This window comes from Streptomyces sp. NPDC001270, assembly GCF_042896695.1.
GTDB lineage: Bacteria > Actinomycetota > Actinomycetes > Streptomycetales > Streptomycetaceae > Streptomyces.
Window position 1 is genome coordinate 286,740 of record NZ_JBIAXM010000009.1, and the last position, 46,043, is coordinate 332,782.

Genomic DNA, 46,043 nt, shown 5'->3' on the forward strand with positions numbered 1-46,043 from the left:
GCGTCCGGGGTGCCCCCCGTGACGCCGGTCGCGATCATCGCGAGGCCCGTGAAGAACCGCGGGAAGGCGAACGAACCGCCCGTCCCCTGCCACGTGGACAGCCGCCGGGCGACCTCGACCAGCGCCTCGGTGGCGGCCGAACGGGCGCCCGGCTCCGGCTCCGCGTGGTCCGCGTACACCGGCGAGGCGCAGTCCAGGTGGATCACCGGCACCTTGGTGGCGAAGGAGTCCCGGACCGCGCGCAGCAGCCGTCCCTTGCCCATGCCCGGCCCGCCGGTGAGGAGCACCACGGGAAGGTCGGGGCCGTAGAGGGGCTCCCGGCCGCCGCCCGACGGCGACCTTCCGAGCAGACGCGCGAAGAAACCTTCCTCACTCAGGAGTCTTTCCAACCCCAGGTCTTCACACACGGATCCCTCGTGGATGCTCTCCCGCCCGGGAGCGGGGTGACCGATGTGGTGGAAGGAGATTAGTGGACCATAAAGCCTTCTGTTCGGAAAACGACACTTTCAGGAAGGGAAGTTGGCGATAGTGGCCGAGCTGTTGCGCCCGGACCAGGAGTACGGCCTGGTCGCCAGTGGCCCGCCGGCCGGCGGACCCGAAAGGCGACCAGGCCGCTCGGTGTCACTCGGAGTCGGTGCGGGAGTGCGGTGCGGGAGTGCGGTGCGGGTGTGGACGGGGTCTTCAGCGGGGATGGGCCGTGAACACGTCGTGCAGGACGTCCATGTAGGCGCCGTGGCCGCTCGCGCTGGGCCAGTCCGTGGCCGACTCGGCGGCCGTGCCCTCGCCCCATTCGCTGTAGGTGACGAGGAGCTGGAAGGGCCGGGCCGGACGCCAGGGTCGACTGGCCGGCGCCCCCCGCACCGGCGCCGCCACCGGCCCGGAGCGCGGCCGCCGTCAGGGCGATCAGGGCGGGCGGGACCGGGACCAGGGCCAGGTCCGCGAGCAGCCGCTCGGCCGGCACCACTTCCTCGAACACCCCGCAGCACACCGGGCATTCACGCACGTGCCGGGCCGCCCGCTTGCGCCACAGTCCCGTCGGCCGGCCGTCCCAGCCGTGCAGCACCCGGTCGAGTGCCGGGCAGCGGGGCACCGCGGCGAGCGCGCGGACCACGCGCGCGCGACCTCCAGACGCGCCTTCATCCGCTGCACGCGGACCCCCGCCTGGGCGGGCGGGATCTCCAGTGCGGCGGCCAGTTCGGCCCGGCTCAGCTGCCCGGCGACCTCCATCCACCACACGGCGAGCAGTTCACGGTCGTCCGCGTCCAGCCAGCGCGTCGCCCCGGCGGTCTCGCGACGCTGGTCCGACAGGTGCAGTACGGCTGTGGAGAGGTCGGCGAAATCCGCCCCGGGGTCGGCCGGCTGGGCCGTCTCCACCTCCCCTTCGCCGCCGCCGGACGGCGGCGCCGCCCGCCTGATCCGCCAGTACCGGCGCACCTGCCGCATCGCGATGGCCACCAGCCAGGAGCGGAACGCGGCCGGATCGCGCAGCCGGCCCACGTCGCGGACCATCTGGAGCATGACGTCCTGGACGACGTCGTCGGTGTCGGAGGAGGCGTTCAGGGAGCGCCCCACGACGTTGTAGACGAGGGGCAGGTGGTCCGCCACGAGCGTGTCGAGCGCCCGCTGGTCGCCGGCCTGCGCGGCCCGCACGACAGCGGCTTCGGCGTCGGGTCCGCTGGGTGAGAAGTCGCTCATGCAAGGGGAGGGTCGGTCAGCGCCGTCGGCATAACAGAAAACGGCCGGGGAAATGGCGGTCGGGACCGCCGGCCCATCCTCGCATCCGGCGGGTGCCGGTGGGCGGGGCGGGGTGGCCGGACCGGGGTGGCCGAACGGGGTCGCCCCGAGGCGCGGAGGTGACCCGGGGCGCGGAGGTGACCCGGGACGCGGCCCCGCCCGGTCGGATGCCGAGGCGGGCGGGGCCGGGTCGCCCGGCTACGGCGCGGGCCGGTAGGTGACCGTGGCGCCCGGACAGGCTTCCGCCTGCTGGGCGAGCGCGTCGGCCTCGACGGAGTCGACGGTCAGGCCCCAGCGGAGCTTGGTCGCGACCCACTCCGAGGTGTAGCGGCACAGGGCGTCGGCGGACGGCGGCAGCCACTCGGCCGGGTCCTGGTCGGCCTTGCTGCGGTTCGAGGCCGCCGAGACGGCGACGAGGGAGGCCGGCGCGCCGAGGTCGTTGGCGTACGCCTCGCGCCGCTGCGCCGTCCACTGCGAGGCCCCGGAGTCCCATGCCTCGGCGAGCGGCACCATGTGGTCGATGTCGAGGGCGGAGGCCGAGGTGATCCACTTGGCGTCGTAGTACGACCACCAGCGCCCGCCCGAGAGCTTGCAGCCGGGGAGGATCTCGGGCGGCTCGACCGCCTCGGCGATGAGCACCTCCGCCCGGGTGTTGCAGCCGTCGGAGGGGTTCGCGCCCGCGTTCCAGTGCTTGAAGCTGGTGCGCTGGTAGCCGTCGCGCGCCTCCGCGGCCAGCGGGAGGATCTGCACCGCGGCCGTCATCGGGAGGGTCTGCGGCTCGGTGGATCGTTCATGCGCCTGGGCCGTGGCGGGTACCGCGAGGGACAGGAGAAGGGGAGCGGCCGTGAGGGCGGCCCGCCTGAGAAGAGTGATCACGCATCGCAGAATTGACCGCATTTAACTCGTTCGAGCGTATCGACTCGAACGAGTGCGCCAGATGGATGTCTGAGTTCACCATACGGGTGTGCCGGTTGCCGCCCTTTGGGACCGTGGTGGCCGTCCGCGGCCGGGATCCGGCCGACGGCGGGTCAGCGGAGCGCGACGACGACGCAGCTGTCGCCGTACTGCCAGACGGCGCCCGCCCGCCGGAAGCCCGCGCGGCGCAGCAGGCGGACATGGTCGGACAGGGAGAGGCGGGCCGCGCTGTCGGTGCCGCCGGCCGGCTGCCGGCCGTGGCGTTCGGCGAGCAGGTCGGCGAGTTCGGGCTCCTCGGCGGCGGCCGTCCACCAGGCGCCCCAGTCCTCGTGGGCGAAGGCCCGCTGCCGCTCGGCCCGGCGCCGCCCCACGGAGGCCGCCAGTTCGGCGAGCAGGGAGTCGTCCTGCGGGAGGTGGTCGCCGTTGACGAGGACGCCGCCGGGCCGCAGCAGTGCGGCGAGGTCCCGGTAGACGCGGTGCAGGGCGGCCGGGCGCAGATAGTGCAGGGCGGTCGTGGAGACGGCCGCGTCCAGCGGGCCGCCGAGGGCCAGCGCCCGCGTCCAGCCGTCCTCGCCGATCACCGTGTCGACGTAGCGGGCCGCGTCGGGGTGGTGGGTGCGGGCCAGTTCGAGCAGCAGGGGATCGCGGTCCACGGCCACGATCTCCGCGTACGGCAGCCGGTCCGCCAGCCGGGCCGCCAGCGAGCCGGGGCCGCAGCCGAGGTCGACGACCACGGGCCGGTCCGTGCGGCCCGCGGTGACGTGCTCGACGACGTCGGCGATCACCGTGAAGCGGTCCTCGCGGTCGACGGCGTACCGCCGCTGCTGGAGTTCCCAGCGTGCCACCCATTTCCCGGCCGTCGCCAGGCTCAGTCCCATCGGGTCGTGCCACCTTGCCGTCTCGCGCCCGCAGCCCTGTTCTTCTCCAGCACCCTACAGGTGGAAACGGTTTCCATTACATTCGGTCGCCCGCGTCGCTGACGCCCTGTCACCCGAGCGTGGCAAGGACCGACAGCAGCCGGTCGATCTCCTCGACGGTGTTGTGGACGTGCAGACTCACCCGCACCGACTCGCTCCGCTCCCCCGCGCTGCCCTGGCAGTGCTGGTCGCAGCGGACCATGAAGCCGTGGCTGAAGAGGATGAACCCCAGGTCGCCGGAGCTGATCCCGCGGTGCCGGAAGGTGACGATGCCCCGGCGCCGCTGGACGGGTGAGTCGGCGGTCAGGCTGGTCCGGCAGCCGACGACCTCGTACGCGTCCAGACGGCTCAGCCCGTCCGTGAGCCGGGCCCCCAGGGCGACCGTCCACCGTTCGATCCGGTCCGTGCCCGCGGCCCGCAGCCAGTCCAGCGCGGCGGCCAGCGAGACGATGCCGACGGTGTTGGGCGTCCCGGACCAGCCGCCCGGGGTGAACGCCGGGCCGCGCGCCTGCCGGGCCCAGACCGCTCCCGTACCGGGCAGGGCCAGCGCCTTGTGCCCGGAGAAGGCGACGAAGTCGACGTCCAGGTCCGCCACGGACACCGGCACGTGCCCGACGCTCTGGGCGGCGTCCAGGCAGATCACCGCGTCCGGGCCGACCGCCTCCCGGATGCGGTGCACGTTCATGTCGCCGCCGTAGACGTGATGGACGTGGGTGACGGCGACGAACCGGGTCCGCGGCCCGGCGAGACGGGCGAGGGCGGTGTGGTCGTAGTCGCCGGACGCCTGCTGGTAGGGCATCTCGACCACCCGGACGTGCACGCCCTGCCGGGCCAGCAGCCGCTGGGTCTCCGTCCAGGGGTCGATGTTGGCCCGGTGGTCGGCGACCGGTACGACGATCTCGTCGCCGTCCGCCAGGAAGTCCGGCAGCCAGTCGCGGGCAATGGTCCGCAGCCCCTCGGTGGTGCCGCTGGTGAAGTGCACGGCCGACTGTCCGGGCGCCGGATCGGCCAGGAACTCCCGGATGCGGTCACGGGTCTGCTCGACCAGGGCCGTGGTGCGGTTGGCCCACGGATAGGTGCCGCGGCCCGCGTTGGCGTTGGTGGTGGTGAGGTAGGTCTGCACGGCGTCGAGGACCGGCTGGGGCTTCTGGGCGGTGGCCGCGCTGTCCAGGTAGGCCAGGTCCGGGTGGGCGGTGACGATCGGGAACTGGGCGCGCAGCGCGCGCTGCCACTCCGTCAACTCCACGACGGCCGATGTGAGTTCGTGGTTGGTGGTCATCATTCGGTCAGTCCCGTACCAGGGGCGCGCCCGCGTCCCGCCAGGCGATGATGCCGCCGGCCAGGCTGCGCACGTCCGGGTGGCCCATCCGGGTCAGCAGCGCGGCGTAGCGGGCCGACTGCTCGCCGACCGGGCAGGCCAGCAGCACCGGACGGCTGCGGCTGAAGGGCAGGCCGCCGCGCACGAGTTCCGCGAAGACCTCGTCGACGATGTTGACCGAGCCGTCGATGTGCAGGGCGGCGAAGGCGTAGGGGCTGCGCAGGTCGACCACGAGGGGGGCGCCGCCGGCGATCCACGCCTGGGCGTCGGGGACGCCGACGGCGGGCGCCGCCTGGATCTCGGCCGCGGTGAGATCGGCCGCGGAGTTGGCCCGGCGGGGCCGCCCGAACAGGTCGGGGCGCCGTTGCCGTACGTAGCTCAGATAGCTCTCGACGCGGTCGCAGACGATGAAGACGGCGGTCCGCCGCTCGGCCGACTCGGTGTCGACGGCCCTCAGCCGGCGGACCGCACCGAAGTAGGCGGCGCCGGAGGTGGGTCCGGCCAGGATGCCGCAGCGGCGGTTCAGGGTGAGCATCCCCTCGATCGCCTCGTCCGAGTTCACCGGCTCGATCGAGTCGTAGGTGCCGGGGTCGAACAGGCCGACCTGGTGGGCCTCGTCGATGGTGCGGATGCCGGGGATGAAGTCGGACTTGGCCGCGACGAGGCCGACCACCCGCACGGCGGGATCGTGTTCGCGCAGGGCGCGGGCGACGCCGGTGGAGGAACCGGCGGTGCCGACGCAGGCGATGAACCAGTCCGGGGCGCGGCCGTCCAGGTCCTTGACGATCTCCGGTCCGGTGCCGGTGAGGTGGGCCTCGACGTTGCGCGGGTTGAAGTACTGGTCGGTGTGCAGATAGGTGCTGCCGGGCTCGGTCAGGGTCCGGTGGAAGAGGGTCAGCGGGTCGTCGGTGGCGGTGGGGTCCAGGCACTCGCTCTGGCCGGGCAGTTCCTCGATCTCGGCGCCGAGCAGCAGGAGCAGGTCCTTGATCTCCGGGACCCGCATCCGGTTGGTGACGCTCTTGAAGGTCAGGCCGTGCATCCCGGCGAGGACGGCCAGCGCCTTGGCGGTGTTGCCGCTGGACAGTTCGACGACCTGGCTGCCGTGTGCCGCCGCGTCGGCCAGCCGCGGGCCCGCCATGTTCCAGGCGGCCCGGTCCTTGACCGACCCGAACGGGTTGAACAGCTCCAGTTTGGCGTACAGGTCGATGTGGTGCAGGCCGTGCACGGCCGGGTCGATGCGCACCAGCGGTGTGTTGCCGATGGCCTCGGTGATGCTGTCGTACCTCACTGCGCTCCCCCCATGTCGTACCCGATCGCGGCCGGGGACGTCGTCGGCCAGTACTGGTCGTCCAGGCACCAGCGCCATCCGCCGTCCTCCTGCCAGGCGGCGGCCTTGCGCGCGACCGGCTGCCGCTGGGCGTGCGTGGCGTGGAAGTCCATGCAGTACCCGGCGGTGTTGGCGAAGGCCAGCAGGTCGCCCGGCGCGGGCCGGACCGGCAGGAAGACCGTCCGGCGGGTGATCAGGTCGGTTTCCAGGCACAGCGTGCCGAAGAGATGGACGGCTACGGGTTCCGCGGCCGGGCCCCCAGGGGCGGTGACCGGGCCCATGACCACCCCTGCCCGGCCCCTGCCCCGGTCCCGGGGGACGACGACGGGGTCCATCAGCACCCCGTGCTCCTCAAGGCCCACGTCGTCGGCCTTCGCCGCGAGGCGTACGAGGAGTTCGCCGCCGGCGCTCTCCGGCTCGCGCACCTCCAGCACCCGGGCCAGGGTCACCCCGCACTGGTCCAGCAGGGCGCGGCCCGGCTCGATGTGCAGGTCGTACAGGTGGTCGAGGAGCAGTGCGGCCAGGGTCCGGCCGCCGAAGGACGCGGCCGGGTGTGTGAGCAGTTCGTCGAGGTAGCGCGGCCCGGCGACCGGACGGTGGGCGGGGTAGAGGCCGAGCGACCCGCGGATCGTGCCGGCCTCGTTGCGCAGCCCGTAGCCGTGCCCGCCCCAGGTCAGCGGCGGGCGGGTGCCCAGGACGGCGGCGGTGAGCGCGGTCGTGTACCGCGCCCACTGCTCGCCGTCGGCCAAGTAGTCGACGCCGAAGCCGCCGCCGATGTCCACGACCGACGGCCGCATGCCCCTGTCGCGGCACTCCTCCAGCACCTGCAGACAGCCTTCGAGGGCCGTCGCCTTCTCGGCGAGGCTCGTGGTGTCCAGGTGGTAGGCCACGCCCGTCAGCTCCACGGCGTCGGCGTGCCGTTCGACGGCCGCCAGCAGCGCCTGCCGCTCCCGCACGGGCGTTCCGAACCGGCTGCGCCGGCTCAGCGTCCGCACGCCGGACGACTCGAACCCCGACAGCCGCAGCAGGATCCGCGTCCGTGGCAGCGCGTGCTCGCGCACCAGCGCGGCCAGGTGCTCCAGTTCGCCGTGGCCGTCGAGCGCGACGGTGACCGAGGTGCGCGCGGCCAGCCACAGGAACTCGGGGTTCTTCGGGCCGGTGGCCGTGATCCGGTCCGGGGTGAAACCGGCGCCGAGCGCGTGCTGCAACTCCCCGAGCGAGGCGACGTCCACACCGGCGTCGGTGGCCGCGAGCCGCCGCAGCAGGGCGCTGGACCGATTGGCCTTGTGCGCGAACAGCACCTGACCGGACAGATGATGCCGACCGTACACCGACCGGAACTGTTCCAGATTGGCGGAGAGTTGATCGGGCACGACCACGTTCAGCGGGGAGCCGAGGGCGTCGACAAGGGTGTGCAGGAGTCCGGGTGAGTCCAGCAGCGAGGACAGCCGTTCGCCCAACCGCGGTACGAGATACAAGGGCTGCCCGCCCATACCCGGCCCCTCCCCCAGCATGTCGGGCCCGGCATCCCGGGCACGGCCGCTCACTCCCCGCGGTTCGCCGTGTAGCCCCCTTCCCGCCGCCCGGTCGAATTACTCCGGGAAACCCCGAAAGCGGGCGGAAAGCGAATGGTTCTTGTCAGATCTGGGCGGGGTGTGGCGGGGACCGGGTGCGCGTCCGAACGGGGTGTGAGCGAGCTACGGGGCATCGAGAAGGCCCCGCCGGTCCGGAGGAGAGGAACGGCGGGGCCCGGGGTGCGCGGTTCTAGAGTTCGGCAGACCGGGCGAGAGCGACCAGTCCGGCGAATGCACGGGTGGAGACCACATTGACACTGCGCTGGCTGCGGAGTGCAGCGCTGTGGATCGCGGACCGGCTCGACCCCGGCCCCGAGCGGTCGGCGTGGGTGCGGCCGGCCATGCGGCAGGTACCCGTGCCCGTACCCCACTGCCCAACCGAACTCCGCGTCTGGGCCACGGATCCCGACGAGCAGCGCGCGGCACGCGACCAGATCAAGAGCGGGCACCCGCTGTTCGTCCAGGTCCCGGACGTGGATGGCACGTTCACTCTGTCCGTTCGGCCCGCGCGGTGGTAGCCGTCGGCCCGCCCCCCAGTTCGCTGAGTGCGCGGAGTTCGTCGGGCGACAGGTCGGGGCGGGCTTGCAGCGCCGTGATGACGAGTGCGGCCTTCTCCGTCGTCCCGTGGTCGTCCAGCCAGGCGAAGGCGAGGGTGACGGCCCGCCGGGCGTCCGCGGCAGGCAGGTCGGGCCGGGCCAGCAGCGGGCCGAGGACGAACCGGGCGCGTGCGGCGGCGGCGTGGTGGGCGAGCCAGGTGAAGGCGGCCAGGACCGTGCGCCGGGCGTCCTCGGGGGTGAGGACGTCGTCGGACAGCAGCGGTCTGAGGACGATCGGCGCGCCGGCCGCGGTGGTGTGGCCGTCCAGCCAGGCCAGGGCCAGTGGGCGGGCCGACCGGGTGTGCTCGGCGGCGAGGTCCGGGCGGGCGAGCAGCGGGCCGAGGACGAACCGGGCGCGTGGGGCGGCCGCGTGGTGGGCGAGCCAGCGGAGCGCGAGGACGGCGGACCGCTGGGCCTGGGGGTGGGTGAGGTCGGTGCGTTCCAGCAGCGGTCGCAGCACGTGCGCGACGCTCGCGGCGGCGGCGTAGCGGTCGAGCCAGGCCAGGGTGGTGGTGACGGTCCGCCGGGCGTCGTCGGCCGACAGGTCGCGGCGGGACAGCAGCGGGTCGAGGACGTGTCCGGCGCCGAAGGAGGCGCCGTGCCCCGCCAGCCAGGCGAGGGCCACGCCGACGGACCGGCCGCCCGGCCCGCCGCCGGACTCACCGCCCGACACACCGCGGGATTCGCCGCCCGACACAGCGCGGGATTCGCCGCCCGACCCGCCGCCGGACTCGCCGCCGGGTTCAGCGGCCGACTCACCGCCGGATTGGGCGGCCGGCACACCGCCGGATTCGCCGCCCGGCTCGGGACGGGTGAGCAGCGAGGCGAGTACGAACCGGGCCTCCGCCAGGGACGGGTGCGCGTCAAGCCAGGCGAAGGCGTGGGCCAGCGCGTGCCCGGCGTGCTCGTCGGTGAGGTCGGTACGGGCGAGCAGCCGCCCGAGCACGTAGGCGGCGTCGATGGTGAGGGCGTGCTGGTCGAGCCAGGTGAACGCGGCTGCGGCGGCGCGCCGGGCGTGCTCGCCGGTCAGGTCGGACCGGGCCAGCAGCGGTTTGAGGACGTAGCCGGCGCCGAGGCCGCAGGCCCGTTCGTCGAGCCAGGCGAGGGCGACGCGGGCCGACCGCTGGGCGTCCGCGGACCGCAGGTCGTTCCGGCTGAGCAGCGCCTTGAGGACGAACTGGCCCTTCGGTGCGGTGGCGTGGTGGTCGAGCCAGGTGAGGGCCGCGGTGACCGCCCGCGCCGCCGCCACGGCCGACAGGTCCCCGCGGGCCAGCAGCGGATCGAGGACGAAACCGGCACCGGGCGTGACGAGATGGTCGGCCAGCCAGGAAAGCGCCGCCTCGGCCGTCTGCCGGGCGGTCTCCGGGCCGAGGTCGGCGCGGGCGAGCAGCGGGTCCAGGACGAAACGGGCCTCCGCGGTGGCCGCGTGCCCGTCGAGCCAGACGACGGTGTGGGCGAGGGCCCGCCCGACGTCGGCGGCGCCGAGGTCGGTGCGGGCGAGCAGCGCGTTCAGCACGAACTGGGCGCTCGGGGTGGCGGCGTGCAGGTCGAGCCAGCCGAGGCCCGCCGCGACCGACCGCGCCGCCGCCACGGCCGACAGGTCCCCGCGCGCCAGCAGCGGATCGAGGACGAAACCGGCACCGGGCGTGACGAGATGGTGGTCGAGCCAGGTCAGCGCCGCGGTGGTGGCCCGCTGTGCCTGGTCGGCGGTGAGGTCGCTCCGGGTGAGCAGGGTGTTGAGGACGTACTGGGCCTTCGCGGTGGTGGCGTGGGATTCGAGCCAGGTGAGGAAGGTCGAGGCGAGCCGCCGGATGTCGTCGGTGCCGAGATCGGTGCGGGAGTCCAGGGCGTCGAGGACGAGCCGGGCCTCGGGTCCGGTGGCGTGCTCGCCGAGCCAGGCGAGCGCGGCGGGCAGCAGCCGCTGGGCGTCGGCCGGCGGGCAGTCGGGGTGGGCGAGCAGCCGGCCGAAGACGTATCCGGCGTCGGACGTGGCGGCGTGCCGGTCCAGCCAGGTGCGGGCCGCCGCGAGCCCCCGCCGGGCCTGGCCGGGGTTCAGGTCGTCGCGGCCGAGCAGGCCGTTGAGGACGTAGCCGGCGCCGGACGTGGTCTCGTACCGGTCGAGCCAGGCCACCGCGGCGCGGATCGCCTGCTGGGCGTCGGCGGCCGTCAGGTCGGGGCGGGACAGCAGCGGTTTGAGGACGTAGCCGGCGTCGCTGTCGTCGTGGTGGCCGAGCCACACCAGGGCGGCCGAGACCGCCCGCCGTGCCTCGTCCGGGGTGAGGTCGGTGCGGGCGAGCAGGGGTCTGAGGACGTATCCGGCGTCTTCGGCGGCGTGCTGGGCGAGCCAGCCGAGGGCGGCGGCGGCCAGCCGTCGCACGTCGGCCTCGGTCAGGTCGGACAGCGCGAGCAGCCGGCCGAGGGCGAACTTGGCCCGTTCGGCGCCGGTGTGCCGGTCGAGCCAGGCGAGGGTGGCACGGCTGACCCGGCGGACGTCGGCGGGGGCCAGATCGGTCCGCAGGACCAGCCGGGACAGGACGAACTCGGCGTCTACGTCGGTGGCGTGCAGGTCGAGCCAGCCGAGGGCCGCCGCGAGCACCCGCCGGGTGTCGTCGGGGTCCAGGCCGGGGTGCTGGAGCAGCCGGGAGAGGACCGACTCGGCCTCGATGCCACCGGTGTGCAGGTCGAGCCAGCCGAGGGCCGCCGTGAGCACCTGCTGGGCGTCGTCGGCGCCGAGGTCGGCGCGGGCGAGCAGCGGGCCGAGGACGAAGCGGGCCTCCGCGGTGCCGGCGTGGTGGTCGAGCCAGCCGAGGGCCGCCGCGAGCACCCGCCGGGTGTCGTCGGGGTCCAGGCCAGTGCGTACGAGCAGCGGGCCGAGGACGAACGGGGCCTTGTCGGTGATGCCGTGCAGGTCGAGGAAGGCGAGCGCGCCGCGGACCGCGCGGCCGGCCTCGGCCGGGCCCAGGTCGCCCCGGGACAGCAGGGGCCGCAGGACGTAGCCGGCGTCGGGGGCCGTCGCATGGTGGTCGAGCCAGCCGACGGCGACGGTCACCACCCGTGCGGCGTCCGCGGCGGTCAGGCCGGAGCGCGGCAGCAGGGTGCTGAGGACGTAGCCGGCGCTGTGCGTGGCGGCGTAGCGGTCGAGCCAGACGAACGCGGCGGCCAGCACCCGCCGGGTGTCGTCGACGGGCAGGTCGGTGCGGGCGAGCAGGGGCCTGATGACGTAGCCGGCGCCGGGGTGCGTGGTGTGCTGGTCGAGCCAGGCCAGGGTGCTGGTGACGACCTGCCGTACGGCCTCGGCGGGCACGTCCGTGCGGGACAGCAGCGGGCCGGTGACATAACCGGCCTCGCTGGTCAGCCCGTGGGTGTCGAGCCAGTCGAGCGCGGTGGGCACGAGCAGCAGGGCTCCGTCGCCGGGCAGGTGGCGCAGTCCGCGGTGGAGCACGTGCCGGGCGTCGCGGCCGGCGCCGTGGTCCCCGAGCCAGGGGCTGACGACCTGTTCCCAGTTGTGCACGGCGGAGCCGGACCAGGGCGGTCCTGAGCAGATGGCGCCGAGCGCGTAACCGCCGACGTCCGAGTCGTGCCGCATGAGCCGGCCGATGGCCGCGGCGTGCTCGGTGAACCAGCCGTCGAGCACCGCGGTGCTCTCGGCGGCCCGGTCCTCAAGGCCGAGGTCGCCCACGATCCGGCCGACGGTGGCGGCGTACCGGCCGACGGTGCGGGCGCTGGTGAGGCAGCCGGCGAGCAACGCGTGGGTGCCGGTGGCGTCCGGAGTGGCGGCGGATTCGGGGATCATGACCGACTCGACGAGCTGGTCGGCGACGATGTCGTGGGCGACCGACAGCACCCCGTCCCGGGTCTCCAGCCAGCCCAGCGACACCAGGGTCGCCACGATGTCGTCGGCCGCGGGCGCCCCGGCCGGGGCCCCGGCCGTCGCTGCGCGGGCGGCGGCCACCACCTCGGCGTGTTCCTGCGGGCAGGCCGCGGCGGCGGCGGCCGCGGCCACCAGGTCGTGGGAGGCGCGGGCGGGCGTGTAGGTGTCGGGGCGTCCGGGCACGGTGAGTCCGTCCTCGTACAGCCGTCTTTGCAGCCAGACGGGCAGTTCACCGCCGATCCGCAGGCCCGCCGTCTCGGGCATGGACGTCAGGCCCGCCTTGACCCGGCGTTCGATCTCGCGGGCGATCAGCAGGGCGACGATGGGGCGGTGGCCGCTGACCGCGAGCATCCGGTCCCGGCCCAGTTGCCGTACGGCCGTGGGTGCCAGCACCTGGAGGAGGTTGTCGGTGACCTGCCGCTGGAACGCGTCGTCCTGGCGCAGCTGCACCTCGTCGAACAGCTCGTGCACCAGGGCGCGGTCGGCCTTCAGCAGCCAGCCGGGCCGCGCGGAGGCGAGCAGGGCCAGGGTGATGCCCCGGCGGCGGGCCTCGGGGAGCAGGTGGTGGCGCAGCGCCAGCAGGTCGAGGCTGGTCGCGTTGAGGTCGATCACCACCAGGACGTCGCCGACGTCCGCGAAGACCTGGTCGGCTATCTGCTCGGTGATCGTCTCGCTCTGGTTGTGGGGCAGGACGTGCAGCACCCGCCAGCCCTGTTCCAGCGCGAGCCGGCCCACCTCCAGGCCGGTGCGGCTCTTTCCGGTGCCCGCCGCGCCCAGGAGCAGCACGCCGCGGTCCTCGGACATCACCAGTCTGGTGAGCAGTTTCCGCGGGGCGGCGGCGTCGTCGCTGCCCGGTGAGACGAACGGCAGCCGCTCGGGGGTGAGGTTCTTCTCGAAGTCGCTGAAGCCCTCGACGAGTTCGGCCTGGGATATGACGGCCCGCAGCCGCCGGCGCAGGGGCTCACGGGCGGGCGGGTCCAGCGGCACGGCACGGGCCGGTACGAAGTCCTCGGCGAGCACGGCGGCGAACTCCGGGTCGCGCAGCGCCTCCGCCAGGGGTTCGGCCTCCGCGCTGCCCGTCCCGGCGGCCGGCAGCCGGTGGGCCTGCACGCCGACCAGATAACGGTCGTGGGCGAACAGGGCCGTGCCGGAGACGCCCTGCCAGGCGTCCTGGCCGTCGGGTCCCCGCTCGCGCGGCAGGTGCGTGGTGATGGTGAGTCCGAGCAGCCCCGACTTCAGGTTGGAGCCGAGCCGGATGTTCCCCTCGAAGTCGCAGCTCTCGCGCCGGTCGAGACCCTCGAACCGGTCCGAGGCGGCGCGCTGCGCGAACGCCGGGAAGCCGACGCCGCTGAACGGCACGCTGCCCACCGCGTCCGGCAGGCTGCCGAAGTCGACGCGCGGTACGGAGCCGAGGCCCACGGGCACCTCGTCGAGGCGCAGCAGGGCCAGGTCCTGCCGCTTGCTCCGCCACGCGACGGTGACGGGCAGTGGATCCTTGTCCCGTCCCAACAGCACCGTGCAGGCCGGGTCGGCTTCCTGGCCGAGCAGATGCTTCACCGTGAGGATCAGCCGGGTGCTGATCCGGTAGCCCGAGCCGTACTTGTGCCCGCCGTCCCGTGCGACGAGTACCTGCGCGACCCTGCGTTTGTCGATCGGGGCCATTCAGCCCTCAGCCCGCGGGGAAGAGGTTCGAGACGTCGTCGTCCGTGAGGACGGGCCTGCCGTCTTCCGTCTCGGCGGCCAGGCTGAGCTTCACGGTGTGGGTCTGCGCGGTCTTGCCGCCGCCCTTGCCGCCCAGCGACACCACCCAGAACTTCACCCCGGCGTTGGCCTCGGCGGTCTTCTCCACCGCGACCTGGAGTTCCAGGTCGATGGATTTGATCTGGAACCGCACGTCCTGGCCGGCCGCGGCCAGCCGGGCGCGGTCGATCTCCGCGCGAAGTGACGTGAGCAGATCGGACAGTTCGATGTCCATGGGTCCCCCGAAACCGTACGGAATCCGTCAACCGCCTGTGGCGTGCGTGAAGTCTCTCAGATGACAGAGTGTCGGGAGCCCCAACCGGTCATGTCCACTGCCGTGCACGGGCGGGATCCGGCCGGGGCCGGGGCCGCCGTCAGGCCCGCAGTGCCTCGGTCCAGTCGGCGACCGGTCCGAAGGTGAGGAATCCGCTGGCGGCGCCCGCCAGTTGGCCGGTGGCGGGACGCAGCCGGGCGGCGAGGACGGACCGCAGTTCGGGGTCGTCGAGTTCCAGGGCGGCGGCGGCCGTCAGGCAGCACAGCGCCTCGTACATGAGGTCGGCCGGCGGTTCGGGCAGCCCGCGCACGGCCGCGTGGGCCTGCCCGGTCCGGCCCGCCCCGAGCAGGGCGAGCGGCCGCGCCCACGGCCGGTAGGGACCCCAGTCCTCGGCGAGATCGACGTCGGCGGCGCGGGCCGGGCGGTCCGGCCGCAGGGTCAGGGACAGCCGGGTCAGCGGGATCAGCCCCGCCGTCAGACCGGGCATGCCGCAGGCGTCGAGCGCCGCGTACGCCGACCGGTAGGCGTGCTCGGCCTGCGCCGCGGTGCCGGTCGCGGCGGCGCGCAGGGCCGCGTAGCCGGCGGTGAACACGCCGACGAGCGGCAACTCGTGCCGTCGGGACAGCCGGTCCGCGGCGGCGGCGTGCGCGTCGGCGGTCGCGAAGTCGGCCAGGGCGGCGCGGGCCTGGACGCGGACGAGGTGGCCGAGCACCTCGTAGGTGACCAGGCCGTGCCGGGCCGCGAGGGCGACGAGTTGCTCGCCGGTCGCGTCCCGGACGGGGGCGAGGCCGGCGCGGGTGCAGGACTGCATGAAGACGCCGTTGAGGGCGAAGGCGAGCAGCGCGGGGTCGTCGAGGCGGCGGGCGCTCTCCTCGGCCGCGCGGGCGGCGGCCGGGCCGCGCGGCGAGCGGGTGCCGCGCATCTCCACGGCGACGGTGGCGAGAAGACGGCAGCGGGCCGCCTCGTGCGGCCCGTCCGGCGGGAGCGCCGCGAGGGTGCGTTCGGCCGCGGCGACGATACGCTCCGCCGCCTGCGGGTCGTCGGCGCGCGGCCACAGCGCGGGCACGTCGAAGGCGCCGATGACCCGGGCGGTCAGTTCCGCGTCGCCGGTCTCCTCGGCCGCGGTCACCGCCGCGAGCCGGTGCCCGCGGGACTCGGCGAGACCGTCGCCGCCGGTCACCGCGAGGTTTCGGAGCAGGCCCACGGTCGACTCCAGGCGGGCCCTGGCACCGGCGGCCACCGTACGGTCGTACGCCTCGGCCGCCCGCGCCCACAGCCGGGCCGCCGCCTGGGACGGTTCCGCCGGGCCGTCCAGGCCGGGGTCCTGGGCGAGGACCTGCGCCTCCAGGCGGCGCAGCGCCACGCCGGGGTCGAGGCCGAGCCGGTCGGCCAGGTCCGCGCGGGCGCGGCGCAGCACGGCGAGCGCGTCCGCCTGCCGGCCCGTGCGGTACAGGGCCAGCGCCAGCAGCCGCCAGCCCTCCTCGCGCCAGGGGTGGGCGGTGGCGTGCGCGTCGAGGTCGGGCACCGCCTCGGCGGGCCGGCCAAGCGCGAGCAGGGCCTCGGCCCGCCGTTCCACCGCGTGCAGCCGCAGTTCGCTCAGCCGGGCCCGTTCGCCCCGGCACCACTCCTGGCCCGCGAAGTCCGCGTAGGCGGGGCCGTGCCACAGCGCGAGCGCCGCTTCGAGCCGTGCCAGGGCGCGCTCGGGCGCCGCCGCGGCGGCCTCGGCCACGGCGTCCTCGAACCGCCGGGCGTCGACGGTGCCGGGGTCGGCGCGCAGGGCGTACCCGGGGCCCTCGGTGACCAGCAGCCGGGCCGGTGTCCGCGGCGGGCGCTCCGGTTCCAGGGCGCGGCGCAGGTCGCCGACGAAGGTCCGCAGGGCGCCGACGGCGTTCGGCGGCGGCTCCTCCCACAGGTCGTCGACGAGCCGGCCGACCGGGACGACCCGGCGGCGGGCCACGATCAGCCGGGCCAGGACGGCACGGTGGCGCGGGCCCTTCAGGGCCAGGGCGGCACCGTCGCGCTCGGCCCCGACCGGCCCGAGCACCCGGAACACCACCCGTTCCATGCGACCTCCCTGCGCGTGCTCCCTGCCCATGCTCCCTGCCCGTGTCACCGGGCTGGGCGCCAGGCCGTACTCCCTGCCCGCGCCCGCGGACCGGCTTCGCGGACCGGTCTCGCGGACCGGCCTTACGGACCGGCCTTACGGACCACCCCGGCTGACCAGCCCGGCGGACCAGCCTTACGGACCAGCCTGACTGACCGGCCTTGCTGACCGGGTGCTGATCCGCGGGCGGCAGCCTCGGAGCATGCTCTCCCATGACCCCAGCGTCCGCGCCCCCTCCACCATCCCTGGTTTCGCATCGCACCGAGTGCCCGTCGCGGACGGCGTCGCCCTGCACACGGCCGTCGGCGGCAGCGGCAGCCCGGTCGTCCTGCTGCACGGCTTCCCGCAGACCCACCTGATGTGGCGGCACGTGGCCGCCGACCTCGCGGCCGACCACACCGTGATCTGCCCCGACCTGCGAGGTTACGGCGCCAGCGACAAACCCGCCGAGAACGCCGACGGAACGGCGTACGCCAAGCGGACCATGGCCGCCGACATCGTCGCGCTCGCCCGTGCGCTCGGCCATGAGCGGTTCGCCCTGGCCGGGCACGACCGCGGTGCCCTGGTCGCCTTCCGGGCGGGGTTGGACCACCCCGAGACCATCACGCACCTGGGCATCCTCGACATCGTGCCGACGCTCGACATGTGGAACGTCCTGCACGGCGTCTCGGCGGCGGTCGGCTACCACCTCTTCCTGATGGCCCAGCCGCCGGGCCTGCCGGAAGCGATGATCGCAGGCAGCGCGGACGCGTTCTTCGGCTCGTTCCTCGACGCCTGGGCCAACGACCCGGCCGCCCTGCCCACGGAGGTGCGGGCCGAGTACCTGCGGGCGAGCGCCGCGGCGGTGACGTCGATCGTCGCGGACTACCGCGCCTCGGCGGGCATCGACATCACGCACGACCAGGCGGACCTGGACGCCGGGACGCGGTTCGCCATGCCGGTGACGGTCGTCCAGCAGGACTGGGGCGCGCAGCTCGGCTACGACGCCGCCGGGGTGTGGCAGGCGTGGGCGCCGGACCTGGACCACCGGCTGACCCGAGCGGGGCACTTCATGGCCGAGGAGGACCCTGCCGCGATCGCCGCAGCACTGCGCGACCTGCTGAAGCGCTGACCGCACGGCCGGCCGGGCAACTGGCCGGGCAACCGGCCGAGCAACGGGCGGGGCAGCCGACCGGGCAACTGGCCGGGCAGCCGGCCGCGAACGCGCGCAGGTCCCGCGGAGCTGAGGGAACTCGCTCCACGGGACCTGCGTACCGCGTTCCGGTGTGCGGCGGCCCGGTCGGTCTACCGCTGCCGGGCCGCCGGTGTACCGCTACCGGGCCGCTACTTCACGTAGACGAGCCCGTCGGTGGTGATGGTCGGACGGCCGCTGGTGCCGACCACGACCAGCTTGACGGTGTGCTTGGCGCTGCTGGACCAGGACTTGGTCCAGATCGCGTTCCGGTACTGCGTGGTGGACGACTTCAGGTCGACGGTCGAGACCTTCGTCCCGTCGACGTACACGTACACCTGCCCGGAGGTGGCGGCGCGGGAGACCACCAGGGCGGCCGAGCGGCCGGTGAAGGTCCAGGTGAGGCTCGCGTTCTTGGCCGAGCTGGAGTACGACTTGCCGCCGAGGTAGCTGGAGCTGGAGCGGGTGCTCCACGTGCCCGTCTTGGTGGCGGAGGTCTCCTGGAGGATCACCGGGGTGTAGGCGGGCGAGACCGTGCGGTAGTTGCCCGCCCAGTCGTACGCCCGCATCGACCAGGTGGTGGCGGCGCCGGGCTTGACGGTGCGGCTGGAGCTGGTGGTGGTCGGGCCGAAGGTGACGGCCGTCGGGGCCAGCAGGTTCACCTGGCGCAGGGCCGTCGTGTCGGCGGCCTTCCAGCCCAGCGTGACCGGGACGGAGGTGGTGCTGACGGTGCCGGTGCGCAGGGCGATGTTCGGGTTGGTGCTGAAGGTGGGGGCGGTGGTGTCCCCGACGATCTTCACCGAGGCGCTGGTGGCCGTCTTGCCGGACTGGTGCACGGCCCGCACGGCCACCGTGTGGCTGCCCACGGCCAGGGTGGTCGCGGCGGAGGTCGCCGAACCGGCCAGCGTGGAGACGGTCTTGCCGTCGACCACCAGCTCGTACTTGGAGATGAGCGACGACGGCGTGGTGGCCGACCACTTCACGGTGACGGCGCCCTTGGTGTAGTACGTCGAGCCGTTCAGGGTGGCGCCGGTGACCGAGGCGACCTTCAGACCCTGCACCGGACCGGCCGCGAGGGTGCGGATGGTCGGCAGCTGGTTGTAGAGCCCGTCGCCGGGGCACTCGGTGTTGAAGCCGTCACGGTGAGCGGAGATCCGCGAGAAGGTGTACTTGCTGCCCGCGGTGAAGTTCTTGCGGAAGTAGTTCGCCTGCGTGGCGCCCGCGGTCAGGTCGACGGTGCCGGCCGGGTCGGCGCCGTACTGCCCGAGCTTCCAGGCCGCGATCCGGGCGACCGAGGTCAGCGCGGCGCTGGAGGCGCCGGCGCTGGTGTAGGTGCCGAGCACCGCGATACCGGTGGACTCCCGGTTGAAGCCGTACGTGTGCGCGCCGAGCACCGGCTGGTCGACACCGCCCTTGCGGCCCTCGAAGATGGTGCCGCACTTGTCGACGAGGAAGTTGTAGCCGATGTCGTTCCAGGCCGGCTCATTCGGCTTGTCGGTCGTGTGGTACACGTAAATGCCCCGCACGATCGCCGCCGACTGGTCACACGTGTAGTCGACCCCGTCCGTGTGGTGGACGAACACCGCCTTCACATCGGCGTTGTAGTCCGACGGGTCGGGGCTCCGCGACTCGTCCGCACCCCACTGGGCGCGCGTGACGATCGGCGGTTCGGGCACCGTGGACGGCCGCGCCGGTGGCGTGGTCGGCGCACTGGGCGTACTGGGTGTACTGGGCGCATTGGACGCACTGGACGACGAACTCGGCGACGAACTCGCCGGAACGGGTGCGGAAGCGGAGTCGCTCGCAGACGGCGCTGTGCTGCCCGTCGGTGCGTCGCTCGTGCTGTCGGTGGGAGAGACGGAGTCGGTGGGCGATGCGCTCGTCTCGCCGACGGTCCCTGCCACGTAGGCGGCGGGCTGGGCCTTCGCCTCGGCGTCCGTCACCACCCCGGGGTCGACGAGGTCGACCGTGAGTCCCTTGGGCAGGACGGAGCTGGTGGTGCCGTTCTTACGGGTGACCTGTACCTGGACGCCGTCGGAGGGGCCGACCCACAGCGGCTCGGACGCGCCTCGCGCGGTGGCGCTTCCCGCCGTGTCCTCCGCCGGGTCGGTGTTCACATCGAGGCTCCGCCAGGCGCTCCACTCGCCGGTCTGGAGGCTGCGGGTGCGCACCTGGGCCGCACCGTCGAACCGCTTGGAGCCACCGGTCCAGGTGACACCGAGCAGCGAGAACTGCTTGGTGCCCGTCTGCGGCAGCTCCGCCTTGCCGGCTCCGGCGCTTTTCAGCGCCAGGCCGTGGACGCTCGCCGGGCGCTTGGCCTGGCCTTCGGCGTGACCGTCCGACGGGCTGGCGACGGCATAGGACACCACGCCGCCACCGCCCAGGACGACCGCCCCGAGCGTCAGCCACACCCGCCGTTTCATGGTCAACGGTCTGTACGCATGCGACGTACGAGGACTCACTATGTATCCCACCCCAAAGAAGGCCGCTGAGGTCCGCGAAGGACAGCGGCAGAAAGTTCAGGAGTCACACCTGACACACAGGTGCGCTGCTATCACCAGCGCACAGGATGCGCCAAGCATCACCCCGGTGGCGCCCGCAGTGACCGAGACCACATGGATCCCCTCGCTCACACGGACATCGGGGATGGGTCCCGCGGACCCCAGGGACGGTCGGCCGGTCTCGGCCGTGGGCGCACCGGGAGTTCACGCCGATTCCACCCGGTGACCGGGCACGCCTGCGAGCGTTCTCCCGGCAAACCGGGCGCGGGGCAGCGCCCGTTCAAGCGGAAGGGACCCCATGCGGGCAAAGAGTGCCGGAAACCGGTCGGACACCGGCCCGAGACCGGGACGCCGTACGGCGGCGGCCCTGACCGCCGTCGCGCTGGCGGCCGGGGCGGTCGTCACCGGGGCGGGCGCGGCACAGGCGCAGGGCTGCGGTGCCGGACGGGCGGCTCACGTGTGCGCCCAGCCGGGCGAGTTGCTGGACGTCACCCTGGGCGAGCTGCATCCGACCCAGTCGGTGCTCGGCTACGACGAGGTCTCCTACAAACTCGGCCGTTACGGTTCGGACAAGGACGAGGCGGCGGGCGACTTCAACAAGCGGTTCGACGACTGGTGCGAGACCAACGGGCAGGGCGAGGCCGCGTCCGTGCGGCCCGGTGCCCGCCTCGACGACCCGGCCGGCTTCTCCTGCACCGTGCCGCTCGGGCAGGAGACGGCCGACAGCGTCGCCGAGCTTGAGCCTGGTCAAGCAGGCGTCCCAGGCCATGGCCGCGCTCGGCGGTGACGATCCGGTGGCGGGCGGCCGGACGGCCGCCGAGCTGGGCAGGATGGCCCAGTGGAACGACGGCAAGAAGGAGACCGGCGGTGAGTTCGCCAAGGTGAGCAAGCCGATCACGGACGCCAAGCCCGGCAAGCTCGCCTACGCCCTCGACTTCAAGGCCGGCCTCACCCCGGCCCCGTCCTGCACCACCACGCTCACCGGCACCCACCGCGGCCCGGTGACCGTCGCCACCGGCGTCACCTGCCTCGACCGGGCGCGGTTGACCGGCCCCGTGACCGTCCGCGCGGGGGCCTCCCTGGTCTCCCGCGGCAGCACGGTGACAGGTCCCGTGACCGCGGACCGGGCCCGTACGGTGCAGTGGTGCGGCACCACCGTCACCGGGCCGGTGTCGGTCACCGGCACGAGCGGGCCCGTCGTCCTCGGCGGCACGGGCTGCACCGTCGCCGCCGTCACCGGTCCGGTCGTGCTCACCGGCAACAGCGGTGGCGTCACCGTCTCCGGCGCCACCGTCATGGGACCCCTGACCTGCTCCACCAACCAGCCGGTCCCGGAGAACGCGGGCAGGCCGGTCACGGTCCTCGGCCCCAAGTCGGGCCAGTGCGCGGCCCTGTGACGGGCTGAACGCAGGAAGCCGACCGACGGGCAGGGTCCCGTCCGGTACCCGGAACGGGACTGGACGGGACCGCTGTGACGGACAGGACGGACAGGACGACGACGGCTGCCGCGGCAGCCGTCGTCGTCCGTCACGGCGCCGTCGTCCCGGCCGTGCCGTATCAGCCGTGCACCGTCAGCCGTGCCGCCCCAGCCGCTGCCGCCCCAGCCGCTGCCGTCTCAGACATTCACCCCGAAGTCGGCGGCGATGCCGCGCAGGCCGGACGCGTAGCCCTGGCCGACCGCGCGGAACTTCCACTCGGCGCCGTGCCGGTACAGCTCGCCGAAGACCATCGCCGTCTCGGTCGACGCGTCCTCGGACAGGTCGTAGCGGGCGATCTCCTGGCCGTTCGCCTGGTTCACGACCCGGATGAACGCGTTGCTGACCTGGCCGAAGTTCTGCCCGCGCAGCTCCGCCTCGTGGATGGAGACCGGGAAGACGACCTTGTCGATGTCCACGGGCACGGCCGCGAGGTTCACGTTGATGCTCTCGTCGTCGCCCTCGCCCTCACCGGTCAGGTTGTCACCGGTGTGCTCCACCGAGCCGTCCGGGCTCCTGAGGTTGTTGTAGAAGACGAAGTGCGCGTCGGAGGCGACCTTGCCGGACGTGTTCAGCAGCAGCGCGGAGGCATCCAGGTCGTAGTCCGCGCCGGTGGTGGTGCGCACGTCCCAGCCGAGGCCGACCACGACGGCGCTCAGACCCGGCGCCTCCTTGCTCAGCGATACGTTGCCGCCCTTGGCGAGCGAGATTCCCACGGCTCGTCCTCCCGTTGTTCGTCCGTCGGTTCCGTCACTGGTTCCAACGCGGAACCCGCGCCCATGGTTCCGATGTTTGCGCAATAACTAAACCGTTACGGCGGGCAGCGACAGCGAGCGGCGGGGCGGGAGGGGCGCAGCAGGCGAGGCCGTGGCGGCGGCACGCGGAACGCCCCGTCCGGTGCGGGCACAGGCCGACGACGGGGCGTTCTCGTACTCGATGACGGTCGCCGCAGTCCACCGTCACCGGCTATTACCGTCTGGCCTTTTTAGCCGGATGCGCACCCGTCTGCTGCCCCTGAAAAGCGTAGACCTGTTGCTGCTGACTGCTGCTGGAGGAGGCTTGTGAACTGCCGGCAGTGCTAATTGCCATCTCCCGGACCGGGTCATACCGGCGGCGCTGCTCGCTCACGCCGTTCAGCCTTTGCTCCAGCGCGTCTTGGCCTGCCCCTTTGGCGTTGACATATGCCTGTCCTTCAGCATCCGCTGATAGTCCGCAGGAGTTTGCGTGGCCGCGTAGGTATCGCGTGAGGCAGTGTAGTTCGCCAAGAGCATTTCGGAAGCATGGTGGTAAATCTTTTCCAGTTCACTCAACTCCCCCACGCCCAGGCTTTGGGCCCGACGGGCAAGGTCGTTCTCGCGCGTGCTGGCCCATGCGAGCCCTTCGGTCACTTGATCACCGGTGACCGGAACATCTGCGAGATTTCGGTAGAGATCCGTGACCACATGCGCCCCTTGCGCGCGCCGCTCTCTCGAAGCCGCTTGCTCGGCTCACAACGTCGCGAGATCTCCCGACTCTGGCATCGCTTCCACATTCCTTCCGCGCAGCCATGTGTACTTCGTTGAGAATCACAACGGACAGACGGCGTCGGTGGTTCAGTCGGGGTCCTGGCCCGCACCCCTGACCCCGCCCCCCTCCGGCGGCTGACGCGCCACGCTCCGCCCAGAACCGGCGAAGGCGTGCGACGGGGCGTTCCTGTGCTTGACGGGGCGTTCCTGTGCTTGATGACGGCCGCCCGCAATCCGCTGCCGGCGGACTCTGTCTACCTTGTAGGACCTTTGGGTTTGTCGGCCGGCCGGTAAGGCAGGCCGGCGGTGCTGCTGGCGAGTTGCGGCCTTCCGCGTGTGGCCGCCGCGGAGGTGACCGGCGGTTGGGTTCCACGGGCGGCCCCACCGACGGGGTTTCGCGCTTGGCCAGAGAACCACGCGGCGACGCCCTGCATTGCCTCGACCGCCTGGTGCATGGGAGCGTACAGGGCCGCCCGGGTTTGCTCGCTCAGATCGTCCAGCCTCTTCTGCATCAGGTCCTGCTGGACTTCCTTGAGGCTCGCCCACACCAGGCCGTGATTGATCATCTGCTCACCGTCTTCTTTGGATTTCGATCGCTCGTATCGCAATAGTGAGCTGACGAACGGCTTGAAAGCTTTATCGGCCGCACGTGCGTGAATTGCTTCGTGCGACGTCATCTCCGGTGCCGCCTTCGACGTACCCAGGGAGGCGGCTTGGCGGTCAAGGTCATCCTGACGTTTCAAGGTTTTTGTGACCAAGGAATCCACTTCCTCCTTGGCGTCCTTAGCGGCCGAAAACCCCTTTGAGAGATCCGCGCGCAGCTTTTCGGACCAAGACTGCAATCCTCCCGCTTGCAGTTCCAGGTAGTACTTTTTGAGTAGCTGATCCACCTGGGCCCAACCCGCTGGCCGATCACTCAGCCGCTGATCCCTTTCCGCCCGCATCGCCCGGAGATCTCCTGTTTTCGGCTGTGGATCTGTTTCCGGCTGTGATCCTCGCGGCATCTCTTCTTCCTTCCTCGGCGCAGGTGCGTGGTCGAGAGTTGACAACGGACTGACGGCTCCGGGGGTTCAGTCGGCGCCCGGGCGGCCGTCCGAATCGGTGCGACACGGCCATGGCGACGGTCCGGTGGACGGTCCGGTGAGCGTTCACGGAAGCCCCGCCGCCGCCCGGCTCGCCCGCAGCGCACAGAACCTCGCCCACAGCGGCCCGCCGGCCTCCCGCACAGCCCCGCGAACCCCCACACAGCCCATGAACATCCCGCATACGGGACAGGACCTGCCATCACGCCCCTAATGGAGGACACTGAAAGGCGAGAGGTGGGCCTGTCGGTGCCGCAAAGGGGGTGTCGACCATGGCAGGGATACGGCTCGACCGGGCGCGGACGTGGCGCTGGCGCCGCAGTCCGCTGCGCCGCCGCAGCGACGTCGTCGAAGCCTGGATCCTGCTCGCGGCCTGGGTGATCGCCGTCGTGGGCAGCATCTTCGCGGGACTGGTGGCGGCGTCCACGGTGGACCGCAATCTGGCGCAGCAGCGGGCGGAGCGGCACACGGTGTCGGCGGTCGTCACCGAGGACGCGCCGCACGGCCCGTCCGCGCGGACCCCGGACGGCGGGCACGTCTGGGCCACCGTCCGCTGGACGGCCCCGGACGGCTCCACACACCTCGCCCGCACGGAGGTGCCGCCCGCCGCGCCGAAGGGCACCCAGGTCACGGTCTGGACGGACGGGCAGGGCCGGCTGACGTCGCGGCCGATGGCCGGCGGCGACGCGGCCTTCCAGTCGGTCTGGACCGGCGCGCTGGTGGCGGTGGCCACCGCCGGTGCGGTGGCGGGCTGTGCGCAGCTGGCCCGCGGCCGGCTGGAGCGGCGGCGCCTGAACCAGTGGGCCGAGGAGTGGGAGCGCGTCGACACCCGCTGGGGCGGCCGGACGGGCTGATCCCGTGGACGGCGGATGCGGGGAATCTGCGCAGGAGAGTCACACGGGCTGCACACAGACACGCGAAAGGATCGTTACCGTTGCTGGCCGCTCGCTCTGTTGTGCGAGCACGACCAGGCCGTGCCCGGACGGGTCCACGGCGCCAGCGACCCAGGAAGACCGCGGATGGACTACTGCACCTCGTGCCGTCGGCATCTCAACGGTGCCCTGGTGTGTCCCGGGTGCGGCGCGTACGCCCCGGACATCGCCCCCGACGTCTCCGCGTCCGGCATCACCGCCGCGACTCCGGAGCGCCCGGACACCGCACTCGCCGTCCCGGCCGGCCGGCCGCCCGCGGCGTGGCTGCGCCGGTACGACGTGCCTCCGGCCGACGAGCCGGAGTACGTGCCCGACACCGCGGCCGTGCCGCCCCCGGCGGACGACGTCGCGAGCCCGGCGCCCTCGGGCGAGGGACGCGCGGCGCGGCGCCGGCAGCGGGCCCGGTGGAAGAAGAACCAGCGCCGGGCCGTGGTGGCGACGGCGGTCGCGCTCGTCGGAGGCGGTCTGACCGTCGCGGCGATGGACCGCCACTCGGCCCGGCCACAGGCCGCGACGGCACCGGACAACCACCGCATCACCCTTACCGGGGAGATGCCGGAACAGACGGCGACCGTCCCCGCGGCGCCGACCGACGACGCCACGTCGGCCTCGCCGTCCCGGACCGGGAACCGGGACACCGGCGCCTCGCGGCAGCGGAACGAGGCCGCGCCGCGCACGGTCGCCTCGATCACCCGTCCGGACTCCGCCGTCGCGCCCCACCCGGCCACCACCTCCACCGCGCACCGGCCGAGCACCGCGGCACCGGCCACGGCGCACCCGAGCACGGGAAGCCAGCAGCCGAGCGGCACGCCCACGCCGGCCCCGTCCACCAGCACCCCCGCCCCGAGCGACCCGCAGACTGGCACCCCCGCCCCCTCGACACCACCGTCGAGCGACCCGACGCGGCTGTGCCTGCTGGTGCTCTGCCTGGGCTGAGGCATCGAGGCAGTACCTACGTCAGCCCGTGCGTACGCCATTTCGTACGCCATTTCGTACGTCATTTCTTACGTCGGTTCGTACGTCGGTTCGTGCATCGGTTCGTACATCGGCGAAAGCGGCTCCGCCCGCCCAGTGACCCCACTGGACAGGCGGAGCCGCTTTCGCGCGTTCCGGCTTGGGCGAGGGCTTCGACGGCGCACCCAACCCTGGCGCAGATAACCCCGCACAGCCCAGCAAAACCCACTAAAGAGAACATAAGTAGCTATACATACCCCTTACTGCCATAGTGCGCCCATGAAGATCACGAAGGTGTCGTCCCTCGTCGTCACCGGTGCCGCCGGGATCACCGGAGCCGCGCTCCTCCTCGGCGCGCTCCGCCACGACGGTGGCCGTCCCGTCGCCCGCCCCGGCGCGCTCGCCCCCCGCACCGTGCCCTCGCCCGGCGCCCCCGGCATCGGTGACCCGCTCGCGCCGCTCGACGGCAACGGGGGCTACACGGTGCGCCGTTACACCCTCGACCTCGACTGGCGGGCCCCGCGGACGCCGTTCCCCGCCACGGTCACCATCAGCGCCACCGCCACCCAGGCGCTGTCCCGCTTCGACCTCGACTTCGCGGGCAACACCCTGCACACGGTCACCGTGGACGGCGTCCCGGCGCGGGCCGTGCGCGACGGCGACGAACTCGTCGTCACCCCCGCCCGGCCGATCCCCGACGGCACCGCCTTCACCGTACGCGTCGCCTACACCGCCGACCCGACGCAGCAGCGCCACCGCGACGACGCGATCGGGAAGTACGGCTGGGTGCCGACCGCCGACGGCACCGTGCTGTGCCCGCAGCCCGACGGCGCCAAGCTGGTCTTCCCAGTCAACGACCACCCGAGCCTGCGCGCCCCCGTCACCTTCCGCATCACCACCCCGGCGGACCTGAGCGCGGTGGCGGGCGGCCGGCTCGTCGAGCGGGTCCGCAGGCCCGACGGACGGATCCGCTGGACGTACGACTCCGAGCAGCCGGTCGCCGCGCAGCTGGTGCAACTGGCGATCGGCAGGTTCACGTTCGTCGAGGGCCGCGGGCCGCGCGGGCTGCCCGTGCGGGACGTGGTCCCGCGGGACCTCGTCGACGGCACCGCGGCGAACCGCGCGCTCACCCCGGAGCACCTGGAGTGGCTGGAGCAGCGGCTCGGCCCGTACCCCTTTGGCCGGTACGGCGTGCTGGTGGGCGACACCGACCTGCCGGTGGCGCTGGAGACGCAGTCGCTGTCCGTCGTACCGAGCGCCACCCTGCTGGGCGACCGGGTCGGCGCCGAACGGGATCTCGTGCACGAGCTGGCGCACCAGTGGACGGGTGACAGCGTCGGTCTGCGGCGCTGGTCCGATCTGTGGCTGAGCGAGGGTCACGCCCGGTTCTACGAGCGGCTCTACACGGACACGCACGGCGGCCCCGATCTGGAGGAGGCCATGCGGTGGACGTACGAGCAGCACGACCAGTGGCGGCACGACGACGGCGCGCCCGCCGAGCCCACCTCGTCCGCGCTGTTCCGTCAGATCCGCTACGACGGCTCGGCGCTGGTCCTGTACGCCCTGCGGGAGGAGGTCGGCGAGGAGACCTTCGAGCGGATCGAACGCGAGTGGGTGACGCGCTACCAGGGCCGGACGGCGGGCACCCGGGACTTCATCGCGCTCGCCTCCCGGGTCGCGGGCCGGGACCTGACGCCGTTTCTGACGCCGTGGCTGTACGGGGAGCACACCCCGCCCATGCCCGGACACCCCGACTGGCGGGTGAATCCGGTCGAGGACGGCGAGCCCGCCGGGGACGGCGAGAACACCGGGGTCGCCGAGGGCGCCGGGGACGGCGAGAACACCGGGGGCGCGGGCGGCTGAGCGGGCCCGCCGGCGGAGGCGACGCGCTGCCGCCGACCGGGTGGCCTGTGCCGGGTGGCTGGTCCACGCCGGTGACGCTCGGCGCGCGCCTGCGCGCCGGGCACGGAAACGTACGAGAGGTGGCGTGCAGGGCAACTCCTTTGTCCTGGTTGCGCTTGTCCGTGCTGCGACGAGCCCGTAGGAGTCACCCGCAATGAGAAAACGTGTCGCCTCCCGAGTCCTCGTCGCCCTGCGCGGACACCCTCTGACGGTCTGTGTGGCCGCCTCGTCCGTCCTCATGCTGCCGCTGCTGGCCGTCCCCTCCGGTGACGGCGACGGACCGGCCGACCGGAGCCTCCAGCGCGACTTCCGGACCGCCGCGGAGGAGTACCACGTGCCGCAGAGCGTGCTCCTGGGCGTCTCCTACCTCCAGTCGCGCTGGGACGCGCACGTGGGTGCCGCGAGTGTCAGCGGCGGGTACGGGCCGATGCACCTGGTGGACGGTTCCCGGATGCCGCCGCCGGCCTCGGCCGCGCCGCCGCAGGAGGGGGACCGCGCCCTGGCCGGTCCGCAGCAGGCGCCGCGGCCCGCGAGCCGGCCGTCCCTCCAGCCGGCCGAGCTGCGCCGCGCCGCCCGGCTGACCGGCGTCCCGGTGGAGCGGCTGCGCACGGACCCCGGCGCCAACGTGCGCGGCGGCGCGGCCGTGCTGGCGGCGACCCAGCGGCAGCTCGGCAAGCCGCTCAGCGCCCGCCCGGCCGACTGGTGGGAGGCGGTGGCCCGGTTCCCGGGCACCACCGACGCCGCGACCGCGACGACCTACGCGAACGACGTCTTCGCGCTGATCCGCAAGGGCGCGGACCGCACCACCGCCGAGGGGCAGCACATCGTCCTGGCCCCCGATCCGAGCGTCCGCCCGCGTCCCCAGTCGGCCAAGGACCCGGACCGGCCGAAGCAGGTCGAGTGCCCGGCGGAGCTGACCTGCTCCTGGCTCAGCGCGCCGTACGTCCAGTTCGAGGACGAGTACGGCAACCACGACCTGGCCGACCGGCCCCGGGACGAGAAGATCGAGTACATCGTCATCCACGACACCGAGGCGACCCTGGACTCCATGCTCAAGACCATCCAGGATCCGACGGAGGCGTCCTGGCACTACTCGGTGCGCTCCAGCGACGGCCACATCACCCAGCACATCAGGACCAAGGACGAGGCCTGGCACTCGGGCAGCCAGTTCGTGAACGCCCGTTCGATCGGCATCGAGCATGAAGGTTTCCTCACCCAGCCCGACGCCTGGTATACGGAGCAGATGTACCGGTCCTCGGCGCGGCTCGTGCAGTACCTGGCGAAGAAGTACCACGTTCCGCTGGACCGGCAGCACATCTTCGGACACGACAACGTGCCCGCGCCCACCAGCGACACGATCCCCGACATGCACGACGACCCGGGCCCGTTCTGGGACTGGCGGCACTACTTCGACCTGCTCGGCGCGCCGCTGAAGGCCACGGCCGGGGAGGACAGCGCCCTGGTGACGATCCTCCCGGACTACACCACCTACATGCCGACGTTCACGGGCTGCGCCGGGGCCGGCGTGCCGTGCGCGCCGCACGGTTCCAGCGCCGTACGGCTGCACACCCAGCCGCGCGAGGACGCGCCGCTGATCCAGGACCAGGGCCGGCGCCCGGACGGCGAGGGCTCCACGACGGACGTCAACGACCTGGGCTCGCGGGTCTCCGCCGGCCAGTCGTACGCGGTCGCCGGGCGGCAGGGCGACTGGACGGCGATCTGGTACCTGGGCCGCAGGGCCTGGTTCAAGAACGCCCGGAACCACCCGACGGCAGTCGGGGCGGCGGGGCAGATGGTGACGCCGAAGCAGGGGCTGACCGAGATCCCGGTGTACGGGCGGGCCCTGCCGGAGAGCGGCGCCTACCCGGCGAACATCGACGAGGCGACCGAGGAGCCGCTGCCCTACTCCATCGGGGCGGGCCAGCGCTATGTCACCCAGGACCGGCTCACCGGCTCGTACACCGACCGCTCCACCTTCGCCTACTCGCCGAGTCCGGTGGTGAAGGGCAGTGAGCAGTACTACGAGATCCAGTTCGGCCACCGGCTCGCCTACGTCCGGGCGAGCGACGTGGACCTGGTGAACACGCCGGGGGCAGTGACCAAGTGACGCCCGCCGGGTGAGGCCCGCGCCGCGCGGGCCTCAGCCCACGCCCGCGGTGCGGGCCCGGCCCCGGTCCGCCTCCCGGTCCCGGTCCCGGTCCCGGGAAGCGTCGCGCCGGAACGCCCAGTCCATCCTCGGCTCCAGCACGAACCGGAAGACCCGCTGCACCGGCGGTGTGCACAGCAGGGTGATCCCCGCCGCGGCGACGAGCGTCACCACGACCGCGCCGGCCGGCCGGTGGATCCAGTCGGGGTGGTACCAGCCCCCGGGCTTGGCCCCTTGGAGGAAGAATCCGTGCAGGAGGTAGCCGTACAGGGTGCCCGCCCCCAGCGCGGTGCACCACAGGCGGCGGCCCGGGATCCAGGACAGGAAGCAGGCCACCAGGGTCAGCGAGATGCCGAGGACGACCAGCGTCAGCACCGGCCCGTACCAGCCGGGAGCGCCCAGTTGCTCGGCGCTGTCCCGGTGGAAGAACCAGGCGTACTTGTAGCGCGGCACCGCCCAGTACGCCACGGCCACCGCGGCGGCGAACACCGGTACGGCGGCGATCCGCACGGCGCGCCGCCGCACCAGCCGGAAGTGCTCCGGCCGCAGCGACAGGCCGAGCACGAAGTACGGCAGGAACTGGAGGACGCGTTGCAGGTCGAGGTCCTTGCCGATGGACGGGGTCAGGGTCGCGAGCATCGCGATGACGAGCGCGAGGGGCAGCGGCCACCGTACGAGCTTCCACAGGGGGGTGGTCAGCCGCCAGATGAACAGGGCCACCAGGAACCAGGTGAGATACAGCGGGTCCAGCAGGCTGATCGGCCGGTCCGGTTCGTGGTCCGACCACCGGGTGAAGAGGGTGTACGCCACCTCGAACACCACGTAGGGCACGACCAGCCCGGTGACCAGCCGCTTGAGCCGGGCCGGGGTCGCGTCGAAGTTCCGCGAGAAGTAGCCGGAGATCACGATGAAGGCCGGCATGTGGAAGGCGTAGACGACCGTGTAGAGGGCGGTGACGGCACGGCTGTCGGCGCGCAGCGGCTCCCAGGCGTGCGCCACGGAGACGAGCACGATCGCCGCGTACTTCGCGTTGTCGAAGAACGCGTCCCGTCGGCCGCCCGGGGCCGGCGGCGCGGCCGGTTCCGGACGGGGGCCGCCCGAGGGCGGCGAGTCGGTGATGATCCCTTCGATGATCCCTTCCCGACGGAACCCGGACAGAGCGGAACACCCCTTTACGTCTTTACGCCGATTGCGAGCGGGAACGGCTGAGATCCCCGACCGGCACCGTATTCACCGATTGTCGCACTCGTAAACCCGGGCGTGACAGGCATCACATCCCACGGATACTTGCGCAACCCATAATCTGTCGCCGTGGATTCGAGCGACGAGACGGGGTACGAGAGTGCGGTACTCGACGGGGGACCCGCGGACGGGCTGCGGATGACGGTCACCGGCCGGCCGCGGGTGATCCAGGTGACGTTCCCCTGTGAGGTGGACGACGTGCCGCCCCGGCCGGGGGTGCGTGCCGAGGCGGTGTTCGTCTACCGCCGTGACTTCCGGGTCAAGAACGAGCCGCTGCGCTATGGCTTCGACGTCGCCAGCCCCTGACCGGCGCAGGGAGCGCCGGGTTCAGCGTGCCGCGTGCTCCTCGGCGGCCGGGCGGGTGGCCGTCGGGTCGCCGGGGGCGGACTTGATGACCCGCGGCGCTGCGGCGGACGCGTCCTCGGGCTGCGCGGGTGCGGCCTCGGACGCGCCGCCGTCGTCCTTCATGGCCTTGGCCTCGCTCTTGAGGATGCGCATCGACTTGCCCAGCGCACGGGCGGTGTCGGGCAGCTTCTTCGCGCCGAACAGCAGGATGATCACGATCGCCACGATGAGCAGGTGCCACGGCTCAAGTCCGTTGCGGAGCATCTGGCCACTTCCTTTCCCAGCCGGACAGCGGCACGGACCGGGGCCCGGCGTACCATCTGCCATCATTGCCACATTGCGCAACTGTACAACCATAGGACGGGGCGAGGCGTCCCCTCTGTGTACGAGCCGGACCGGATGAGGGCGCGACGCATGACCAGCACCAGGGACCTTGACCACCCATCGGACCACCCATCGGACCACCCATCGGACCACCCCTCGGACCACCCCTCGCGTCACCGACGCCGGGACGCCCCGCCCCGGCGCGGCGCGCCCGACGGGCCGCGCACGTCCCACGGCCGGCGCACCGCCCGGGGCCGCAAACGCGGCCCGTGGCGGACCGCGCTCCTGGTCACCCTCGCCCTCGTGGTGCTCGGCGCGGCGGGCCTCGGCTGGATCTACTTCAAGCTGAACGGCAGCATCAGCACCTTCGACGCGGGCGGCCTGTCCAAGAACCGCCCCGACGACGCCGCGTCCAAGGGCGTGAACGTGCTCGTCATCGGCTCCGACTCGCGCACCGACGGCAACAACGCGCTCGGCGGCGGCAGCAAGGACGACATAGGCCGCTCCGACACCGCGTTCCTGCTGCACGTCTACGCCGACCACAAGAACGCGATAGCCGTCTCCATACCCCGCGACACCCTGGTCACCATCCCGCCGTGCAAACTGCCCGACGGCAGTTGGACCCAGACCCAGACCAACGTCATGTTCAACGCGGCGTTCTCGGTCGGGGAGACCGACAAGGGCAACCCGGCCTGCACCCAGAACACGGTGGAACAGCTCAGCGGGATGCGCGTCGACCACACCGTGGTCGTCGACTTCAAGGGCTTCGCCGCGCTCACCGACGTGGTCGGCGGCGTGGAGGTGTGCCTGCCCAACGACATCTACCAGAACGACCTCAGCCCGAGCCGCACCACCCGCGGCGACCTGATCTTCAAGAAGGGCGTGCAGACCGTCTCGGGGCAGAAGGCCCTGGACTACGTCCGGCTGCGGCACGGCATCGGCGACGGCTCCGACATCGGCCGGATCAAGCGCCAGCAGGCATTCGTCTCCAGCCTCCTCAAGAAGATCAAGAGCGACGGCCTGACCCCGACCAAACTGCTGCCGCTGGCGACCGCCGCCACCAAGTCCATGACCGTCGACCCGGGCCTGGGCTCGGCCGACAAGCTCATCTCGTTCGCGATGTCGCTCAAGGACATCGACCTGCACAACACCAAGTTCGTGACCATCCCCTGGCGCTACGAGGGCTCGCGCGTCGCGATCGTCGAACCGGACGCCTCCGCCCTGTGGGCCGCGCTCAAGGACGACCGCACGCTGGACGGCAAGAACGCCGGCGGCAAGAAGACGACGGCCTCCGCGTCCGCCTCGCCCAGCCCCGCCCAGAACGTCTCCGGGGCGGGCATATCCGTCACCGTCTACAACGGCACCCTCACCACCGGCCTGGCCGGCGACGCGGCGCGGGCGCTGACCCAGCACGGTTTCACCGTCACCGGCACCGGCGACGCGAACAGCCAGGACCACACCACCACGGTCATCCAGTACGGCTCCGGCCTCCAGGGCCACGCCCAGACGGTCGCCAAACTCTTCCCCGGCGCCCAGCTCCAGGCCATCGGCGGCTCGGCCCTCAACGTGGTCGTGGGCACCGACTACGCCCCCGCCGGCTCCGCCGCGTCCTCACCGACCCCGTCCGCGGTCCCCAGCTCGGTCGCCGACAGCGCCCGCTCGGCGGACGACAACCTGTGCTCCAACCTCACGTACGGCGCGGGCGGCTGACCGGGCGGACGGCTGCTTTCGGGGCGGGCCGCCCACCTGACCACCTACCTGTCGGCACTGCTCAGAGCGCACATACCTGTGACTCGGGCCCACCGTTCTATGCGACTTCGTGACTTGACGGTGGTCCGGCCTTGTGACTGCGGTAGGACGGTCCGTAACTTGCTCACTACGCGTCGGAGGGGGTCTCAGTGGACGAACTACGGATCATCGCTGGTGGACCGTGCGAGAGCGGCGAGGACGACGAGTGCGGGAATGGCGACTGTCCGACCGTGTACACGACGCAGGAACCCGGCATGCTGGCCGTCCAGGGCTACGACGTGGTCCACCCGACGCCGCATGGTGAGTCTGTCGTACTCATCCCGGAAGACATCCTGAGGGAGGCGGCGCGTGCCCGAGGATGGCTCTGACGCCGTGTATCTGGACGGCGAGGACTGGCAGGCGTACTTCCGCAACTTCAAGCGCTCGGCGTTCCGGCTCGAAGTGCACCAGACCTACACGATGCCCGCTGAGGCGGAGGCAGTCGGTGCCTTCTTGGCCGGGAGGCCCATGCCGGAAGGGTTCAACGCGTCGTGGCACCAGACCATCAGGGATCACGCAGCGGCGGGACGGACAATGACTCGTGCGAAGATCGTCCGTGGGCCGCTCACGCCGTACAGCCGCTATCTCTTCGAATGGTGCATCCCCGGAAACTCCACGGCAGGGGAGAACTACCGGATCGTTGATTTGACCGACCTCCCCGATCCTGGATTGCCTGAACAGGATTTTTGGTTGTTCGATGAGACGACCGTCGTACATCTCAACTACCGATCCGACGGAACCCAGATCAATCGGGAGCTGATCCAGGATCCGGACATCGGTAAGTATCTTGCGTTGCGGGATCTCGCGCTAGAAAGTTCCGTACCATTCAGTGTCTATCGAACCTGAAACACAAGCACGAGATCGAAAGGACCTGGCGGAGGCCCTTCGGGGTCTCCGCAGGGCCGCCGGTCTCAGCGGCGAACGACTGGCAATTCGCTGCAACATGAGTCAAACGAAGATCAGCCGCATTGAAACCGGGAGGGCACTGCCGACCGTTATTGATGTCGAGCGTATCCTCAAGGCGCTTGCAGTTCCTGATGAGGTCGCCGACGAGCTTCTCAGCTTGACCCGAAGGGCTAACGTCGACTACGCATCTTGGCGTGCCTACGCGCGCGTTGGGCTCTATCACAAGCAGGCCGAGCTGCGGGCGCTTGAATCGTCGTCGCGGCTGATGCGACACTTTCTGCCTGCTGTCCCCACTGGTCTTCTACACGTTCGTGAGTACGCAGTCGAGACGCTTTCTCCTACGGTGGCCAGCGACCCGGCCCGGGATGTTGCGCGGGCGGTCCAGGCCCGTTTGGAACGCCAGGCCATCTTGGATGACGGGTCGCGATCATTCCGGTTCCTGATGACTGAACAGGCCGTCAGGTGGCAGCGAGCCAGCACCGGGGCCATGGCAGCGCAGTGCGCACACATGGCCGAGGTCAACAGGAAACCCAATGTCGAGATCGGGATAGTCAAACAGGATGCACAGATTCCCGGCACTCCTATGAATATCTTTGTTGTCTACGATGACCGTCTTGTCACCATCGAGCTGTTCTCCGGAGAAGTGGTGTTGCGTGATCCCAGGGATGTAACGCAGCACATCAGTTTGTTCGATCTCTTTTGGTCTTATGCCCGCACTGGCGATGACGCTTCCGCCTATCTCGAAGAAGTCGCAGATGGGTTTATGCGTCAACGTAACTAGCGCTCCACAGGCATGTGGTACAGCGCGAAAATAGACGCATGGTGAGCGACAGCAGGGCACACGAGACTGAGGCGGCTGATCATCTAGTCTCGGTCATGCAAGATCGAGACTGGGGGACGGGCTGTGAAGCATCAGAACGGCGATGCGGTACGTGCTGCACAGGATTGTAGACAGTCGTGACCGGGACAGGCAGGAAAACTCCACAACAGGGAGGAAAGCACATGCACGATGTACGCGCATTACTGACCCCTGCCGCGTTCGGGGGTGTCGTCGCAACCGTCATCGACAACAACCCCGGTACGGACGAGGCCATGGCGCAGCGGATCGTGGAGGAAGCTCTCAAGTTCGTAGCCGCCGCCGTGCAGTTCCCGACCGTCAGGATCACGCCCTCCAATGTTGTGGACGAGGGATGGCACGCCCTGATCCTGCACACGAACCTGTACGAGAAGCTGTGCAGCCGCCTCGGGCGGTTCGTGCACCACTGGCCCGAACGCCCGGACGCCGGTCGTCACGACGAGCACGCACTCACCCGCACGATCGCCCTTCTCGAACAGGCCGGTCACACCGTGGACGGTGAACTGTGGACCGGTCCGGCCAAGGCGCTGGTCCCGGTGGCAGCCAACTGCTCGCACACGCCCAAACCCGGCGGCTGCGGTCCCATCAATCCGGGTAACTGCGCTTCGCACTGCTCGGGCGACGGCGACGGCGGTGGCGGTGGCGGTGGCGGTGGCGGTGGCTAGGCTGGCCGCAAGTGGACGGAAGGCGGAAACATGGACGCTGAGCAGGCACGACAAGTGGACGCCTTACTAAGGCAGTTGGGAATCCCCGGTGTAGTCGCGCCTGATGACCCGGAGAGCACGGCCGGAAAGTGGCGTGTGTACGACACCGCCGACCCGGTCACACGCCGGGACGTGACCGCCGACGTGCTGGCGTTCGTGGCCGCCCGGTTTCCCGGGACACCGGGTTCAGGTCCGAAGCGGGGATTCACCATCCCGCGCAAGGACGAGTGACCGCCTGCTGGCCCCACAGAAAAGGAACGCCCCTATCTCAGATGGATTGGGGCGTTCCTTCGGTTTGTTCCGTCATCACTTCAGGGCCCGTTCGACGGTGACAACCGGGCGGCCTACGGGTCCTGGCGCCGTACGCCCCATTCCGTCAGGCGTTCCGCGATCCAGGAGTGGCTGAGGTTGAAGGACCGGGCGAGGGACGCGACGGACTCACCGTCCCGATACCGCGCGATCACATCCGTCCGTTGGTCGACGAACTCGGCCTGCGCGGCGCGTACGTCGTCCTTCGACCGGCGGACCATACGTCCCCGGAACACCCGCTGCGCAGAGCGCCGATGCAGATGCGCCTCATGGCGCTGACGACGCGGGACGCCCCATTCGTCGAGCCGCAGGGTCAGCCAGCGGGGGGTCACGCCGTATGCGTCAGCGATCCTGCTCACCGGTTCCCGCGCCAGGTACCGCGCGGTGATCGTCTCCCTGTCCGCACGAGCGGTTTTCCTCGCGGCGGCCCTCTCGGCCGGAGTCGGGCGGCGGCACACGGTGCTACCCAGTTCGGACCACGTGGCAGCGGTGACCGTGCGGCACAGCGGCTGCGCGGTCTGGCCGTATTCCGCCCTGAGGGCATCCACGGGGTACGGGGAGGTCGCGTACCAGTGGGCTGTGTGCTTGCCATCCGGCGTCGAGGCGAAGGAGGTCCAGCCCTGCGGCAGTTGCGGGAGCCCGCCCTTGTGCTGCTGCGGCCGGGTCACCGTGCCATCTCCTTCTGGGCGCAGTCCGAATGCCAGTAAGCCACCACCCGGGAGGAGTCCCGGCGGGCGAGCATGCCCCGGCGGCAGACCTCAAGGCTCTTGATCGGCTCCAGGCACGAGGGGCACGTTTCGCCCTTGGGCGCATACGTCGTGTACTCCCACCGCCCGGCGTCGGTGTCCGCCTTGATCATCGGCCGGCCCCCGCTCGCCGGAGCAGCGGAAGCATTCTGGTTGTATGGGGCATGTCGTCAACCTCTTACCGGTTGGTGGCCATGCCCCCGGACCGGTCGCACGGTCGCGGGGGTCTTCTGACCCTGGCATCGTGCCGACATGTGAAGGCCGGAACTATCAGACATCACTGATAGCTCCGGCCAACGATTGACGCTACGTCAGACTCCCAGCCATGAACCGTAGTTGCTGAAGGTGTCCGGCATCCTGCGCTTGGCTGCCTCCAGTCCGGCGAATGTCTCGCGCACCATGGGGTGATACCGCGTCTGCTGCGGTGCCAGCTTGCGTGCCGCCAACAGGCTTTTGAACGCTGCGTCCGTGCGCCCTGTCCACATCTGTGCTCGCGCCACCTCGGCGTGATGGTGTGCGAGTCGGGACGGCGGCCATCCGTCCGGGATCGTGATCTCCTGCGCGCAGTGCACGGCTTCGGGGTAAAGGTCCAGTTCGGTCAGCACGCCGACCCGGTGTACGCCGACGTTGGTCGGACCGAAGGACAGCCAATGCACCTTCTCAGCCGGACCGGTCCGCTCTGCGATGCGTTCGGCTTCGCTGAGGTGTCCCTCCGCGACGCTCTTGTCCTTGTCCCGGGCCGCCAGCACGGCGGCGCCGAGGTGGAGCTGTCCGGTAACAGCATCGGTCACGCGCCCTGGCTCCGCCTGTTCCAGGGCGGCCATGCCCAACCGGACCAACCGTTTCCCCGTCCGGTAGTCGCTTGCCCGGAGGTAGGCGAGTGCTCGCAGGTACTGACGCATCCCGCCCAGTACGGGGTCAGAGGCACGCTGTGCTGCCCAGCCCATACGGTCGAGCGCCACCGTGCACAGGTCGGGAAACCCGAGTTTCGTTGTCACGTCGTACGCGGTCCGGTACGTGCTCGCGAGCAGCCGCCAACTACGGTCTGCCGGGTCCGTGTGCGCCGTCGTCGTGGCCTCGTGGATCAGGCCGGGAAGGTCGGCGGCAACCTGCTTGATGTTCGTCGCGCGGACCATGGCACACAGCTTCTCTGCGTGTGCCTCCAGTTCCTCGACGGGGCGCGGGGTCACGTCCGGGTCCGGGCCGAGATCGTAGACGTTCAGGGCTTCCCGGATCGGGTTGATCAGTCCGTCGAGTTGGTCTTGCCTCAACTCTTCGAGATAGGGCTGACCGGTCAGCTCGGTGACCGGTACGGACAGGGCGCGGGCGAGTGCGCCGATCACCGAGGGGCTTGCGGGCAGGGCGCCCTGCTCCACCTTGGTCAGGGTGCTGTAAGAGACGTGCGAGAGGTCGGCCAACTCGCGTTGAGTCAACCGGCGGACCTTGCGCGTGTGCGCGATGCGTGCGCCCGTGTGCTCGGCAGTGTGCGGGGGCATACTGGTCTCCGTTCTGCGTCGACACCAGAACCGTACCCCTGGCCCTGTGCCCGGGAACTGAGATCGGCCCCCGTCCCACCTGGACGGGGGCCGATGCTCTCTGGGCGCGAAGTGCTGTCATGCCGCGCTCGGGCACGCCGCCGGCCGTAAAGGTCGCTGACCGGTCCGGGGATGCCTGGCAGCGGCCGACCTCCGCCGCGCTGCCTGTTGAAGCATCGATGCAACTGATCACCGAGATAAGGAAGATCGCATGAGCCACGTTGACGACGCCTCGACCCTGCCCGTGACCTGGTGGAAGTCCACCTAGAGCGACAGCGGGGCGCAGTGCGTCGAGTACGGCATCGTCGGCGCCGGGACGGTGGCCGTACGGGACAGCAAGGACCCGCACGGACCCGCGCTGCTGTTCACCCGCGCCGCTCTGTCTTCGTTCTCGGCGGCGCTCGGGAAGTTCGACGCATAAGAACCACACGCTCGACGACGGCCCGCCCCGCGGAAGGCATTCAGGGCGGGCCATCCGTCGTGCGGGGGCGCCTCGCTCCGTGAGCCGTCGCGGACGGACCACGGGGTGGTGGGGCTACGGCATGGGATCGGTCAGCGCGCGTCGTTCGTAACGACCCCGGAAGAGGACCAGCGCCCCCGCGTACAGCGCGAGGACGACCGCGAGAAGCAGGTAGTACGCCGTCGGCAACGTGGTCAGGCCGAGCATCGGGCCCAGCGGGGACAGCGGCAGCGCGACCCCGATGGCGGCCAGCCCGGTCGCGGCCCAGCCGACCGGGCCGAGCGAACGCTCCGCGACGAGCCGCCGTCCGGTGCGCAGCAGCACCATCACCAGGCCCTGGGTGAGCAGGTTCTCGGTGAACCAGCCGGAGTGGAAGACCGCCTCGTCGTCCCCCGTGCCCGGCCCGTGCAGGGACAGCGCGAGGACGGCGAACGTGGCCAGGTCGGCGAAGGCGTTGAGGACGCCGAAACCGGTGATGAAGCGCAGCACCTGGCGTGCGCTGAGCACCGTGGGGCGGCGCAGTACCGACGGGTGGGGACGGTCGTAGGCGAAGGCCAGCTGAACGGTGTCGAAGCACAGGTTCTGCACCAGCACCTGCGCCGGGAGCATCGGCAGGAACGGCATCAGCAGCCCCGCCGCGAGCATCGCGATGACGTTGCCGAGGTTCGACGACAGGGTGATGCGCAGATAGCCGGCGACATTGCCGCCGCTGTGCCGGCCGGCGCCGATGGCGTGCCCGATCGCGGTGAGGTCCTTCTCGGCGAGGACGACGTCGGCGATCTCCCGGGTCACGTCCGCCGCGTCGCGCGGGGCGATGCCGACGTCCGCGGCGCGCAGCGCGGGCAGGTCGTTGACGCCGTCGCCGAGGAAGCCCACGGTGTGCCCGCCGGCCCGCAGCGCGGCGGCGATGCGCGCCTTGTGCTCGGGGGTGCAGCGGGCGAAGACGGTGGTGCGGCGGGCGAGTGCGGTGAGTTCGGCGTCGGTGAGGGCGTCGGTCCGGCCCGCGGTCACCACGGCGTCCGGGCCGAGCGGGATGCCGAGGTCGCGGCAGGCACGGGCCGCGGTGCCGGGATGGTCGCCGGTCAGGATCTTGACGGCGACCCCCTGTCCGGCGAACGCGGCCAGCGCGTCGGCGGCGGTGGGCGCGAGGGCGTCGCGGAAGGTGACGAGGCCCTGGAAGGTCAGCCCGCGTTCGTCGGCCGGGGTGTAGTCGCGGGTGCGGGCGGGGCGTTCCGCGGTGGCGACGGCCAGCACCCGCAGCCCCGCGCGCGCGGTCCGGGCGGCGAGGTCCGCGAGCCGGTCGCGTTCGTCCGCCGCCAGCGCGCAGCGCTCCAGTACGGCCTCCACGGCGCCCTTGACGACGAGTGTGTGGGTGCCGAGGCGGTGCGGGGTGCGGACGACGGCGGTGGACAGCCGGCGCACGGGGTCGAACGGCAGGGCGGCCACCCCCTCGTACGCCATGAGGCCGGCCTCGTCCGCCGCGTCCAGCAGCGCCTCGTCGAGGGCGTCCGGGGCCGGCAGGTCGGCGAGTTGCAGCGTCCACCAGGCGTTGACGGCCGCCCAGCGCCCGACGCCCGGGTCGGTCCGGCCGGCCGCGTCGAGACCCCGTTCGACGAGGGGCCGGTCCTGGGTGAGGGTGCCGGTCTTGTCCAGGCACAGCGTGTCGACGGCGCCCAGGTTGTGCAGCGCCGGGAGCCGTTTGACGATCACGCCGTGGCTGCGGGCGAGCAGCGCCGCGCCCCGGGTCAGACAGGTGGTGACGACGACCGGCAGCATCTCCGGGGTCAGCCCGACCGCCACGGCGACGGCGAACGGCAGGGTCTCCAGGCCGCGCCCGCGCAGGGCGGCGCCCGCCATCAGCACCAGCGGCGGGGTGAGCAGCATGAAGCGGATCAGTATCCACGAGATGCCGTTCACGGACTGTTCGAAGGCGCTCGGCTCCCGCGGCCGGGCCGTCCGTCCCTCGGCGGCGGCGAGCCGGGTGTGCGCCCCGGTGGCGACGACCACGGCGGTGGCGCTGCCGGAGACGACGCTGCTGCCCTGGTGGCACAGTTGCGGCTGGTCGAACACCGCGGCGGCCCGGGGGGACGGGTCGTCCGCGGCGGTCTTGGCGACGGGGGCCGACTCCCCGGTCAGCGCGGCCTGGTGCACGGTGAACCCGGTCGCGCGCAGCAGTCGTACGTCCGCCGGGACCAGGTCCCCCGCGCCGAGTTTCAGGATGTCCCCGGGGACCAGTTCCGCCACCGGGATCTCCCGGGCGGCGGGCGCCGTCGCGGCGTCGGCGCGGCGCAGCACGGTGGAGGTGGTGGCGACCAGTTCGCGCAGCCCGGCCATGGACCGGTCGGCCCGGTGCTCCCCACTGGCGCGCAGCACGCAGCTGACCACGACCAGCAGCAGGATGACGCAGGCGGTGCCCCAGGCGAAGACGGCGGCGGAGACCACGCCGAGGCAGAGCAGCACCGCGGTGAACGGGTCGCGGACGCCGCGTACGGCGAGCCGGAGCCAGGAGGCGTCCTGCCGGGCCGGCAGGGTGTTCTCCCCGGCGCGGGCCAGCCGGGCGGCTGCCTCGTCGTCCGTCAGGCCGCGCGGCCCGGTGTCCAGCCGCCGCAGGACCTGGAGGGTCGTGGCCGGGCCGGACGGCACGGGCACCGGTCCGGCGCCGACGGCGATGTCCGCCCCGCCGGCCGCGACCGGCGCCCCGGCCCCGCCCTGCCCGGCGGCCAGGGCGACCTCGGACAGCCCGGACCGCGGTTCGACGGCGCCCCAGAGGGGGGTGGGAAACCGCGCGACCGGCTGCGGCTGCGCCGAGGAGGGACGACGACGCAGCACGGGCATTGCGGGGAAGCGCTTAGACACCGGATCCGGACGCCCGGCGGGCCGCCGTGGTCGGGAATTCGGCGCGCGCGGCGAGCTGTCCGACCATGAGCCGGACGACCGTGACGACGTCGGGGTCGTCGACGTAGTAGACCTGCCGGCGGCCCTCACGGCGGGAGCGGACCAGACCGGCCAGTTTCAGCTTGGACAGGTGCTGGCTGACCGCGGGCAGCGCCCCGCCCACCCGGTCGGCGAGGTGGGTGACGTCGCTCTCGCCCTCGGACAGCGCCCACATGATGTGCAGCCGGGCCGTCGAGGCGAGCAGGCCGAACGCGGCAGCCGCCTCCGCGAGCACCTCGGCGGAGGGGTCCTGGAAGCCACCGACGAATCGCCCCACGGCTCTCTCTCCCGTCCACCCAGGCCACGGCCATCGTCCACGCGCCGACCAGTGTAAGTGGAGGCGCGATGTCCTGAACACGTGACGACATCCCCACGACTCTTTTCCAAGGGTGCACGACCCCTCGCGAACGCCCCCTTGATCACCCCTAGGCTTGCGCAAGCAAGCAACTCATTCCCTCGGTTGGAGGACAACGACGTGGGCATCATCGGCTGGATCATCCTCGGACTGTTCGCCGGAGGCATCGCCAAGATCCTGCTGCCCGGCCGCGACCCCGGAGGTCTGATCGGCACCACCCTGATCGGCATCGTCGGCGCCTTCCTCGGCGGCTGGCTCTCCGCGCGCTTCCTCGACCGTCCGGTGGAGAAGCAGTTCTTCGACCTCTACACCTGGGGCGCGGCCATCGCCGGTTCGCTGGTCCTGCTCGTGGGCTACCGCATCCTGTTCGGCAACTCACGCGACTGACCCCGCGGGCGTGGCGCCTCCGTGCCATCGCTCCGGCGGCCACCCGCCGCCGGAGCGGCCCGCCACCGTCCACCGGGCCGCCACCGTCCACCGGCCCCACCACCGTTCACCGGACCCGCCGCCGCTCCCCTGCTCACCCTCCTCCTCGTCCTCGGCCGAGGCTCACGCCCGGGTGCGGCCCGGCTCGGGGGGTACCTCCGCCTGGGAGCGGATGTGCAGCACGTCACCGACGAACAGGTCGTAGACCAGTACGCCGATGACCCCGCCGACCAGCGGTCCGACGATCGGGATCCACCAGTAGTCGCTGAACGAACCGGCCAGCGAGCCCGGCAACGCCAGCTCGTTCCAGCCGGCCGCCCAGGCGAGCAGGCGCGGCCCGAAGTCGCGGGCCGGGTTGACGGCGTACCCCGCGTTCGCCCCGTAGGACATGCCGATGGCCGCGACGGCGAAGCCGATCAGCAGCGGTCCGAGGTTCGCCTTGACCGCCGTGTTGCGCAGGTCGATGAGGGCGACGACGAACATGGCCAGGAACGCGGTGCCGACGATCTGGTCGAACAGGGGTCCCCAGACCGCGCCGTGGAAGTACGGGCCCGGGAACGTGCCGAAGATCGAGAACGTGGTGAGCGTGTGCCCGTTCACCTTCGGCGCCTTCAGCAGGTTGTCGAAGGTGTTGATCGCGTCGTGGTAGACCCCGTACACCAGCGCCGCCCCGGCGAAGCCGCCGATCACCTGGGACAGCCAGTACGCCGGGATCTTGGCCCAGGGGAACCTGCGGCGCACCGCGAAGGCCAGCGTCAACGCCGGATTGAGGTGCGCGCCGCTGACCCCGCCGGCCACGTAGACGCCGAAGACGACGGCCATGGCCCAGCCCCAGGTGATCAGCAGCCAGTCCCCCGCGCTGATGAAGAAGATCGTGGGGCCCTGCGTGCGGCCCGTACCCGGCAGACCCGCCACCGCCACCGCGACCGAGCCGCAGCCGAAGGCGACGAGGACGAGCGTCCCGAGGAACTCCGCCATGCACTCCCCGAGAAGGCCACCGCGCCGCCTGAGTACGGAGGGTTTGAGCAGGGGAGCGATTTCCACAGCCATGCGGCCTCCTCGCGGGGACATTTCAGTCTTTACCACTATGAGTAACGACTTGATCGCGCACAATTCACGATCCACCACATGCCACTGCGGAGAGGCATCACACCCGCACGCACGGCGACCCCACGACGCCATGCCTCCCCCGGACCTCCGGGACCTCCCGGACCTCCCGGACCTCCGGGACCTCCCCCGGAGACGCCCGTTCCCCGCGCCGCCCACAGCGGCACGGGGAACGGAGGGGGCATCGGGGTGACGGTCAGCCGTCGAGGTCGTCGGCGAAGTGCCGGAAGCCGTGCCGGTCCCGGTGCAGCTCCCACAGGGTGCCCGCGAGGACGTCCGGGTCCTTGCGCTCGTGTCCCGGGACGATCGCGCCGGGGATGACGAGCTGGGCGACGTGGATGCCCTCGGCCACGAGCGCGTCGTGCAGCAGATGCGCGTACGCGCTCTCGGCGGCGAAGGCGATCGAGGTGCCCGCCCGGTCCGGGTGCGGGACCACCGCGGTGCCCCCGTTCACGAACAGGATCGTGCCCCGGCCCAGTTCCCGCATGCCGGGCAGCACCTGCCGCACCGCGGCGACGGGCCCGTACACGGAGAACTCGACGGGGGCGATCAGGTCCTGGTACGTCGTCTCCAGCACCGGCCGCATGAAGTCCCGTCGCGGCAGCGGGCTGTACTGGAGCACCTCGACGGGACCGAGGCTCGTCGCGGCCCGGTCCAGGGCGGCCCGCAGCTGCTCCGGATCGTGCACGTCGGCGGCGAAGCCCCGCGCGTTCACTCCTTCGGTGCCGAGGGCGTCGGCCAGCGCGTCCAGCCGGGCCGCGTCCCGGGCGACGAGCGCGACGTCGAAGCCCTCGCGGCCGAACCGGCGCGCGACGGCGGACCCCAGGCCGGGGCCCGCCCCGATGATGGCGATCGTGGTCATGGTGCGACCGTACTCGGCGCGCCGGACGGTCACATTCCGCCGGTGGCCGCCGCACCGCCGGTGGCCACCGCACCGTCGGTGGTGACGGCACGGACCATGAAGACCGCCGCCACGGCCGCGCCCACCATGGCCGCGTCGGCCACCATCAGCTGCCAGACATTCGTGTAGGCGAGTTCGATCATTTCGTCGGTGGATTTCTCGGTGAGCAGGCCGACACTGCTCAGCAGGCCGATCAGCCACAGCGCCCACCACACGTTCACCACGGCCGGCAGCCGCCTGTCCGGCGCGCTCCTGCGGTGGACGTCGGCGACCAGCCCGCGCGGGAACCACAGGTTCACGACCGGCATGATCCAGCTCAGCCAGACCCAGATCCCGAGGTACTTCGCCGGCTGCCCCGACAGCGCCAGCGCGTTGTCCCGCACCCGGTCGAGCCACACGATGAAGGCGAGCGCGCAGAGCAGTACGGCGGCGCCGTTCGCGTTGGTGACGACGTGGTACGAGTCCTCCAGCGAGGTCGGCAACCGGTGGACGCCGTCGCCCTGGTCCAACGGACCCGAGGCGGGCTCGCCGGCCATCGCGAGTCTGATCTCCCAGACCGCCCGGACCAACCAGGCGGCACCGGCGAGGAGAAGCGTCGCCATCGCGCAGCGGGCCGCGAACTGGACAGGGCGCAGAGCGCGAGGCTGGATCATGTCATCGGTCACAGCGGCATCCTGGCCGACGGCCCGCGCCCGGCGCCAGGGAAAACCGCCCGGTCAGGGTGTTCTGGGACCGGGCTGATACACAGCCAGCGCCCAGATCACGAAGACGCCGATGCCGATCAGGATGATCGACCAGATCGGCGAGTACGGCAGGAACAGGAACTGGATGATCACGTTCAGCACCGCCAGGGCGATACCGACGGCCCGCGCCCACTCGGCGCCCCGCAGGACGCCCACACCGGTGACGGCGGCCAGGACGCCCAGGACGACCAGGATCCAGCCCCAGCCAGCAGCCGGTGAGGCTGATCTTTTGAAGTGCTCTCCCGGCTGAAGCCGGGAGATTCCTACCTACCTTGCGGTGGCGGGCTTGACGCGACGAGCGCGCCTGACGACTGCCCTTCCGGC

42 protein-coding genes and 1 pseudogene (1 of these 43 only partly in view) are annotated in these 46,043 nt (G+C 72.0%); 17 read left to right on the plus strand and 26 right to left on the minus strand.

From position 1 onward, the window contains the following. The 8 genes from ACFY2B_RS17865 to ACFY2B_RS17900 form a co-directional block, all read right to left on the minus strand. On the minus strand, positions 1 to 389 hold the beginning of the coding sequence (locus ACFY2B_RS17865; RefSeq protein WP_390764040.1) for a hypothetical protein. It extends 1,888 nt beyond the left edge of the window; 389 of the gene's 2,277 nt are visible here — the first part of the coding sequence; its start codon is at positions 387 to 389; the stop codon falls past the left edge of the window. A gap of 292 nt (positions 390 to 681) precedes the next feature. Next, positions 682 to 861, minus strand: coding sequence for a hypothetical protein (locus ACFY2B_RS17870; protein ID WP_390764041.1), 180 nt, complete (start codon positions 859 to 861; stop codon positions 682 to 684). Between the two features lie 42 nt (positions 862 to 903). Further along, positions 904 to 1,695 (minus strand): RNA polymerase sigma factor, encoded by a 792-nt coding sequence (locus ACFY2B_RS17875; protein ID WP_390764042.1) that lies wholly within the window; start codon positions 1,693 to 1,695, stop codon positions 904 to 906. A gap of 237 nt (positions 1,696 to 1,932) precedes the next feature. Beyond that, positions 1,933 to 2,610, minus strand: coding sequence for an HNH endonuclease family protein (locus ACFY2B_RS17880; RefSeq protein ID WP_390764043.1), 678 nt, complete (start codon positions 2,608 to 2,610; stop codon positions 1,933 to 1,935). 152 nt (positions 2,611 to 2,762) lie between these two features. Further along, on the minus strand, positions 2,763 to 3,527 hold the full coding sequence (locus ACFY2B_RS17885) for a class I SAM-dependent methyltransferase (RefSeq protein ID WP_390764044.1): 765 nt from the start codon (positions 3,525 to 3,527) through the stop codon (positions 2,763 to 2,765). A gap of 109 nt (positions 3,528 to 3,636) precedes the next feature. Then, entirely contained in the window at positions 3,637 to 4,845 is a 1,209-nt protein-coding gene (locus tag ACFY2B_RS17890) for an aminotransferase class V-fold PLP-dependent enzyme (protein ID WP_390764091.1), read from the minus strand. A 7-nt stretch (positions 4,846 to 4,852) separates the two neighbouring features. Then, positions 4,853 to 6,172 carry a pyridoxal-phosphate dependent enzyme gene (locus tag ACFY2B_RS17895; protein ID WP_390764045.1) on the minus strand — a complete coding sequence of 440 codons (1,320 nt, stop codon included), beginning with the start codon at positions 6,170 to 6,172 and terminating at the stop codon, positions 4,853 to 4,855. Then, the gene (locus ACFY2B_RS17900) at positions 6,169 to 7,704 is read right to left on the minus strand and encodes a Y4yA family PLP-dependent enzyme (RefSeq protein WP_390764046.1); all 1,536 of its coding nucleotides are present in this window, start codon (positions 7,702 to 7,704) and stop codon (positions 6,169 to 6,171) included. The genes ACFY2B_RS17895 and ACFY2B_RS17900 overlap by 4 nt, the downstream gene beginning before the upstream one ends. A gap of 320 nt (positions 7,705 to 8,024) precedes the next feature. Between ACFY2B_RS17900 and ACFY2B_RS17905 the strand changes: the two genes are divergently transcribed. Further along, on the plus strand, positions 8,025 to 8,303 hold the full coding sequence (locus ACFY2B_RS17905; protein ID WP_390764047.1) for a hypothetical protein: 279 nt from the start codon (positions 8,025 to 8,027) through the stop codon (positions 8,301 to 8,303). Here the strand turns inward: ACFY2B_RS17905 and ACFY2B_RS17910 are convergent. The 3 genes from ACFY2B_RS17910 to ACFY2B_RS17920 all read right to left on the minus strand — a co-directional run bounded on the left by ACFY2B_RS17910 (position 8,272) and on the right by ACFY2B_RS17920 (position 16,331). After that, the gene (locus ACFY2B_RS17910) at positions 8,272 to 13,914 is read right to left on the minus strand and encodes a hypothetical protein (protein WP_390764048.1); all 5,643 of its coding nucleotides are present in this window, start codon (positions 13,912 to 13,914) and stop codon (positions 8,272 to 8,274) included. The two genes, ACFY2B_RS17905 and ACFY2B_RS17910, sit on opposite strands and share 32 nt — an antisense overlap. A 7-nt stretch (positions 13,915 to 13,921) precedes the next feature. Continuing rightward, the gene (locus ACFY2B_RS17915; protein WP_390764049.1) at positions 13,922 to 14,227 is read right to left on the minus strand and encodes a trypco2 family protein; all 306 of its coding nucleotides are present in this window, start codon (positions 14,225 to 14,227) and stop codon (positions 13,922 to 13,924) included. Positions 14,228 to 14,366: 139 nt separating this feature from the next. Then, a complete protein-coding gene (locus ACFY2B_RS17920) occupies positions 14,367 to 16,331 on the minus strand; it encodes a BTAD domain-containing putative transcriptional regulator (protein ID WP_390764050.1) in 1,965 nt (654 codons plus the stop codon). 241 nt (positions 16,332 to 16,572) lie between these two features. Between ACFY2B_RS17920 and ACFY2B_RS17925 the strand changes: the two genes are divergently transcribed. Then, a complete protein-coding gene (locus tag ACFY2B_RS17925; RefSeq protein WP_390764051.1) occupies positions 16,573 to 17,481 on the plus strand; it encodes an alpha/beta fold hydrolase in 909 nt (302 codons plus the stop codon). Positions 17,482 to 17,693: 212 nt separating this feature from the next. Here ACFY2B_RS17925 and ACFY2B_RS17930 read toward each other — a convergent pair whose 3' ends face one another. Next, positions 17,694 to 19,964, minus strand: a complete 2,271-nt coding sequence (locus ACFY2B_RS17930; RefSeq protein ID WP_390764052.1) for an N-acetylmuramoyl-L-alanine amidase — start codon at positions 19,962 to 19,964, stop codon at positions 17,694 to 17,696. Between the two features lie 376 nt (positions 19,965 to 20,340). On the opposite strand from ACFY2B_RS17930, the gene ACFY2B_RS17935 reads away from it, so the two are divergent. Together ACFY2B_RS17935 and ACFY2B_RS17940 are read left to right on the plus strand one after the other, a co-directional pair. After that, complete coding sequence (locus ACFY2B_RS17935; protein WP_390764053.1) at positions 20,341 to 20,829, plus strand: hypothetical protein; 489 nt, start codon at positions 20,341 to 20,343, stop codon at positions 20,827 to 20,829. Then, complete coding sequence (locus ACFY2B_RS17940; protein ID WP_390764054.1) at positions 20,780 to 21,439, plus strand: hypothetical protein; 660 nt, start codon at positions 20,780 to 20,782, stop codon at positions 21,437 to 21,439. The genes ACFY2B_RS17935 and ACFY2B_RS17940 overlap by 50 nt, the downstream gene beginning before the upstream one ends. Positions 21,440 to 21,657: 218 nt before the next feature. On the opposite strand, the gene ACFY2B_RS17945 is transcribed toward ACFY2B_RS17940, so the two are convergent. The 3 genes from ACFY2B_RS17945 to ACFY2B_RS17955 all read right to left on the minus strand — a co-directional run bounded on the left by ACFY2B_RS17945 (position 21,658) and on the right by ACFY2B_RS17955 (position 23,912). Further along, the gene (locus ACFY2B_RS17945) at positions 21,658 to 22,233 is read right to left on the minus strand and encodes a TerD family protein (RefSeq protein ID WP_376525565.1); all 576 of its coding nucleotides are present in this window, start codon (positions 22,231 to 22,233) and stop codon (positions 21,658 to 21,660) included. A gap of 417 nt (positions 22,234 to 22,650) precedes the next feature. Next, positions 22,651 to 22,959: a hypothetical protein gene (locus tag ACFY2B_RS17950; protein WP_390764055.1), complete on the minus strand. Its 309-nt coding sequence runs from the start codon at positions 22,957 to 22,959 to the stop codon at positions 22,651 to 22,653. A gap of 317 nt (positions 22,960 to 23,276) precedes the next feature. Continuing rightward, entirely contained in the window at positions 23,277 to 23,912 is a 636-nt protein-coding gene (locus tag ACFY2B_RS17955) for a hypothetical protein (protein WP_390764056.1), read from the minus strand. Between the two features lie 464 nt (positions 23,913 to 24,376). Between ACFY2B_RS17955 and ACFY2B_RS17960 the strand changes: the two genes are divergently transcribed. From ACFY2B_RS17960 to ACFY2B_RS17975, 4 genes are all read left to right on the plus strand, one after another. Continuing rightward, the gene (locus ACFY2B_RS17960) at positions 24,377 to 24,958 is read left to right on the plus strand and encodes a hypothetical protein (RefSeq protein ID WP_390764057.1); all 582 of its coding nucleotides are present in this window, start codon (positions 24,377 to 24,379) and stop codon (positions 24,956 to 24,958) included. A gap of 165 nt (positions 24,959 to 25,123) precedes the next feature. Further along, complete coding sequence (locus ACFY2B_RS17965; RefSeq protein WP_390764058.1) at positions 25,124 to 25,972, plus strand: hypothetical protein; 849 nt, start codon at positions 25,124 to 25,126, stop codon at positions 25,970 to 25,972. Between the two features lie 297 nt (positions 25,973 to 26,269). Continuing rightward, complete coding sequence (locus ACFY2B_RS17970) at positions 26,270 to 27,853, plus strand: M1 family metallopeptidase (RefSeq protein WP_390764059.1); 1,584 nt, start codon at positions 26,270 to 26,272, stop codon at positions 27,851 to 27,853. 193 nt (positions 27,854 to 28,046) lie between these two features. Continuing rightward, complete coding sequence (locus tag ACFY2B_RS17975; RefSeq protein WP_390764060.1) at positions 28,047 to 29,999, plus strand: N-acetylmuramoyl-L-alanine amidase; 1,953 nt, start codon at positions 28,047 to 28,049, stop codon at positions 29,997 to 29,999. Positions 30,000 to 30,032: 33 nt separating this feature from the next. On the opposite strand, the gene ACFY2B_RS17980 is transcribed toward ACFY2B_RS17975, so the two are convergent. Beyond that, on the minus strand, positions 30,033 to 31,157 hold the full coding sequence (locus ACFY2B_RS17980; RefSeq protein ID WP_390764092.1) for an acyltransferase family protein: 1,125 nt from the start codon (positions 31,155 to 31,157) through the stop codon (positions 30,033 to 30,035). A gap of 192 nt (positions 31,158 to 31,349) precedes the next feature. Between ACFY2B_RS17980 and ACFY2B_RS17985 the strand changes: the two genes are divergently transcribed. Further along, positions 31,350 to 31,586 carry a hypothetical protein gene (locus ACFY2B_RS17985; protein ID WP_390764061.1) on the plus strand — a complete coding sequence of 79 codons (237 nt, stop codon included), beginning with the start codon at positions 31,350 to 31,352 and terminating at the stop codon, positions 31,584 to 31,586. A gap of 21 nt (positions 31,587 to 31,607) precedes the next feature. Here the strand turns inward: ACFY2B_RS17985 and tatA are convergent, their stop codons facing one another. After that, positions 31,608 to 31,889, minus strand: coding sequence for a Sec-independent protein translocase subunit TatA (gene tatA / locus ACFY2B_RS17990; RefSeq protein ID WP_390764062.1), 282 nt, complete (start codon positions 31,887 to 31,889; stop codon positions 31,608 to 31,610). A gap of 150 nt (positions 31,890 to 32,039) precedes the next feature. Here tatA and ACFY2B_RS17995 point away from each other — a divergent pair, with 150 nt between their 5' ends. From ACFY2B_RS17995 to ACFY2B_RS18020, 6 genes are all read left to right on the plus strand, one after another. Then, on the plus strand, positions 32,040 to 33,659 hold the full coding sequence (locus tag ACFY2B_RS17995; RefSeq protein ID WP_390764063.1) for an LCP family protein: 1,620 nt from the start codon (positions 32,040 to 32,042) through the stop codon (positions 33,657 to 33,659). 269 nt (positions 33,660 to 33,928) lie between these two features. Next, entirely contained in the window at positions 33,929 to 34,066 is a 138-nt protein-coding gene (locus tag ACFY2B_RS18000; RefSeq protein ID WP_376525584.1) for a hypothetical protein, read from the plus strand. Continuing rightward, entirely contained in the window at positions 34,047 to 34,583 is a 537-nt protein-coding gene (locus tag ACFY2B_RS18005) for a DUF6879 family protein (protein WP_390764064.1), read from the plus strand. Before ACFY2B_RS18000 ends, ACFY2B_RS18005 begins: the two co-directional genes overlap by 20 nt. Beyond that, positions 34,567 to 35,424: a helix-turn-helix domain-containing protein gene (locus ACFY2B_RS18010; protein ID WP_390764065.1), complete on the plus strand. Its 858-nt coding sequence runs from the start codon at positions 34,567 to 34,569 to the stop codon at positions 35,422 to 35,424. The genes ACFY2B_RS18005 and ACFY2B_RS18010 overlap by 17 nt, the downstream gene beginning before the upstream one ends. Positions 35,425 to 35,645: 221 nt before the next feature. After that, entirely contained in the window at positions 35,646 to 36,164 is a 519-nt protein-coding gene (locus ACFY2B_RS18015) for a glycine-rich domain-containing protein (RefSeq protein WP_390764066.1), read from the plus strand. 30 nt (positions 36,165 to 36,194) lie between these two features. Further along, the gene (locus ACFY2B_RS18020) at positions 36,195 to 36,434 is read left to right on the plus strand and encodes a hypothetical protein (RefSeq protein ID WP_390764067.1); all 240 of its coding nucleotides are present in this window, start codon (positions 36,195 to 36,197) and stop codon (positions 36,432 to 36,434) included. A 113-nt stretch (positions 36,435 to 36,547) separates the two neighbouring features. On the opposite strand, the gene ACFY2B_RS18025 is transcribed toward ACFY2B_RS18020, so the two are convergent. From ACFY2B_RS18025 to ACFY2B_RS18035, 3 genes are all read right to left on the minus strand, one after another. After that, the gene (locus ACFY2B_RS18025; protein WP_390764068.1) at positions 36,548 to 37,180 is read right to left on the minus strand and encodes a hypothetical protein; all 633 of its coding nucleotides are present in this window, start codon (positions 37,178 to 37,180) and stop codon (positions 36,548 to 36,550) included. After that, on the minus strand, positions 37,177 to 37,371 hold the full coding sequence (locus ACFY2B_RS18030; protein ID WP_390764069.1) for a hypothetical protein: 195 nt from the start codon (positions 37,369 to 37,371) through the stop codon (positions 37,177 to 37,179). The genes ACFY2B_RS18025 and ACFY2B_RS18030 overlap by 4 nt, the downstream gene beginning before the upstream one ends. Positions 37,372 to 37,569: 198 nt before the next feature. Next, positions 37,570 to 38,754, minus strand: coding sequence for a helix-turn-helix domain-containing protein (locus ACFY2B_RS18035; protein WP_390764070.1), 1,185 nt, complete (start codon positions 38,752 to 38,754; stop codon positions 37,570 to 37,572). A gap of 250 nt (positions 38,755 to 39,004) precedes the next feature. Here ACFY2B_RS18035 and ACFY2B_RS18040 point away from each other — a divergent pair. After that, positions 39,005 to 39,214, plus strand: a pseudogene (locus ACFY2B_RS18040) (DUF397 domain-containing protein). A 114-nt stretch (positions 39,215 to 39,328) separates the two neighbouring features. On the opposite strand, the gene mgtA reads toward ACFY2B_RS18040, so the two are convergent. Both mgtA and ACFY2B_RS18050 read right to left on the minus strand, forming a co-directional pair. Beyond that, entirely contained in the window at positions 39,329 to 42,088 is a 2,760-nt protein-coding gene (gene mgtA / locus ACFY2B_RS18045; RefSeq protein WP_390764071.1) for a magnesium-translocating P-type ATPase, read from the minus strand. A gap of 13 nt (positions 42,089 to 42,101) precedes the next feature. Next, positions 42,102 to 42,464, minus strand: coding sequence for an ArsR/SmtB family transcription factor (locus ACFY2B_RS18050; RefSeq protein ID WP_376525600.1), 363 nt, complete (start codon positions 42,462 to 42,464; stop codon positions 42,102 to 42,104). Between the two features lie 198 nt (positions 42,465 to 42,662). Between ACFY2B_RS18050 and ACFY2B_RS18055 the strand changes: the two genes are divergently transcribed. Continuing rightward, positions 42,663 to 42,929 (plus strand): GlsB/YeaQ/YmgE family stress response membrane protein, encoded by a 267-nt coding sequence (locus ACFY2B_RS18055; RefSeq protein WP_390764093.1) that lies wholly within the window; start codon positions 42,663 to 42,665, stop codon positions 42,927 to 42,929. A gap of 162 nt (positions 42,930 to 43,091) precedes the next feature. On the opposite strand, the gene ACFY2B_RS18060 is transcribed toward ACFY2B_RS18055, so the two are convergent. The 4 genes from ACFY2B_RS18060 to ACFY2B_RS18075 form a co-directional block, all read right to left on the minus strand. Beyond that, positions 43,092 to 44,018, minus strand: coding sequence for an MIP/aquaporin family protein (locus tag ACFY2B_RS18060; protein ID WP_390764072.1), 927 nt, complete (start codon positions 44,016 to 44,018; stop codon positions 43,092 to 43,094). A 253-nt stretch (positions 44,019 to 44,271) separates the two neighbouring features. Beyond that, a complete protein-coding gene (locus ACFY2B_RS18065; protein ID WP_390764073.1) occupies positions 44,272 to 44,937 on the minus strand; it encodes an SDR family NAD(P)-dependent oxidoreductase in 666 nt (221 codons plus the stop codon). A 29-nt stretch (positions 44,938 to 44,966) separates the two neighbouring features. Further along, positions 44,967 to 45,641, minus strand: coding sequence for a DUF4328 domain-containing protein (locus ACFY2B_RS18070; RefSeq protein ID WP_390764074.1), 675 nt, complete (start codon positions 45,639 to 45,641; stop codon positions 44,967 to 44,969). 51 nt (positions 45,642 to 45,692) lie between these two features. Then, positions 45,693 to 45,875, minus strand: coding sequence for a hypothetical protein (locus ACFY2B_RS18075; protein ID WP_390764075.1), 183 nt, complete (start codon positions 45,873 to 45,875; stop codon positions 45,693 to 45,695). Positions 45,876 to 46,043 lie beyond the last annotated feature (168 nt).

Excerpts from the sequence above, each read along its gene's own strand:
- ACFY2B_RS17875 (WP_390764042.1), bottom strand. The coding sequence starts at position 1,695 with ATGAGCGACTTCTCACCCAGCGGACCCGACGCCGAAGCCGCTGTCGTG.
- ACFY2B_RS17885 (WP_390764044.1), bottom strand. The coding sequence starts at position 3,527 with ATGGGACTGAGCCTGGCGACGGCCGGGAAATGGGTGGCACGCTGGGAA.
- ACFY2B_RS17890 (WP_390764091.1), bottom strand. The coding sequence starts at position 4,845 with ATGACCACCAACCACGAACTCACATCGGCCGTCGTGGAGTTGACGGAG.
- ACFY2B_RS17900 (WP_390764046.1), bottom strand. The coding sequence starts at position 7,704 with ATGGGCGGGCAGCCCTTGTATCTCGTACCGCGGTTGGGCGAACGGCTG.
- ACFY2B_RS17910 (WP_390764048.1), bottom strand. The coding sequence starts at position 13,914 with ATGGCCCCGATCGACAAACGCAGGGTCGCGCAGGTACTCGTCGCACGG.
- ACFY2B_RS17915 (WP_390764049.1), bottom strand. The coding sequence starts at position 14,227 with ATGGACATCGAACTGTCCGATCTGCTCACGTCACTTCGCGCGGAGATC.
- ACFY2B_RS17920 (WP_390764050.1), bottom strand. The coding sequence starts at position 16,331 with ATGGAACGGGTGGTGTTCCGGGTGCTCGGGCCGGTCGGGGCCGAGCGC.
- ACFY2B_RS17925 (WP_390764051.1), top strand. The coding sequence starts at position 16,573 with ATGCTCTCCCATGACCCCAGCGTCCGCGCCCCCTCCACCATCCCTGGT.
- ACFY2B_RS17930 (WP_390764052.1), bottom strand. The coding sequence starts at position 19,964 with ATGAAACGGCGGGTGTGGCTGACGCTCGGGGCGGTCGTCCTGGGCGGT.
- ACFY2B_RS17935 (WP_390764053.1), top strand. The coding sequence starts at position 20,341 with ATGCGGGCAAAGAGTGCCGGAAACCGGTCGGACACCGGCCCGAGACCG.
- ACFY2B_RS17960 (WP_390764057.1), top strand. The coding sequence starts at position 24,377 with ATGGCAGGGATACGGCTCGACCGGGCGCGGACGTGGCGCTGGCGCCGC.
- ACFY2B_RS17965 (WP_390764058.1), top strand. The coding sequence starts at position 25,124 with ATGGACTACTGCACCTCGTGCCGTCGGCATCTCAACGGTGCCCTGGTG.
- ACFY2B_RS17970 (WP_390764059.1), top strand. The coding sequence starts at position 26,270 with ATGAAGATCACGAAGGTGTCGTCCCTCGTCGTCACCGGTGCCGCCGGG.
- ACFY2B_RS17975 (WP_390764060.1), top strand. The coding sequence starts at position 28,047 with ATGAGAAAACGTGTCGCCTCCCGAGTCCTCGTCGCCCTGCGCGGACAC.
- tatA (WP_390764062.1), bottom strand. The coding sequence starts at position 31,889 with ATGCTCCGCAACGGACTTGAGCCGTGGCACCTGCTCATCGTGGCGATC.
- ACFY2B_RS17995 (WP_390764063.1), top strand. The coding sequence starts at position 32,040 with ATGACCAGCACCAGGGACCTTGACCACCCATCGGACCACCCATCGGAC.
- ACFY2B_RS18015 (WP_390764066.1), top strand. The coding sequence starts at position 35,646 with ATGCACGATGTACGCGCATTACTGACCCCTGCCGCGTTCGGGGGTGTC.
- ACFY2B_RS18020 (WP_390764067.1), top strand. The coding sequence starts at position 36,195 with ATGGACGCTGAGCAGGCACGACAAGTGGACGCCTTACTAAGGCAGTTG.
- ACFY2B_RS18030 (WP_390764069.1), bottom strand. The coding sequence starts at position 37,371 with ATGATCAAGGCGGACACCGACGCCGGGCGGTGGGAGTACACGACGTAT.
- ACFY2B_RS18035 (WP_390764070.1), bottom strand. The coding sequence starts at position 38,754 with ATGCCCCCGCACACTGCCGAGCACACGGGCGCACGCATCGCGCACACG.
- mgtA (WP_390764071.1), bottom strand. The coding sequence starts at position 42,088 with ATGCCCGTGCTGCGTCGTCGTCCCTCCTCGGCGCAGCCGCAGCCGGTC.
- ACFY2B_RS18060 (WP_390764072.1), bottom strand. The coding sequence starts at position 44,018 with ATGGCTGTGGAAATCGCTCCCCTGCTCAAACCCTCCGTACTCAGGCGG.
- ACFY2B_RS18065 (WP_390764073.1), bottom strand. The coding sequence starts at position 44,937 with ATGACCACGATCGCCATCATCGGGGCGGGCCCCGGCCTGGGGTCCGCC.